The sequence below is a fragment of the Streptomyces sp. NPDC003697 genome, assembly GCF_053587115.1.
Window position 1 is genome coordinate 53,623 of record NZ_JBSFNN010000008.1, and the last position, 55,753, is coordinate 109,375.

The 55,753-nt window shown below is 73.0% G+C and carries 46 protein-coding genes, 4 tRNA genes and 3 pseudogenes (1 of these 53 cut by a window edge); 16 read left to right on the forward strand and 37 right to left on the reverse strand.

All coding sequences use genetic code 11. The annotated features are described in order from the left end of the window. Positions 1–88: 88 nt before the first annotated feature. Positions 89–162, reverse strand: a tRNA-Lys gene (locus tag ACWDNY_RS05325). 223 nt (positions 163–385) lie between these two features. Between ACWDNY_RS05325 and ACWDNY_RS05330 the strand changes: the two genes are divergently transcribed. Next, a complete protein-coding gene (locus ACWDNY_RS05330) occupies positions 386–991 on the forward strand; it encodes a lytic polysaccharide monooxygenase auxiliary activity family 9 protein (RefSeq protein WP_451644363.1) in 606 nt (201 codons plus the stop codon). 52 nt (positions 992–1,043) lie between these two features. Here the strand turns inward: ACWDNY_RS05330 and ACWDNY_RS05335 are convergent. The 5 genes from ACWDNY_RS05335 to ehuB all read right to left on the reverse strand — a co-directional run bounded on the left by ACWDNY_RS05335 (position 1,044) and on the right by ehuB (position 4,443). Beyond that, a tRNA-Lys gene (locus ACWDNY_RS05335) sits at positions 1,044–1,117 on the reverse strand. Positions 1,118–1,341: 224 nt separating this feature from the next. Then, positions 1,342–2,157 carry an ectoine/hydroxyectoine ABC transporter ATP-binding protein EhuA gene (gene ehuA / locus ACWDNY_RS05340; RefSeq protein ID WP_451644364.1) on the reverse strand — a complete coding sequence of 272 codons (816 nt, stop codon included), beginning with the start codon at positions 2,155–2,157 and terminating at the stop codon, positions 1,342–1,344. After that, positions 2,147–2,740, reverse strand: coding sequence for an ectoine/hydroxyectoine ABC transporter permease subunit EhuD (gene ehuD / locus ACWDNY_RS05345; protein ID WP_451644422.1), 594 nt, complete (start codon positions 2,738–2,740; stop codon positions 2,147–2,149). The genes ehuA and ehuD overlap by 11 nt, the downstream gene beginning before the upstream one ends. A gap of 47 nt (positions 2,741–2,787) precedes the next feature. After that, positions 2,788–3,531, reverse strand: a complete 744-nt coding sequence (ehuC, locus tag ACWDNY_RS05350) for an ectoine/hydroxyectoine ABC transporter permease subunit EhuC (RefSeq protein WP_451644365.1) — start codon at positions 3,529–3,531, stop codon at positions 2,788–2,790. A gap of 15 nt (positions 3,532–3,546) precedes the next feature. Next, the gene (gene ehuB / locus ACWDNY_RS05355) at positions 3,547–4,443 is read right to left on the reverse strand and encodes an ectoine/hydroxyectoine ABC transporter substrate-binding protein EhuB (protein ID WP_451644366.1); all 897 of its coding nucleotides are present in this window, start codon (positions 4,441–4,443) and stop codon (positions 3,547–3,549) included. Between the two features lie 447 nt (positions 4,444–4,890). On the opposite strand from ehuB, the gene ACWDNY_RS05360 reads away from it, so the two are divergent. Continuing rightward, entirely contained in the window at positions 4,891–5,622 is a 732-nt protein-coding gene (locus ACWDNY_RS05360; RefSeq protein ID WP_451644367.1) for a maleate cis-trans isomerase family protein, read from the forward strand. 175 nt (positions 5,623–5,797) lie between these two features. Beyond that, positions 5,798–6,907, forward strand: coding sequence for an LLM class flavin-dependent oxidoreductase (locus tag ACWDNY_RS05365; protein WP_451644368.1), 1,110 nt, complete (start codon positions 5,798–5,800; stop codon positions 6,905–6,907). A 24-nt stretch (positions 6,908–6,931) separates the two neighbouring features. Here the strand turns inward: ACWDNY_RS05365 and ACWDNY_RS05370 are convergent, their stop codons facing one another. Beyond that, positions 6,932–8,884, reverse strand: a complete 1,953-nt coding sequence (locus ACWDNY_RS05370; protein ID WP_451644369.1) for a putative bifunctional diguanylate cyclase/phosphodiesterase — start codon at positions 8,882–8,884, stop codon at positions 6,932–6,934. A 596-nt stretch (positions 8,885–9,480) separates the two neighbouring features. Here ACWDNY_RS05370 and ACWDNY_RS05375 point away from each other — a divergent pair. Beyond that, complete coding sequence (locus ACWDNY_RS05375; RefSeq protein WP_451644370.1) at positions 9,481–10,803, forward strand: M6 family metalloprotease domain-containing protein; 1,323 nt, start codon at positions 9,481–9,483, stop codon at positions 10,801–10,803. 467 nt (positions 10,804–11,270) lie between these two features. Here ACWDNY_RS05375 and ACWDNY_RS05380 read toward each other — a convergent pair. The 7 genes from ACWDNY_RS05380 to ACWDNY_RS05410 all read right to left on the reverse strand — a co-directional run bounded on the left by ACWDNY_RS05380 (position 11,271) and on the right by ACWDNY_RS05410 (position 17,972). After that, positions 11,271–11,344: transfer RNA gene (locus tag ACWDNY_RS05380), tRNA-Lys, on the reverse strand. Further along, the gene (locus tag ACWDNY_RS05385) at positions 11,335–11,964 is read right to left on the reverse strand and encodes a hypothetical protein (RefSeq protein ID WP_451644371.1); all 630 of its coding nucleotides are present in this window, start codon (positions 11,962–11,964) and stop codon (positions 11,335–11,337) included. The genes ACWDNY_RS05380 and ACWDNY_RS05385 overlap by 10 nt, the downstream gene beginning before the upstream one ends. A 140-nt stretch (positions 11,965–12,104) precedes the next feature. Beyond that, on the reverse strand, positions 12,105–12,470 hold the full coding sequence (locus tag ACWDNY_RS05390; protein WP_451644372.1) for a hypothetical protein: 366 nt from the start codon (positions 12,468–12,470) through the stop codon (positions 12,105–12,107). A 382-nt stretch (positions 12,471–12,852) separates the two neighbouring features. Next, positions 12,853–14,238: an AAA domain-containing protein gene (locus ACWDNY_RS05395; RefSeq protein ID WP_451644373.1), complete on the reverse strand. Its 1,386-nt coding sequence runs from the start codon at positions 14,236–14,238 to the stop codon at positions 12,853–12,855. Continuing rightward, positions 14,235–15,860: a hypothetical protein gene (locus tag ACWDNY_RS05400; protein ID WP_451644374.1), complete on the reverse strand. Its 1,626-nt coding sequence runs from the start codon at positions 15,858–15,860 to the stop codon at positions 14,235–14,237. The genes ACWDNY_RS05395 and ACWDNY_RS05400 overlap by 4 nt, the downstream gene beginning before the upstream one ends. After that, a complete protein-coding gene (locus ACWDNY_RS05405; protein ID WP_451644375.1) occupies positions 15,851–17,068 on the reverse strand; it encodes a hypothetical protein in 1,218 nt (405 codons plus the stop codon). Before ACWDNY_RS05405 ends, ACWDNY_RS05400 begins: the two co-directional genes overlap by 10 nt. Beyond that, positions 16,980–17,972 carry a phosphatase PAP2 family protein gene (locus ACWDNY_RS05410; protein ID WP_451644376.1) on the reverse strand — a complete coding sequence of 331 codons (993 nt, stop codon included), beginning with the start codon at positions 17,970–17,972 and terminating at the stop codon, positions 16,980–16,982. The genes ACWDNY_RS05405 and ACWDNY_RS05410 overlap by 89 nt, the downstream gene beginning before the upstream one ends. A gap of 188 nt (positions 17,973–18,160) precedes the next feature. Between ACWDNY_RS05410 and ACWDNY_RS05415 the strand changes: the two genes are divergently transcribed. Then, positions 18,161–18,757, forward strand: coding sequence for a histidine phosphatase family protein (locus ACWDNY_RS05415; RefSeq protein WP_451644377.1), 597 nt, complete (start codon positions 18,161–18,163; stop codon positions 18,755–18,757). Positions 18,758–18,783: 26 nt separating this feature from the next. Here the strand turns inward: ACWDNY_RS05415 and ACWDNY_RS05420 are convergent, their stop codons facing one another. Continuing rightward, complete coding sequence (locus ACWDNY_RS05420) at positions 18,784–20,226, reverse strand: hypothetical protein (RefSeq protein WP_451644378.1); 1,443 nt, start codon at positions 20,224–20,226, stop codon at positions 18,784–18,786. Positions 20,227–20,515: 289 nt separating this feature from the next. Between ACWDNY_RS05420 and ACWDNY_RS05425 the strand changes: the two genes are divergently transcribed. Together ACWDNY_RS05425 and ACWDNY_RS05430 are read left to right on the forward strand one after the other, a co-directional pair. Beyond that, positions 20,516–20,956, forward strand: a complete 441-nt coding sequence (locus tag ACWDNY_RS05425) for a hypothetical protein (RefSeq protein ID WP_451644379.1) — start codon at positions 20,516–20,518, stop codon at positions 20,954–20,956. A gap of 172 nt (positions 20,957–21,128) precedes the next feature. After that, on the forward strand, positions 21,129–21,998 hold the full coding sequence (locus ACWDNY_RS05430) for a spermidine synthase (RefSeq protein ID WP_451644380.1): 870 nt from the start codon (positions 21,129–21,131) through the stop codon (positions 21,996–21,998). A gap of 201 nt (positions 21,999–22,199) precedes the next feature. Here ACWDNY_RS05430 and ACWDNY_RS05435 read toward each other — a convergent pair whose 3' ends face one another. After that, the gene (locus ACWDNY_RS05435) at positions 22,200–22,727 is read right to left on the reverse strand and encodes a hypothetical protein (protein WP_451644381.1); all 528 of its coding nucleotides are present in this window, start codon (positions 22,725–22,727) and stop codon (positions 22,200–22,202) included. Positions 22,728–22,845: 118 nt separating this feature from the next. Between ACWDNY_RS05435 and ACWDNY_RS05440 the strand changes: the two genes are divergently transcribed. The 3 genes from ACWDNY_RS05440 (at position 22,846) to ACWDNY_RS05450 (ending at position 26,558) form a co-directional block, all read left to right on the forward strand. After that, the gene (locus ACWDNY_RS05440) at positions 22,846–23,535 is read left to right on the forward strand and encodes a response regulator transcription factor (protein WP_451644382.1); all 690 of its coding nucleotides are present in this window, start codon (positions 22,846–22,848) and stop codon (positions 23,533–23,535) included. Then, on the forward strand, positions 23,532–24,935 hold the full coding sequence (locus ACWDNY_RS05445; RefSeq protein ID WP_451644383.1) for a sensor histidine kinase: 1,404 nt from the start codon (positions 23,532–23,534) through the stop codon (positions 24,933–24,935). The genes ACWDNY_RS05440 and ACWDNY_RS05445 overlap by 4 nt, the downstream gene beginning before the upstream one ends. A gap of 162 nt (positions 24,936–25,097) precedes the next feature. Continuing rightward, on the forward strand, positions 25,098–26,558 hold the full coding sequence (locus tag ACWDNY_RS05450) for a glycoside hydrolase family 18 protein (RefSeq protein WP_451644423.1): 1,461 nt from the start codon (positions 25,098–25,100) through the stop codon (positions 26,556–26,558). A gap of 229 nt (positions 26,559–26,787) precedes the next feature. On the opposite strand, the gene ACWDNY_RS05455 is transcribed toward ACWDNY_RS05450, so the two are convergent. From ACWDNY_RS05455 to ACWDNY_RS05470, 4 genes are all read right to left on the reverse strand, one after another. After that, entirely contained in the window at positions 26,788–28,224 is a 1,437-nt protein-coding gene (locus ACWDNY_RS05455; RefSeq protein ID WP_451644384.1) for a GH1 family beta-glucosidase, read from the reverse strand. A 144-nt stretch (positions 28,225–28,368) separates the two neighbouring features. Continuing rightward, positions 28,369–29,274 (reverse strand): carbohydrate ABC transporter permease, encoded by a 906-nt coding sequence (locus ACWDNY_RS05460; RefSeq protein ID WP_451644385.1) that lies wholly within the window; start codon positions 29,272–29,274, stop codon positions 28,369–28,371. A gap of 11 nt (positions 29,275–29,285) precedes the next feature. Further along, on the reverse strand, positions 29,286–30,311 hold the full coding sequence (locus ACWDNY_RS05465) for a carbohydrate ABC transporter permease (RefSeq protein WP_451644424.1): 1,026 nt from the start codon (positions 30,309–30,311) through the stop codon (positions 29,286–29,288). A gap of 5 nt (positions 30,312–30,316) precedes the next feature. Continuing rightward, positions 30,317–31,666, reverse strand: a complete 1,350-nt coding sequence (locus ACWDNY_RS05470) for an ABC transporter substrate-binding protein (protein WP_451644386.1) — start codon at positions 31,664–31,666, stop codon at positions 30,317–30,319. A 373-nt stretch (positions 31,667–32,039) separates the two neighbouring features. On the opposite strand from ACWDNY_RS05470, the gene ACWDNY_RS05475 reads away from it, so the two are divergent. Together ACWDNY_RS05475 and ACWDNY_RS05480 are read left to right on the forward strand one after the other, a co-directional pair. Further along, positions 32,040–33,095 (forward strand): LacI family DNA-binding transcriptional regulator, encoded by a 1,056-nt coding sequence (locus ACWDNY_RS05475; RefSeq protein ID WP_451644387.1) that lies wholly within the window; start codon positions 32,040–32,042, stop codon positions 33,093–33,095. Between the two features lie 194 nt (positions 33,096–33,289). Next, positions 33,290–33,466 (forward strand): annotated as a pseudogene (locus tag ACWDNY_RS05480) (helix-turn-helix domain-containing protein); the annotation flags it as partial. 61 nt (positions 33,467–33,527) lie between these two features. Here the strand turns inward: ACWDNY_RS05480 and ACWDNY_RS05485 are convergent. Then, a complete protein-coding gene (locus ACWDNY_RS05485) occupies positions 33,528–34,046 on the reverse strand; it encodes a hypothetical protein (protein WP_451644388.1) in 519 nt (172 codons plus the stop codon). 93 nt (positions 34,047–34,139) lie between these two features. Next, a pseudogene (locus ACWDNY_RS05490) lies at positions 34,140–35,162 on the reverse strand (XRE family transcriptional regulator); the annotation flags it as partial. Positions 35,163–35,563: 401 nt separating this feature from the next. Here ACWDNY_RS05490 and ACWDNY_RS05495 point away from each other — a divergent pair. Then, positions 35,564–35,843: pseudogene (locus ACWDNY_RS05495) on the forward strand (IS5/IS1182 family transposase); the annotation flags it as partial. Positions 35,844–35,881: 38 nt separating this feature from the next. Here the strand turns inward: ACWDNY_RS05495 and ACWDNY_RS05500 are convergent. Next, positions 35,882–36,316, reverse strand: coding sequence for a MarR family winged helix-turn-helix transcriptional regulator (locus ACWDNY_RS05500; RefSeq protein WP_451644389.1), 435 nt, complete (start codon positions 36,314–36,316; stop codon positions 35,882–35,884). 71 nt (positions 36,317–36,387) lie between these two features. Here ACWDNY_RS05500 and ACWDNY_RS05505 point away from each other — a divergent pair, with 71 nt between their 5' ends. Continuing rightward, complete coding sequence (locus ACWDNY_RS05505) at positions 36,388–37,242, forward strand: SDR family NAD(P)-dependent oxidoreductase (RefSeq protein ID WP_451644425.1); 855 nt, start codon at positions 36,388–36,390, stop codon at positions 37,240–37,242. A gap of 378 nt (positions 37,243–37,620) precedes the next feature. Here ACWDNY_RS05505 and ACWDNY_RS05510 read toward each other — a convergent pair. The 4 genes from ACWDNY_RS05510 to ACWDNY_RS05525 form a co-directional block, all read right to left on the reverse strand. Beyond that, positions 37,621–37,693, reverse strand: a tRNA-His gene (locus ACWDNY_RS05510). Positions 37,694–37,803: 110 nt separating this feature from the next. Further along, on the reverse strand, positions 37,804–38,412 hold the full coding sequence (gene orn, locus ACWDNY_RS05515) for an oligoribonuclease (RefSeq protein ID WP_451644390.1): 609 nt from the start codon (positions 38,410–38,412) through the stop codon (positions 37,804–37,806). A 335-nt stretch (positions 38,413–38,747) separates the two neighbouring features. Next, entirely contained in the window at positions 38,748–40,007 is a 1,260-nt protein-coding gene (locus ACWDNY_RS05520; RefSeq protein WP_451644391.1) for a GlxA family transcriptional regulator, read from the reverse strand. Positions 40,008–40,384: 377 nt separating this feature from the next. Continuing rightward, complete coding sequence (locus ACWDNY_RS05525) at positions 40,385–40,717, reverse strand: hypothetical protein (RefSeq protein ID WP_451644392.1); 333 nt, start codon at positions 40,715–40,717, stop codon at positions 40,385–40,387. Positions 40,718–41,247: 530 nt separating this feature from the next. On the opposite strand from ACWDNY_RS05525, the gene ACWDNY_RS05530 reads away from it, so the two are divergent. Next, on the forward strand, positions 41,248–41,775 hold the full coding sequence (locus ACWDNY_RS05530; RefSeq protein WP_451644426.1) for a universal stress protein: 528 nt from the start codon (positions 41,248–41,250) through the stop codon (positions 41,773–41,775). A gap of 161 nt (positions 41,776–41,936) precedes the next feature. Here the strand turns inward: ACWDNY_RS05530 and glmS are convergent, their stop codons facing one another. Together glmS and ACWDNY_RS05540 are read right to left on the reverse strand one after the other, a co-directional pair. Next, positions 41,937–43,754, reverse strand: a complete 1,818-nt coding sequence (gene glmS / locus ACWDNY_RS05535; RefSeq protein WP_451644393.1) for a glutamine--fructose-6-phosphate transaminase (isomerizing) — start codon at positions 43,752–43,754, stop codon at positions 41,937–41,939. A gap of 28 nt (positions 43,755–43,782) precedes the next feature. Further along, entirely contained in the window at positions 43,783–44,040 is a 258-nt protein-coding gene (locus ACWDNY_RS05540; protein ID WP_451644394.1) for a hypothetical protein, read from the reverse strand. A gap of 595 nt (positions 44,041–44,635) precedes the next feature. On the opposite strand from ACWDNY_RS05540, the gene ACWDNY_RS05545 reads away from it, so the two are divergent. After that, positions 44,636–46,300 carry a beta-N-acetylhexosaminidase gene (locus ACWDNY_RS05545; protein ID WP_451644427.1) on the forward strand — a complete coding sequence of 555 codons (1,665 nt, stop codon included), beginning with the start codon at positions 44,636–44,638 and terminating at the stop codon, positions 46,298–46,300. Positions 46,301–46,446: 146 nt separating this feature from the next. Here ACWDNY_RS05545 and ACWDNY_RS05550 read toward each other — a convergent pair whose 3' ends face one another. The 8 genes from ACWDNY_RS05550 to ACWDNY_RS05585 all read right to left on the reverse strand — a co-directional run. Beyond that, positions 46,447–48,216, reverse strand: a complete 1,770-nt coding sequence (locus tag ACWDNY_RS05550) for an IucA/IucC family protein (RefSeq protein ID WP_451644395.1) — start codon at positions 48,214–48,216, stop codon at positions 46,447–46,449. Continuing rightward, on the reverse strand, positions 48,216–48,764 hold the full coding sequence (locus ACWDNY_RS05555; RefSeq protein ID WP_451644396.1) for a GNAT family N-acetyltransferase: 549 nt from the start codon (positions 48,762–48,764) through the stop codon (positions 48,216–48,218). The genes ACWDNY_RS05550 and ACWDNY_RS05555 overlap by 1 nt, the downstream gene beginning before the upstream one ends. Next, positions 48,761–50,044 carry a lysine N(6)-hydroxylase/L-ornithine N(5)-oxygenase family protein gene (locus ACWDNY_RS05560; protein ID WP_451644397.1) on the reverse strand — a complete coding sequence of 428 codons (1,284 nt, stop codon included), beginning with the start codon at positions 50,042–50,044 and terminating at the stop codon, positions 48,761–48,763. The genes ACWDNY_RS05555 and ACWDNY_RS05560 overlap by 4 nt, the downstream gene beginning before the upstream one ends. Next, positions 50,028–51,470: a pyridoxal phosphate-dependent decarboxylase family protein gene (locus ACWDNY_RS05565; protein WP_451644398.1), complete on the reverse strand. Its 1,443-nt coding sequence runs from the start codon at positions 51,468–51,470 to the stop codon at positions 50,028–50,030. The genes ACWDNY_RS05560 and ACWDNY_RS05565 overlap by 17 nt, the downstream gene beginning before the upstream one ends. 133 nt (positions 51,471–51,603) lie before the next feature. Then, positions 51,604–52,485, reverse strand: coding sequence for a siderophore-interacting protein (locus tag ACWDNY_RS05570; RefSeq protein ID WP_451644399.1), 882 nt, complete (start codon positions 52,483–52,485; stop codon positions 51,604–51,606). Between the two features lie 92 nt (positions 52,486–52,577). After that, entirely contained in the window at positions 52,578–53,627 is a 1,050-nt protein-coding gene (locus tag ACWDNY_RS05575) for an ABC transporter substrate-binding protein (RefSeq protein WP_451644400.1), read from the reverse strand. A 159-nt stretch (positions 53,628–53,786) separates the two neighbouring features. After that, positions 53,787–54,947 carry an acyl-CoA dehydrogenase family protein gene (locus ACWDNY_RS05580; protein WP_451644401.1) on the reverse strand — a complete coding sequence of 387 codons (1,161 nt, stop codon included), beginning with the start codon at positions 54,945–54,947 and terminating at the stop codon, positions 53,787–53,789. Between the two features lie 5 nt (positions 54,948–54,952). Further along, on the reverse strand, positions 54,953–55,753 hold the 3' portion of the coding sequence (locus tag ACWDNY_RS05585) for a hydroxymethylglutaryl-CoA lyase (protein ID WP_451644402.1). The gene runs 144 nt beyond the window's last position; 801 of the gene's 945 nt are visible here — the last part of the coding sequence; its start codon lies beyond the right edge, outside the window — the gene reads right to left on this strand; its stop codon occupies positions 54,953–54,955.

Here is a 55,753-nt window from a genome sequence, read left to right on the forward strand (position 1 = left end):
GGTGCGTCGCCGGACCTGCGGTACCGGTGACACGACGAGGGCGAGGAGGTTCGCGATCTTCCGCGAACCCGCCTCGCCCTCGTCATCGTGCGCCGCCAGGGACTCGAACCCCGGACCCGCTGATTAAGAGTCAGCTGCTCTAACCAACTGAGCTAGCGGCGCCTGCTGACGTCGTCAACTCTACAGGACCCCCGGGTGTGCTCCCGACCGCCGCCCCCTGACCCGCGCCCCGTCGCGGGGACGGCGCTCCGCGCGGAGGCCGCGGGGTGCCCGCCGAGATGTCCCCGCTGTTGGTATGGACATGTTCAACTAGCGGTCATAATCTGGCTTGGTCTAGACCTGCACGGCTCACGGACATTCCCCCACGATCTCCAGGAGCAGCAGCATGCGCCCCAAGGCCACGTTGTACGCCGCCGTACTCAGCCTGGCGACCGCCGGAGCCTTCGCGCTCTCCACCGGCGCCGCCAGCAGCCACGGCTACACCGACTCCCCCATCAGCCGGCAGAAGCTCTGCGCCAACGGGACCGTCGCGAACTGCGGCGACATCCAGTGGGAGCCGCAGAGTGTCGAGGGCCCGAAGGGCTTCCCGGCCCTCGGCCCGGCGGACGGGCGGATATGTTCCGGGAACAACACCCGGTTCGGTCAGCTCGACAGCCCCCGGACCCCCTCGGGCGGCGCCTGGCCCACCACGAAGGTCACCGGCGGGCAGAGCTTCACCTTCCGCTGGCAGTTCACGGCCATGCACGCCACGACCGACTTCAGGTACTACGTCACCAAGCAGGGCTGGAACCAGAACCGCGCCCTGACCCGCGCCGACCTCAACACGACACCGTTCCTGACGGTGCCCTACGGCGGTCAGCGCCCGCCCTCCACCGTCAGTCACAGCGGCACGCTGCCGAGCGGGCTGAGCGGGCACCACGTGATCCTCGGGGTCTGGACGATCGCCGACACCGGGAACGCGTTCTACGCCTGCTCCGACGTCACCTTCTGACCCCCATGACGAAGGAGCCCCCTCGCTCGCGCGAGGGGGCTCCTTCGTTCTGTGCGCCGCCAGGGACTCGAACCCCGGACCCGCTGATTAAGAGTCAGCTGCTCTAACCAACTGAGCTAGCGGCGCATGACTCACGCCGTCCGCTTCCCGCGGCCGGCGACGAGGAAAATAATACCCGGTCCCGGAGGGTGCTTCGGACCAGCCCGCTCCGGTCCGCGGAGCCGGTCCCGCAGTACCGGTTCCCCAGGGCGGCCGGCCCCGCCGGAGCGGCCGCCCTGGGGAACCGGCGCACCTCGGCCCGCTCGTGCGGCGCGGACGCGGCCGGGCCGCCGGCTCCGCCCGCCGGCGGCTCACAGCACCGCGCCGAGGAACTCCCTGGTGCGTTCCTGCTCCGGCTCGCTGAAGATCTTCTCCGGCGGTCCCGACTCGATCACCCGGCCGGCGTCGAACATCAGCACCTGGTCGGAGATGTCCCGGGCGAAGTTCATCTCGTGCGTGACGCAGAGCATCGTGATGTCCGTGGTGTGCGCGATCTCCCTGAGCAGGTCGAGCACACCGGCCACCAGCTCGGGGTCGAGCGCCGAGGTCACCTCGTCGAGGAGCAGGATCTCCGGCCGCATCGCCAGCGCACGCGCGATCGCCACGCGCTGCTGCTGGCCACCGGACAGCTGTGACGGATGGGCGTCCACCTTGTCGGAGAGCCCGACGAGGTCGAGCAGCTCACGCGCCCGCTGTTCGGCCTCCTCACGGCTGAGCCCGAGGACGGTGACGGGCGCCTCCGTGAGGTTCTGCAGCACCTTCATGTTCGGGAACAGGTTGAACTGCTGGAACACCATGCCGATCTTCCGGCGCATCCGGCGCAGGTGCTTCTCGTTCGCCGGCCGGAGCCTGCCGTCCGAGCCGCGCATGTGCGACAGCGGCCGGCCGTCCACCCAGATCACGCCGTCGCTGACCCGCTCCAGGGTCATCAGCAGGCGCAGGATGGTCGTCTTGCCGGAGCCGCTCGGCCCGATCAGGGTCACGTGCTCGCCTCGCTGGACGGCGAAGTCCAGCTGGTCGAGCACGACGTGGTCGCCGAAGCGCTTGACCACGTGGTCGAAGCGCACCAGGTCGGCGGGCGCCGTGTCCGGGGCGACCGTCTTGCGCAGGGGGTGGTCAGTGGCCAAGGCGCCTCTCCAGCTTTCTCATCAGGAGCGAGGTCGGACAGCTGGCCGCCAGGAAGATCAGTCCCGCGAGGGTGAACGTCTCGGCGTAGGTGAAGTGGTCCGCGCCGTACTGCCGGGCCTCGGAGACCATCTCCGTGACGGTGATGACGGCGAGGAACGGGGTCTCCTTGAACATGGCGATCCCGTAGTTGCCGAGCGCGGGCAGCACGTTGCGCACCGCCTGGGGCAGGATCACGGCCTGCCAGGTGCGGCGCGGCGACAGCGACAGCGCCCGGCACGCCTCCCACTGGCCCTTCGGCACGGCGTCGATGCCCGCCCGGTACACCTCCGACAGGTACGAGGCGTAGTGGATGCCGAGCACCGCGATACCCAGCGTCAGCGGCCTGACCGAAGGGAAGATCGCGTAGGCGCCCACCAGCTGCACCAGCAGAGGCGTGGAGCGGACGAACTCGGCCGCGGCCCGCACCGGCACGGCCACCAGCCGCGCCGGCGCCCGTCCGGCCAGGGCGACCACCAGTCCCAGCACGGCCGCGACCGCGGTGCCGAGCACGGTGGCCAGCAGCGTCGTGCGGAAGCCGGCCATCAGCAGCGGGAAGGACTCCCGCACGGCGTCCCAGTCCCAGGTGTAGTTCACAGGGCACCCCCGGCCATCCCGGACTTCCGCGGCGACGCGGCGCTGCGGCCGCGCAGCGGGCCGCGGGCGTCCGGGTGCCGGCCCAGCCGCCGCCCGGCCTGGCGTTCCAGCGCGTTCATCAGCAGGGTCAGGGCGTAGGCCAGGACGAAGTACATGACCAGCAGGGTCAGGTACGCCGCCGTCGTCTCACCGGTGCGCGTCCGCATGTCCTGGACCACGGTCGTCAGGTCGGCCGCGGAGATCAGCCACAGCAGCGGGGTCGCCTTCAGCAGCTGGATCAGCAGATTGGTGAACGGCGGGATCATCTGCACCCACGCCTGCGGGAGGATCACCCGGCGCATCCGCTGCAGCGGCGTCATGTTCAGCGCGACGGCAGCCTCCCACTGCTCCCTGGGGACGGCGTTCAGCGCGCCGCGCACCACCTCGGAGCCGTAGGCGCCGTAGTTCATGCCGAACGCCAGGACGCCGCAGAACAGCGGCGACAGTTCGTATCCGAAGAGCAGCGGGAAGGCGTAGTACAGCCAGAACAGCTGGACGTACAGCGAGGTGCCGCGGAAGAACTCCACGACGACCCGGGACGCGCCGCGCACCGGCCGCGGCCTGCTGTTCGCCATGAAGCCGAACACGAAGGACAGCGCGCACGCGACGGCCGCGCCGAGGACCGTGGCCTCGACGGTCACCCGCAGTCCCGACCACACCTGCGGCAGATGACCGAAGAAGTAGGAGTAGAAGTCACCCATGAACAGGCGTCCCCATCAGCCCTTGCACAGCTCGGCGGTCCTCAGGTCCGCCGGTGGGATCGTCTCCTTGCCGAAGCCGTACTGCCCGATGAGCCGCACATAACGGTCCGGGTCCGAGGTGATCTTGTTCAGCTCCACGTTGAAGGCGTCCCGCAGGTCCTCGCTGCCCTGGCGGAAGACGGCGCCGCCCGGGCTGTACTGCTTCCTGCCGTCGACCTCCGGCACGAAGGCCTCGGTGACCTCCAGACCGGAGTTGTTCCGCGCCAGCCAGTTCAGCGAGATGCTGGTCAGCAGAAAGGCGTCGATCCGGCCGCCCTTCACCGCGTCCGCACCGTCCTGCGGCTTCTGCAGCGTCCTGATCCTGCTCTCGGGGACACCGGCGGCGACGGCGTAGCCCTTCTCGACCGCGCCCGACATCACCCCGACGGTGACCCCGGCCTTCTTCACCGACGCCAGGTCGGTGAGCCGGGCGGGGTTGCCCTTCTTCACCATCATCGCGGTGGGCGAGATGAACTCGGGCTCGGAGAACAGCGCCTTCTTGCAGCGGTCCGGGATGATGGCCATGCCGGCGCTGATGACGTCGTACTTGCCCGCCTGCAGCCCCGGGATGAGTCCGTCCCACTCCGAGAAGGACGGGCGCAGTTCGTCCACGCCCAGCGCCCTGAAGATCTCCCGGTGCAGTGTGGGTGCCTCGCCCTTGAGCTGCCCGTCCTCCTCGAAGCCGTAAGGGGCCTCGTTGGCGTACGCGACCTTCACGTAGCCCTGCTTCTTCAGCTTCGCCAGCGTCGAGCCCTCGCCGCCGCTGTCCGTCCTGCTGCACGCGGCGAGGAGACCGGGGACGGTGAGCAGGCCGCCGACGGCCGCGGTTCTGGTCAGGAAGCCTCTGCGGGACAGATTCGGGAACTCGGTCATGAGCCTGCAACCTCCAAGGAGCGCCGTGCCGGACGGGCCAGTGACGGCCGGTGGGGGACCCTTCCCACGCGTCGCGGACTATGCCGGTGGGCCCGATGACGTGACGCAATGGTGATCGGGGCGAGATCCCCCCGTTCATCGGCGCCGAGGCATATCGGGTGAAAACGGTAGTGGAGAGGCTATCCGTCCACGTGGCGCATCGGGAGGGCGCCGGGCTGCCGGAAGCCCGGCGCCCACCTGCTGCGACGGTCGACCGCGCCCGACCGCTCCGACGCCCGGCTCGGCGCGATGCCCGGCTCGGCGGGGGCCGGACGGGTCAGGCGTGCGCGCCGCCGCAGCGACGGGGTATCCGTTCCGGAGGGACCCGGCCGGCGCGCCGCCCACCCGCGCCCGCGCCGGGAGCCCTTACCGCCCGAAGCACGCCGGAAAGCAGCAGGAAGGCTGGACATGACCGCACTGGGATTCCTCTACCCGGGCCACTCCGCCGAGGACGACTATCCGCGCATCGAGCAGCTCCTGGGCAGCGACATCCGGGCGGACGTGGTCCCCGTCGACGTCGGCGAGGGCACGTACCGGGTGGACCCCCTGCGCCGCGTGGGCTACGCGGACCGGCTGGCGGCGCCGGTGGAGGGACTGCGGCTGTCCGGCGCGGAGGCGGTGGTGTGGGCGTCCACGAGCGGCGGCTTCGTCCACGGCTGGCAGGAGGCCCAGCGGCAGGTTCGCGAGCTGGCCCGCACGGCCGGCCTGCCGGCGTCCTCCACCGCCTTCGCCTTCGTGCACGCGGCGCGGGAGATCGGCGTGCGGAAGGTCGCCGTCGCGGCGACGTACCCCGAGGACGTGACCGCCCACTTCGTGGACTTCCTGCGCGCCGGGGGCGTGGAGGTGGTCGCCGCACACAGCGCCGGACTGGCCACGGCGGCGCAGGCCGCGGCCTGGGACGAGGCGGAGATCCTGGCCCTGGCGCGGGCGGCGGACACCGCGGAGGCCGAGGCGGTCCTCATGCCGGACACGGCCCTGCACACGGCGTCCCACATCCCCACGCTGGAGAAGGACCTGGGCAAGCCGGTCCTCACGGCGAACCAGGTCACGGTCTGGGAGGCCCTCCGCCTCACCGATCGCCGGGTCAACGCGCCGAGCCTGGGCACGCTGTTCACGCGGGAGCCGATCGTCCAGGCCTGACCCGGCGGCGCCGGGACGGTGGCGGAAGGCCGCGGGGGCCAGGACCCGGGGCCGGGGCGAGGGTGCGGCCGGCGCCTCGGAGCGTCCGGGACGCGGACGCTCCGGAATAAAAAGGGGACCGTTTTCCGTTGTCACCGTGCAGAACATCGCACGGTCACACCACAGGAGGCACCCCGTGTCGGCGAACGAGATCCGAGGCGAAGCCCACGGCATCGCACCCGTCCCCCTCTCCGTTCTGGACCTGGTGACCGTCGGCGCGGGCCACACCGCCACCGAGGCGCTGCGCACCAGCGTCGCGATGTCCCGTCTCGCCGAGTCCCGCGGCTTCCACCGTTTCTGGGTCGCCGAGCACCACTCCATGCCGGGCGTCGCCTCCTCCTCGCCCGCCGTGATCCTCGCCCACCTCGCCGCCCACACCGAGCGCATACGGCTGGGCTCGGGCGGCGTCATGCTTCCCAACCACGCCCCCCTGGTCATCGCCGAGCAGTTCGGCACGCTGGAGGCCATGGCCCCCGGCCGCGTCGACCTCGGCCTGGGCCGCGCCCCGGGCACGGACGGCGCGACCGCGGCCGCGCTGCGCCGCTCGGACCGGCTGAACGAGAGTGCCGACGACTTCCCCCAGCAGCTCGTCGAACTCACGCGCTTTCTCGACGACGACTTCCCCGACGGCCACCCCTACCGCCGCATCCACGCCGTCCCCGGCCCGGTGCAGGCGACGGCCGCGGGCGGGGTGCAGTCACCGCACCGCCCGCCCGTCTGGCTGCTCGGCTCCTCCGGCTTCAGCGCCCGGCTCGCCGGTGTGCTCGGCCTCCCCTTCGCCTTCGCGCACCACTTCTCCGCGCAGAACACCGTCCCGGCGCTGGACCTCTACCGCGAGTCCTTCCGGCCGAGCGAGGTGCTGGACGCCCCCTACGCCCTGATCGGTGTCGCCGCCCTCGCCGCCGACGACGAGAAGGAGGCCCGCCGGCAGGTCATGGCGGCCGCGCTGAACATGGTCCGCCTGCGCACCGGCCGCCCCGGGCTGGTGCCGACCCCTGAGGAGGCGGAGGCCTACGACTACAGCCCCATGGAGGAGGAGTTCGTCGCCTCCTGGAACGCCAACGTCGTCCACGGCACCCCGGACGAGGTCCGCAGCGGCCTGAACGACCTGCAGAAGCGCACCGGTGCCGACGAGCTGATGATCACGGCCAACGCCCACAGCGGCGAGGCCCGCCTGCGCTCGTACGAACTGCTCGCGGACGCCTACGACCTGCCGCGGGCGGACTCCCCGACCCCGACGGACTGACCGGCGCAGGCCGGCCGGCTCCCCTCACGGGCGCGGGCAGGCCCGGCCGTCCAGCAGCTCCGAGATGCGGTCCGCCGCCACCGGGCGGGAGTACAGCCAGCCCTGGCCGGTGTCGCAGCCGATACGGCGCAGCCGGCCGGCCTGGTCGGAGGTCTCCACGCACTCCGCGGTGACCGTCAGGCCCAGCCGGTGGGCGAGCTGGACCATGGCCTCGACGATCACCTCGTCGGCGGGGCTGGGCCGGACGGCCGTACCGTCCGGCTCCTCGTACCGGAAACCCCGGACGAAGGAGCCGTCCAGCTTCAGCACCGACACCGGAAGGCGGCTGAGGTAGGCGAGGTTGGAGTAGCCGGTGCCGAAGTCGTCGATGGCGATGCGGACGCCCATGTCGCTGAGCGCGCGCAGCGTCTGCAGCGGCCGGCCGGCCGAGCCCATCACCGCCGACTCGGTCAGTTCCAGCTGCAGCAGACCGGGGGGCAGCCCGGTCTCCGCGAGGACCTGCGCCACGTCCGTCACCAGGTCGGAGTCCCAGACCTGACGCACCGCCACATTGACGCTGACGAAGATGGGCGGCTCGTCCGGGTGGTCCAGCTGCCAGCGGCGGGCCTGCCGGCAGGCGGTGGCGAGGATCCAGCGGCCGAGCGGCACGATCGAGCCGTCCTCCTCCGCCAGCGGGATGAACCGATTCGGCGTCAGCACACCGAACTGCGGATGGTTCCAGCGGACCAGCGCCTCCACCCCGCGCAGCCGGCCGTCGCCCATGCCGACCAGCGGCTGGTACTCGAGGGCGAACTCGCCGCGCTCGACGGCGGGGCGGAGCGAGGAGGCGAGCGCCTGCCGGGTCATGCGGTGGGCGTTGCGCTCGGGGTCGAACAGCGTCCAGCGGGCCTTGCCGTCCGCCTTCGCCCAGTACAGGGTCGTGTCGGCCGCCTGCATCAGGGCGGTGGCCGTCGTCCCGGCGGCGTGGCGTTCGACCACGCCGATCGACGCCGAGACGGACAGCGGGCGGCCGGAGACGTCGAACGGCTCCTGGAGGGCCGAGAGCACCGACTCGGCGAGGTCGGCGAGCTGTTCGGTGCCGGTGGAGTCCTCCACGAGCAGGGCGAACTCGTCTCCGCCGAGCCGGGCCACCAGCGGAGCGCTGGCCCGGCCGTGGCCGGCCTCGCCCGCGCAGCGGGACAGCCGCTCGGCCACGGCGGCCAGCAGCCGGTCGCCGACGCGGTGGCCGAGGGTGTCGTTGACCGCCTTGAAACCGTCGAGGTCCAGGTAGCACAGGCCGATCCGGCCGGTTCCGCTCAGCTCGTACGCCTCCGCCTCCAGCGCGGCCGACAGCCGCTCGAAGAAGAGCGTGCGGTTGGGCAGCCGGGTCACCGGGTCGTGCATCCGCAGGTGCCGCAGACGGGCCTGCAGTTCGCGCCGGGCGCTGATGTCGGCGACGGACAGGAGCACGCCGTGGGGCGGCTGGTGGAACTCCTCCCCGGCGGGGGCGTGGCCCGGCTCGGGGGGCAGGGGCGCGACCGTGACCTGCACCCACAGGGCGTGTCCGTCGGGGTGTTTGAGCCGGCGGGTGCAGCGCAGTCTGGCCTGGCGGCCGCGCAGCACCTCGCGGTAGGCGTGCCAGGTGCGGCTGTCGGACGTCAGGTCCACCAGGTCGGCGGCCACCCGCCCGGCGAGGTCCCCGGCGCTGGTGCCGAGCAGTGCGCCCAGGGTGTCGTTGGCGCTGACGACCAGGCCCTCGCGGTCGACGAGGGCCATCGCCAGCGGCGCCGCGCGGAAGGCCGAACCGAACGGCGGGGTCTGCGCACGCTCCGGCTCCGCCCCGGCGGTGGACGCGGGCGGGGCCGCAGCGGCCGAGACGGCGAGCGCGGATGCCGGGAGCGGCGCGAGCGCCGTGGCGAGCGAGGAAGCCGGGGCGGGTTCGGCCATTGCGGTGAAGGGGGCAGCGGCGGGTACGCCGGTCGGGGCGGGTTCGGTCATTGCGGTGAAGGGGGCAGCGGCGGGTACGCCGGTCGGGGCGGGGCCGGACCCGGCGCCGACGGCGGCGCGCCCGCCGGTCACGGACACGGCGGCCCCGGTACCCCCGGGCGGCTCCACGTCACCCTCCGTGGTGGTCGCCGGGCAAGTGCCTGCCGCGGGCGCCGGCCCCTCGGACGTTCCGCTCACCGCTCGCTCCCGCAGTGCACTCGGTCTTCGTGTCGGTCCCGTCGGCAGGGCCGGCCCCCTGGTGGTGCGGCTGCCCGGCCCGTGTCCGCGCCGCGAAGTGCCAGGAAAGTGTGCCGATCATAGAGGCTGCCCCCGGGCGCCTTCCAGCCACTTCCCTGCCTCTCGTCGCCGGCTGCCGCTCCGGCCGACCGGTTCTGCCCGCACCTGGACGGGTTCTTCGGACGACCGATCACTTGTGACGTTCCGTGAGCGGTTCGGGGTCTCATCGCGGATGTCATGGCTGGTCCCATCGGCTTCCGGCCCGGTCGCTTCGGGCCCCTCACCCTTCCGGTGCAGACAAACAGGGCGTACCCCAACAAAGTCGCACAGGCTGGGTGCGGTGTCCCCGCGAACCGCACCCGGAGGTTCCCGTGCCGCGTCAGCTTCCCCTGAAGGCGCTCCGTCGTGACGCCCTCAAGGGGCTCGGCCGCGCGGCGGCACGGCCCCGACTGCGCAGCACGGCCGCCGTGGTCACCACCCTGTCGGCCGTCGCCGCCACCTCGATCGTGACGGGGCCGTCGGTCGCCGAGCCGTTCTCGCCCGCACCGTGCGCCCTGCAGCGGACCGCCGCGCACCACTCGGAGGGACTGGACACCTGGAACGCCGCCTACACACAGCCGACCCGGACGCTGGACGCCGTCATGGTGTTCCTCTCCTTTCCCGACTCGGCCCCCCTCACCAAGCCGGCGGACCTGGCGGCCGACCACTTCCCCGCGACCACGCGGTTCTTCCAGCAGGCGTCGTACGGGCGTTTCACCCTGCGCCCGCACCCGCTGCGGCAGTGGATCCGGATGCCGCGGCCGTCGACCCGGTACGCCGTGCACCGCGACTGGAACCCGGCCGACCGGGCCGTCTACCTGCGGGACGCGCTCGCGGCCGCCGACCCGCGGGTGGACTTCTCGCGGTACCAGGTCGTCTACTTCGTGGCCGACCCGGACGCGCCGGGCGTCGACTCCGACGCGACCAAGGTGGTCAACCTGGACACCCCGCTGCGGGCCGACGGCACCGACCTGCGGCGCGTGGTGACGGTGTTCGAGCGCCATCCCCCGGACCGGCTGGTGCTGGCACACGAGACGGGGCACGTCTTCGACCTGCCGGACCTCTACCACCGGCCCGCGGACGGCAAGGGCGACTGGGACACGCACGTCGGCGACTGGGACCTGATGGGCAGCCAGTTCGGGCTGTCGCCAGACCTGTTCGGGTGGCACAAGTGGAAGCTCGGCTGGCTGGGGCCGCGTCAGGTGACGTGCGTGCCGGGGGTCGGGACGACGCGGCTGACGCTGGAGCCGGTGGAGGTGGGCCCGCGGGACGCGGTCGTCCCGGCCTCGGTGGCGGCGGGGGCGCCGGCGTTCGGCACGGGGAACGGCACCAAGCTGGCGGTGGTGCGGACCGGCCCCGACACGGTGCTGGCCGTCGAGGCGCGCGGGGCGCTGGGCAACGACGCCTCGGGATGCCGCCAGGGCGTGCTCGTGTACCGGGTGCGAGGCGGGGCGCAGTCCGGCGGGGGCCCGGTCGAGGTGATCGACGCGCATCCGCACACGCAGGCCTGTTGGGGGGACTCGGTCTACCCGCCGCTGGCCGACGCCCCGGTCGCCGTGGGGGAGTCCTTCACCGTTCCCGGCGACGGCATCCGGATCGAGGTGGAGGACCGCACGTCCTCGGGCGCGTACACGGTCAGCGTCACGCCTCCCTGACCCTGGCCGGGGGCGCGGGGCGCGGGGCGCGGGGACGTGGCGGCGCGGGGACCCGGAGCCGCCCTGGCGGCCGCGGTCCTGACGGCGGCGGACCTGGCCGCGTGCACCTGGGCGCTCGAGCTGCGGCCTCGCTGGGCTGCCGAGTCGTGTCAGCCGCGGGGCCGCAGGGCTGCGTCAGCCGCAGGACCGCGTCAGCCGCAGGACCGCGTCAGCCGCAGGACCGCGTCAGGCCGTGGGGTCGCGGGGTCGTGTCAGGCCGGGGTCGCGGTGCGGCGGACTGCGGCGGGAGGGGCCGGTTGCCGGTCTCCCGCCCCGGCCTCACGATGCGGCGAGCCGGAGGAGGCCCGGGCGGCCGGCGCCGAGAGGGGCGCGGGGGCGGGACCGGCCCGTCGCGGGGCCAGGATGTCCGGACACAGCAAGGGCGAGGAGGTTCGCGTTTCCGCGAACCCGCCTCGCCCTCGTCATCGTGCGCCGCCAGGGACTCGAACCCCGGACCCGCTGATTAAGAGTCAGCTGCTCTAACCAACTGAGCTAGCGGCGCCTGCTGACGTCGTAGACCTTAGCACCCTGGTCGGCGGGAGGAAAAATCGATATCCGCGCCGCGGACCGGGCCGCCCGCACGGCCGCCCACAGCAGCACTTCGGGGCCGGGAAGCCAGGGATGGCGGGTGTCCGGGGCGACGAGCCAGCGCGAGGCCGAGCGGCCGGTACCGGGGGCGGCGGCCACGGCCGGCACGGTCACCGCGTCGCCGTTGCCGTGGCACAGCAGCGGCGGGACGCCTTCGGTCCGGCCCTCCTCCGGGCCCCGGCGGCCCCACTCCTCCCACTCCAGCAGCGACGGCAGCCGCTGGGCGGTGCCCGGCACGGCGAACAGCAGTATCCGCCCCCGGTGCACGGCCACCGGGCCGGACCCGGGACCCTCGTCCCACAACAGATCCAGCATCCAGCGGCCGAAGACCGCCGGCGCGTTGACGACGTCGAAGGCGGAACCGCACGGCAGGACGACCGGCGCCCCGGGCCGCTCCCGCCAGAACGTGAGCGTGCTGCGGGTGTACGCGCCCGCCGAGGCGAGCCAGGCGGCACCGTCCGCGGTGACGGCCGTGGCGTCCGGCCGGACGTCGGCGAGGCGGTCGCCGGCCGGGTCGATCCCTGTGCTGCTCATGACGGGCATGTCTACCTGCCGTGAGCGTTCGCTCTCGCAGGGTTGCGGAAAACCGGGACGTCGCTTGCGGGACAGGGGTATCTTGCCCGCCTGGCATATGCCGGGCGGTGGTGGTGCCGGGCGGCGTCCGGCACCGGCGCTCACGCGGGGCCGGTGCCTCCCTCGCCCTCGGCTCCCCGCATCAGGTCCCGCCCGAACTCCACCATCTTCTCGGCGTAGTCCTCGGTCCACTCGGCCCGCTCGGCGATGTCCGCCGGCGTCAGCCGGTCGAACCGCCGGGGGTCGGCGAGCTGCGCCGCCGCCATGGCCTGGAACTCCATCGCGCGGTCGGTGGCCGCCCGGAACGCGAGCGTCAGCTCCGTGGCCCGGGCGAGCAGCGCGCGCGGATCGTCGATCGACTCCAGATCGAAGAAGTGCTCCGGGTCGGCGGCCGCCGCGGCGGGCTCGAAGAGCAGGGGCGCGGGGCGTAGCCGCGGTTCGTTGCGACGCGGCGTGGGCTCCGCCATGTCTTCTCCTCCTCGTACGTTCGTACGGTGTGCGCGGCCCGCCCCGTCCGGGGGGCCGTCGTCCATTGTCCCGCGGACGGGCCGGAAGGCCGCGCGCGTGCGCCGTGGTGCCTGGCACCCGGACGCCCCGGCCCGGGGACTTCCCGCACAGTTCCCCGGCCTCGCCGGGCGCTCCGCGCGCCGGCCGGCCGTCGGCCCGACCCGGCATCCCGTGCGTCCCCGAGGTGCCGAGGCGCGCCGGCCGCCGGATGTTCCCGCCCGGACACGTTCCGGACGCCTTCCCCCGGCCGCCGCACTCTCCCGCAGCCCCGGCCCGGGGAGACCGCCCCTCCTCCCGCCGTCCCGTCCGATGCCCCCCGCCACCCCGGATGCTCCCCGCGACTCAGCGGCCCCATGCCACCCGGTGCTCGGCGAGATGGGCGAGCACGGCGTGGTTCGCCTCCCAGCCGTCCGGGAACTTCACGCTCACCCCGAGCTGCACCGGCTCGGTCGACGGGTGGTCGTCCAGCAGTTCCCGCACGCCGGCACGGCACACCACGATGCACGCGTGCCGGTGCCGGGAGGCCAGCACGCACAGGCGGCCGGTCTCCAGGTGGAAGGCGGTGGCGTCGGGGCGGCCCGAAAGGGGGTGCAGCACCACGGTGACGTCGAACTCACGGCCCTGCAGCCGGTTCGCCGTGTCCACGGTCACGTCCGTGACACCGAGGTCCGTCAGCGCGGCGCGGACCGCCGCCGCCTGGTCGCGGTGGGCGGTGCCCACGGCGATCCGGCCGGCGGTCAGGGGCTCTGGCTCCGGCGTCCCCCCGGCTCCGCCGCGGCCGGGGGCCGGCTCCGAGGTGGCCGCGCCGCCCCGCGCCAGCAGCCGCCGGACCACCTCCGCCACCGCCCGCACCGCCTCCGGGTCCGTGCGCGGGGTGTGCCGGGCGGGCAGCTCCAGCAGTCCCCAGCCGGACGCGGCCGCCTCGTCGATCACCCGGTCGGGCCCGGAACCGTCCGACGGGACGGCGAAGGTCAGCCGCCGGTCGCCGGGGCCCGTGCCGCTGCGGAACGGCGTGTACGGGTAGAAGGCGTCGGACACCAGCGGCGCCGCGGACGCCGGGAGCCGCCACGACACCGGCAGCCGGTGCTGGGGGAGCTCCGGGTTGTGCGCGAGCAGGGTCGTCACGGCGGAGGCCGACGGGTCGTACGACAGGCCCGCCCACTGCTCGCCGCCGACGATCGAGAACGGGTCGAGCTGACCGGGGTCGCCCACGAACAGCGCCCGCTCGAACAGGCCGGCCACGGCCAGCAGCGCGTCCGAGCGCATCTGGTAGGCCTCGTCGACGATCGCGTGCCGCCACGGCTCGTCGACCTTCACGTGCGCCCACTTCGCGGCGGTCGACAGCACGACGTCCAGACCGGCCAGGTCGGCGGCCTTCGCCGACTTGCGGACGTTCGGCAGGGCGTCGAGGGCCTTGTCGTACGGGTCGGTGTCGCTGCTGTGCAGCCGCCCGACCGGCAGCTCCGGATTCTTCCCGGCCAGCCGCAGCACCAGGTCGTCCACCTGGGCGTTGGTCTGCGCGACCACCATCAGCGGGCGCCCGGCGGCGGCGAGCTCCAGCGCGGCGCGCACCACGAGCGTCGACTTGCCCGCGCCGGGCGGGGAGTCGACGACGACGCCCCGGTGCGCGCCGTGCAGCGTGTCGTGCAGGATCGCCCCGGTGGCGCGAGCTGCCGCCGCACCGGGGTCGAACGCGGTCTCCCGGGCGTTGTGGACGGTCCCGGTCACAGCACGTCCTCCTCGGTCACCGGGTCGGCGGTCTCCGGCGCCGCCTCGCCCGGCGGGCCGCCGTGGGTCCACGGGGTCTGCTCCGGGTCGGGCAGTTTCGCCCCGCCGCGCTGCTCGTGCTCGAAGAGCGTGAAGCAGACGCGCTCACCCTTGTCCGGCACGGATCCGGGCTCCGGCTCCTTGCCCCGGCCCATCTTGTCGAGGACGCGCAGCACGACCAGCAGGCCCTCCCCGTCCCCGTCGCCCTCCCCGGGCGCCTCGGGCTCCTCGTACGCCACGAACTCGGCCGCCTGCGGCTTGCCGCCCAGCGACCGGTACACCCTGGCGCGCTCGGCCAGGTGCGGCCGGTCGTCGGTGCGCACGGTGACCAGCGGGCGGGGGCTGGGCCGCTTGCCCTCGCCGTAGGCCATCACCACCTCGGTGACCTCGCCGGCGAAGGCCTCGCCGGCGAGCCGCCGCCCGGCCATGACCAGCGGGTCGTCCAAGGCCTGCTGGGCCTCCAGACGGGCCTGCTCGCGCTCGCGCGTGGCGAGCTTGTTCGCGGCGGTGACCGCGTCGTCGCGGCGGGGCTGCGGCGGCTCACCGGCCAGGACGCGGTCGCGGTGGCCGGTGAACGACCAGCGGTCGCGGGTCCACCGCTCCTCGACGTGCGCGCCCTCGGGCAGCGCCCTCAGCAGGTCGAGGCCGGCCCACACCGCGTCCCAGGTCGGGCGGGTGCGGCTCTCCACGAGCGCGCGGACCCCTTGCTCGGCCGCGGTGAGGGCGGCGAGCCGGTCGTCGGCCTCCAGGCCGTCCTCGGCGGCGGCGAGGGCGGTGCGCGCCCGGTCGTACGCCTCGATGGCGGGGGCGAGCAGCTTGTTGTCGAACGCCGGGTCGGTCGCCGGGCCCGCGGGCGGGCACACCAACTGGCCGTCCGCGTCGCGCGCCAGCTCGGCCCGCAGCGCGGCCTCGGCCCCCGGGACGCCCTCCGGCGGGTCGATCCACGCCAGCAGCGCGCCCAGGTGCTGGTCCTCCAGGCTGGACTGGCCGGTGGTCCAGTGCAGGGCGAGCAGGTCGGTCAGCGCCAGCAGCAGCGAGGAGCCGGGGACGCGGGCCCGCTCTCCGAAGTGGGTCAGCCAGCGCCCCAGCAGCGGCACCCGGGGCGGGGCCGGGTACGGGGCCTCGGGATCCTGCTCGGCGGTGCGCCGGAAGCGCATGGAGCGCCCGAGCAGCCGTACGAAGTCGATGCCGGCGCGGCTGGGCACGATCAGCTGGGGCGCGTCCGCGCACAGCTCGACCTCGACCTTGACCCGCTTGCCGGTCTCCGGGTCGGTCTCGGTGCGCTCGGCGGCCTCGACGGTGTCCGCGTGCGCGTCGACGTAGGGCAGGACGACCTCGGCCAGATCCGCGAGGAACGCGAACCGGAGGTCGCGGTCGCGGGGCTGCTCCACGGTGAGCAGGCGCGGGGCGTCCCGGTCCGTCCCGACGAGGGCGCCGAGCGGGGCACCCGCCTCGCCCGCGGTGGTCAGCGGCACGAACACGAGGGGACGCGCGGACAGGTGCCGGTGCCGGACGGTCGCGGCGGGCTGGGCGCGCCCCGCCCGCACCGCCTCCAGCCGGCCCAGGGTGGCGATCAGGGACAACGGGCCACCTCCTGCCCGGCACGGGCGTTCCCGGCGGCGGCCGACAGCGCCTCCGCCCGCAGCCGCGCCGCCCGCCGCAGCGCCGCCACCGCCGGGTCGTCCGGGTCGCCCGCCTCGCCGTGGGCGGCCGCCAGCACCTCCTCGACGGTCGTCAGCCCGCCCAGTTCGGCGCGGGCCGAACGGCCCAGGGCGGTCACGGCCCCGGCCGAGCGGGAGCCGCGGCGGCAGTGGAAGGCCAGCTCGCAGGCGGCCAGACACTCGGGCGCGTAGGCCGCCGGGACCGAGTCGACGGCGGCCGTCAGCTCCTCGGCGGGCAGCTCGGGGGAGAAGCACACCCCCTCGGGCAGGGCGTCGGCGATCTCCTCGATGCGCGTCAGGCGCGTCAGCTGGCGGGCCGTCACCGCGCGCTGCTTGCGGACGTCGACGGCGGAGGCGGCGGGCAGGTTGGAGAAGTCCTTGGGGCACACCAGCAGCACCTCGTGCCGCACGCGCGCAGCGGGGTCGAGACGGGCGGCGACGTCCTCCAGCGCCAGCACGTACACCGCCGCCTGCCGCGCGGCCGCGCCCACCTTCGCGGGGTCCGCCGACCCGTCCAGCATCGGGAAGGACTTGATCTCCACGACGGTCCACACGCCGTCGGGGTGCACCACCACCGCGTCCGGCTCCAGGAAGGAGGGCGAGCCCGCCACGTCCAGCGCCAGCATCGGATGGTCCAGCAGCGTCCACGCACCCGTGCCCGCGCCGGTGCCGTCCGCGTTCCGCGTCGCCTCGCGCAGCGCCAGCGCCGTACGGGCCGCGCGGCCCTCGGGGCCCGCGGCGGTCAGGTCGGGGACGTGTGCCCGCAGCGGCGGCTCGGCTCCCGGGTCCACCGTCCGGTGCACCAGCCGCAGCAGCTCCGCGCCGCCGTCGGCCTTGACCCGGGCCTCGAACGCGTTGCCCCGCATGAAGGCGAACTGCGACTGCCCGAAGGCGGACGGTGCGCCCAGCGCGCCCGCCAGCGCCGCCTTGTCCACTCCGGCGCCGTCCAGGATCGCGCGCCGCCGGCAGCCCGGGTTCGCGGCGAGCGCCGCGAGGGCGCGGGCGTCCAGCGCCCTGGCCGGTACGCCGGGGCCGCGCAATTCAGCGAGTCTGCCCCAGACTTCCGGCCTCGCTCGAGCGGGGGAGGCCCCAGTCCGGGGCGCCGTCCCCCGTGTCCGTGGGGGAGGCACCCGCTTCGGCTCCGGACCCGAAGCGTGACTCGCGCTGCCGTGGAATTCGCTCACCCGCCGCAGTCTGGCATCCGGCACTGACAATCGGGGAACCCGTGCCGCCGGAGCGCCCCGTGACCGCCGTGACGCGTGCGGCGAGTGCCGTCCCGGCGGGGGCCAGCCGGCGCGTCACGTACGGCGCCAGGAACAGCCCTGCGGCCATCACCGCCACGCCGGCGACCGCGTCGAGCAGGTAGTGGTTGGCGGTGCCCATGACCACGATCGCGGTCAGCAGCGGATAGGCGACGCCCGCCGCCTTCGCCGCCCGCGTGCCGCCGTGCCGCCACAGGACCACGCCGCACCACAGCGCCCAGCCCACGTGCAGGCTCGGCATGGCCGCGTACTGGTTCGTCATGCCGCCCAGACCGCGCGGCGCGCTCGCCTCGCCGCCCCACCAGCCCCAGGAGCTGTACTGGGCCATCGTGTCGACGAAGCCGTGCTCCGGCGCGAGCAGGCGGGGCGGACAGGTCGGCAGCAGAGTGAAGCCGACCAGGCCGATGAAGGTCGACGTCATCAGCCAGGTGCGGGCCGCGCGGTAGTGCGCGCTGCGCGCCCGGAAGAGCCAGACCAGCAGGGCGGGCGTCACCAGGTAGTGCAGCGACGCATACCAGAAGTCGGCCGGGACGCCGAGCCAGGCCTCGTGGGTGAACAGGCGGTTGAGGGGGTGCTCGGCGTTCAGGCGCAGCAGCTTCTCGACGCGCAGGATCGCCAGGCCGTGGTCGACGGCGCCCGACACGTCACCGCGGGCCAGCAGCCGGCCCGCCGAGTAGCAGGCGTACACCAGCACGATCAGCGGCAGCTCGGTCCACCAGTGCAGCCGGGTGCTCGGGGCCGTCTCGATGCCCGGTGCCTCGGTCTGCGGCATCCGATGCCCCTCCCCCTTGTTGTTCCTGCGGCGCCCGGTCGGACGTGCCACCTTACGGTGCGCGCGCCCTTCCCCCGCCGGGCGCCCCGGCCCTCAAAGACGCCGGGGCCGCCCGCCGGGTTGCCCGTGCACGGAGTGCGCGATGATGGATGGCGTCCCGGTTCGTCCTCACTTGCGAAAGGCTCCTCATGGCACCGCGCATCCTGCTGGCCCGGCACGGACAGACGCAGTGGTCGCTGTCCGGCAAGCACACCGGCAGGACCGACGTCCCCCTGCTCGAGGAGGGCCGGCACGGCGCCAAGCTGCTCGGCGAGAGGCTGCGCCGGGCACCGTTCGACGGCCTGCCCGGTGTGGAGGTCCGCACCAGCCCGCTGTCCCGCGCGCGGGAGACGTGCGAGCTCGCCGGCTTCGGCGACCGCGCCACGCACTGGGACACGCTGATGGAATGGGACTACGGCGCCTACGAGGGCCTGACGCCCGGGGAGATACAGGCGCGCCGGCCGGGCTGGCTCATCTGGCGCGACGGTGTGCCGGAGGGCGAGACGCCCGCCGACGTGACCGCGCGGGCCGACGAGGTGGTGGCGTGGGCGCGTGCCCAGGACCGCGACGTACTGGTCTTCGCACACGGGCACATCCTGCGGTCGATCGGCGCCCGCTGGCTGGGCCTGCCGGTCGACTTCGCGGCGCGCATCCGGCTGAACCCGACGTCGCTGTCGGTGCTGGGCTGGGCGTACGGGGAACCGGCGATCGAAAGCTGGAACGATCTGGGGCACCTGACCGCGTAGCGGCCCGGGGCGCGGCCGGCCCGCGCTCACACCGACCGCGGCCGGCCCGCGTGCCGCTCCAGGAACGCCGACACCCCCGACGCCCGCCGGTGCGGCAGCAGCACCCGGGCCGTGCCCGCCAGCATGGTCCGGATCCGTGACGACTGGACCTGGTCCAGCAGGTCCAGCACGCGCATCCCGGCCGCCGCCGCCTCGTCGGGACGTCCGCCGCGGGCCAGGTCGTCCGCCAGCTCCGCGGTGTAGAGCGCGGTGTTCCGTGCGAAGTGCGGGTCCTGCAGATGCGTGGCCCGCCGCGCGTGCCGGGCGGCGCGCGGCCAGTCGCCGAGCGTCGACCAGCACTGGGCCTCCAGGCCCTCGAGTTCGGCCTCGCCGTAGAAGCTCATCCACTCCGGGTCGGCGTCCGACGGGCCCCGCTCGAAGAGCGCCTGCGCGCGGGCGAGCGCCTGCGCGCACGCGGTGCGGTCCGCGAGCCCGGCCCAGCCGCCCGCCTCCCGCAGCGCCAGCAGCGACATCAGACGCGCGGAGCCCTGCGTGCGCCCGGCGCGCTGGGCGGCCTGCGCCGCCCGCACCGCCTCCCGCGGCCGGCCGGCGTCCCGCGCGAGGAACGCCGTGTTGGAGAACGCGTGCGCCTCCAGGGCCGCGTCCCCCGTCGTCCGCGCGGTGGCCAGCGCCTCCGCGTAGTGCGAGCGGGCGTCGTCGAAGCGTCCGGAGTCGTGGGCCAGCCAGCCGACGGACAGGGCCAGTTCACCGGCGCCGGAGTGCAGCCGATCGGCCGTGGCCTGCCGGGTCGCCCCGGCGTCGAGCAGTGCGTACGCGGCGCGCAGCGGGGCCGCCGCGCGCCGGTAGAGGCCGTCGGCGCCGTGCCGGTCGTCGAGCAGCCGGATCCGGCGGACGGCCTCTTCGACGGCGCCCGCCTCGCCCGCTCCGGGGCGGCGGACGGGACGGTCCGCGGCCCGGGCGTCGTGGGCGAGCCCCAGGGGGCCCAGCGAGGCGGCGGCCACCGTGGTGCCCCCGCAGGTCATGAATGCGCGACGCAGCACGTCGCTCTCCTCGTGGTCTTCGTGCGGGTGGTACGGGTCGTGCGTGTCGTACGGATCGCGCGTGTCCCGCGTTTCATGCGGGGCGTACGCATGGCTCCCGGGGTACGCCGGCGGCGCGTCCTCGACGGCGCGCGCCCCGCGTCCGCGGACGGACGAGCGGGGCGCGAACCCCAGGTCGGCGAGCGTCCGCCCGGGGAACATGTGCAGGAACACCCGCTCGTAGGCGTAGTTGGGGCAGCGGATCTCGCCCGCCTCCACCCGGCCGATGTAGCGCGCGTCGCAGCTGACCCGCTCCCCGATCTCGCGCGCGGCCCGGCGCACCGCCGCGGCGAACTCCGCCGGCGACCGCTGACCGCGCAGCCGCCGGAAGGCGAGGTTTGGCCGCAGTGGCCGTGGGAACTGGGACGCAGTCACCGTTGACGACGCCATGGCCGGGTCCTCTCGTGCGAACCGTCGAACCATGCCGGACTCAGGACGAGTTGTCCGAAGTGCCTCCCTGGTTCCGGCGAGCAAGAACGTACCGGGTGCGCACCGGCCGCCATGCGAGGTTTGGCCACAAAACGGATATGACCTCCGCGATCTGCCATGAACTGCCATCCTTTGCGGCGCAATTCCGGCGTTGCCGTTGACGTCGCGGCGCGTTGGACCTGTGGGCCGGGAGCCGCCCGACTCCCGCCCGCTGGTTCTCGAGGAGGGATTCTCCGTGGTGGAGGCCGGGATGGCGACCGACCAGAGCATCGATCCTTGCGGTACTCCGCCCACGCCGGCGGCAGTCGCGGTGGCTCCGCCGGGCGGCGGCCCGTCGCGGCCGGACCCCGCGTGCGACCTGGTGACCGTGCCGGCGCGGCAGGGTCTGGAGGCCGTCGACATCCTGCGCCGCGCCGTGGGCGACGCCGTCGGGCCGGTGCTCCACGACGACGGGGGCGACACGCTGGGGTTCGTCGTGCCGGCGGGGACGGCCGCGGGCTGGGACGTGCCGGGCAGCACCTGTACGCAGACGGACGGACGGGGCCTGCGGCTGGCGCCGGAGCCCCTGACGGACGGCTCGGACTGGCTGGTCCCGCCCGGCGAGGCGGACCCGGCGACGGACCCGACGGTGCTGCGCCGGGCGCTGGGCGAGGCGGCACGGCTGATCGAGGCGGCGGACAGCTGCTCCTGATCCCGGGGCGGACCCGCACGGCGGCGCGCACTGCGGGTCCGCGACCCGGCGGCGCACGGTGCGGCCCGCGGCCCGGCCGTGCACGGTCCGGCCCGCGGTCGGCGGCGCACGGTCCGGCCGGGGGATCGGCCGGGCCGCGGGAGCCCCGCCCCCCGCTTGCGACAATGGCCGTATGGGAAAGTCCAGGAACGCCCGGCGCGGCCGGGAGTCCGCCGAGCCGGTCGTCGAGCAGGTCGACGGCGGGGTCGCCGAACTCATACCCGACCGCGACCGGGCCCGGGCCTGGACCCTGACGATCGACGGGGCGCCGCAGTCCCACGTCGACCTCGACGACCCGGCACACCTCTCCTTCGAGTACCAGCGGCGGCTGGGTCACGTCATCGACCTCGCCGCCCCCGCCGGCAGACCCGTGCACGCCGTGCACCTCGGCGGCGGGGCGTTCACCCTCGCCCGGTACGTCGCCGCCACCCGGCCCCGATCCACCCAGCAGGTCGTCGAGCGCGACGCCGCACTCGTCCAACTGGTGCGCCGCGCACTGCCGCTGGACCACAGCGCGCGGATCCGGGTGCGTTCCGCGGACGCCCGTGAAGGGCTCGCGAAGGTGCCGGACGGCTGGGCGGACCTGGTCGTCGCCGACGTGTTCAGCGGGGCCCGCACCCCGGCCCACCTCACCTCGACGGAGTTCCTGGACGAGGTCCGCAGGGCCCTGAAGCCCGGCGGTGTCTACGCCGCCAACCTCACCGACGGCCCGCCGCTCGCCCACCTGCGCGGCCAGATCGCCACCGCCGCGGTCCGCTTCGCGGAACTGGCGCTGGTCGCCGACCCGGCCGTGCTGCGCGGCAGGCGCTTCGGCAACGCGGTGCTGGCCGCCTCCGACCGCCCGCTGCCGGTGGCCGAGCTGACCCGCCGGGCCGCCTCCGACCCGCACCCGGCCCGGGTCGAGCACGGCAGAGCGCTCACCGACTTCACCGGCGGCGCGGCCCCTGTGACGGACGCGTCCGCCGTCGACTCGCCCGCGCCTCCCCCGTCCGCCTTCCGCTGACGGGCACGCCGGGCCACCCGCCGTGCGGCGGGCCGCCGGATGCGGGCCGTCGGGTGTGAGCCGCCGGATGCGAGTCCGCGCGGTGGGGTCCGGGACGGCGGCGGCGCGACGGCGCGGACGAGGCGTGCGCTGGACCCGGGCGCCGTCCGCGTCCGTTGGCGGCGCGGTCCACGTCCGTTCACGGGCGCCGTCCGCGTCCGTTCAGTAGCTGCCGACTTCGACGTGCGGCGGCCCGTCGTGCCAGGCGCAGATGACCGACACCCGGTCCGTGCCCGAGGTGAACTCCACACGGATCCACGTCTGCGTCTTCCACACCTGCATCGACCAGCCGGTGCCCGGTGTCGCCGAGACCAGGGACGCGGAGGACGCCCCGAGTTCGAAGACGGCCCGGCCGCCGGGGGTGTCGTAGCTCTTGACGCGGCCGGAGGCCGTGGGCGACGGCGACGGGGCGGCCGGGGCGGTGCCCGCCGGCGTCGAGCGCACCGGGACCGGGGTGCGGGATCGCGGACTCGGCCGCGCCGACGGGCTGGTTGCGGGCGGCGGCCGGTGGGTGGAGGAGACCGACGGGGGCGACTCCCACGCGGTGGCGCCGGCCGCGGTGATGGGCAGGGCGCGGGGCGGGTCGTACGCGGTGCCCGCCATGACGGTGTGCACGCCCCACCACGACAGCGTGACCGCCGCGCCCGTCGCCAGCGACCAGGCCAGTACGTGTACGAGTCCTCTGCGCATCGCGGCCATCCTGCCCCACCCGTCCCATCGGTGTCGCCCCGAATCCTGCCGGGAGGTCCGCCGCCCGGTTGTCCACAGGCCCGCACCGGCCGCGCCCGCATGGCGTAGGTTGCGGCGCATGGCACGTGTACTCGTGGTCGAGGACGACCAGTTCGTACGCTCGGCGCTCATCCGGCACCTGACCGACGCCTCGCACACCGTGCGCAGCGTCGGCACGGCGCTGGAGGCGCTGCGCGAGGTCGCCCAGCTCCGCTTCGACGTGGTCGTCCTCGACCTCGGACTGCCCGATCTCGACGGGTCCGAGGCGCTGAAGATGCTGCGCGGCATCACCGACGTCCCGGTCATCATCGCCACCGCGCGCGACGACGAGGCCGAGATCGTCCGGCTGTTGAACGCCGGGGCGGACGACTACCTGACGAAACCCTTCTCGGTCGAGCACCTGTCCGCGCGCATGGCCGCCGTCCTGCGCCGTGCCCGTTCCGGCGCGGGGGAGGCACCGCCGTCCACCGTGCTGCGCGTCGGCGGCCTGACCGTCGACCCGCTGCGCCGCCAGGCCGAACTCGACGGCGCCCGGCTGGACCTGACGCGCCGAGAGTTCGACCTGCTGGCCTTCCTGGCGGGCCGGCCCGGGGTCGTCGTCCCGCGCAAGGAGCTGCTGGCCGAGGTGTGGCAGCAGTCGTACGGCGACGACCAGACCATCGACGTCCATCTGTCGTGGCTGCGCCGGAAGCTGGGCGAGACGGCGGCCCGGCCGCGCTATCTGCACACCCTGCGGGGCGTCGGTGTGAAGCTGGAGCCGCCGCGATGAGGTGGGCGCTGGTCAAGGTCTGCCTGGCGGTCACCACGATGGTGGTGGTCGCTTTCGCCGTCCCGCTCGGGCTGGTCGTCCAGGAGATGGCCCGGGACCGCGCGTTCTCCAACGCCGAGCGCCAGGCGGCCGCGGTCGCCCCCGCGCTGTCCATCACGACCGACCGCGACCAGCTGGAACGGGTGGTCGCCTCGGCGGGCTCGGACGCCGGGGTGGCGGTGCACCTCCCCGCGGCCGACGGCAGGCCGGCCGTCGACATCGGCCGCCGCCGTACCGCGGACGAGGACATCGCCACCGTGCGGGAACTGGGCCGCGCCTCCACCACCGAGGTGCCCGGCGGTTCCGCGCTGCTCCAGCCCGTCGCCCTGAGCTCCGGTGCCATCGCGATCGTCGAGGTCTACGTCCCCGAGGCCGAGGTCAGCAACGGCGTGGGAACCGCCTGGGCGGTGCTGGCCGCGGTCGGCGCGGCTCTCGTCGTCGGCTCGGTGGCCGTCGCCGACCGGCTGGGGGTGCGGATGGTGCAGCCGGCTCAGCGGCTCGTCGAGGGCGCGCACGAACTGGGCGAGGGCAAGCTCGGCGCGCGGGTGCCCGAGGAGGGGCCGAACGAACTGCGGCTGGCCGCCGTCGCGTTCAACTCGATGGCCGACCAGGTCGTCCAGCTCCTGGCGAACGAGCGGGAGCTGGCCGCCGACCTGTCCCACCGGCTGCGGACGCCCCTGACCGTGCTGCGGCTCAACACCGCCTCGCTCGGCGACGGACCGGCCGCCGAGCAGACCCGGGCCGCGGTCGCCCAGCTGGAGCGCGAGGTCGACACCATCATCCGCACGGCCCGGGAGGCCAAACCGCAGACCGCCGCCGCCGGGCCCGGCGCCGGATGCGACGCGGCGGAAGTCGTACGGGAGCGGATGGAGTTCTGGTCCGCGCTCGCCGAGGACGAGGGACGCAAGTGGCGGCTGGCCGGGGTGGGGCGGCCGGTGCGCATACCCGTGGCCCGGGCCGACCTCGCCGCCGCGCTGGACGCCCTCCTCGGCAACGTCTTCCGGCACACCCCGGAGGGCACCGCCTTCGCGGTCGACGTGCACAACGGCGAGGACGCGGTGATCATGCTGGTCTCCGATGCGGGTCCCGGCATACCGGACCCCGAGACGGCCATGGCGCGCGGCCGGGGCTCGGGCACGGCCGGGTCCACGGGACTCGGCCTGGACATCGTGCGGCGTCTGGCGGAGTCGACCGGCGGCGACGTGCGCATCGGCTCCTCGGTGCTCGGGGGCACGGAGGTGCGGATCTGGATCCAGCTCGACGGGCGGCAGCCGGTGCGCAAGGGGCACCGCGGCAGCGTGCGGCGGCGCCGGCCGGGCCGGCTGGTGGCGACCTTTAACCGGTCCCGATCCCTCCCTTAAGCGGACCCTAAGATCCTCAACGGCCGTACCGATCGAGGTATTTGCCTGGTTCCGGATCGCTAGCGTGCTGCCGCGTCCCCCACCCGCCCGGCACCGCCACGGTGCCCGCAGCGCTGTCGCGGGACGCACCGTGAACCCGTGAACAGCGAAGGCAGGCACGCGATGAGCACGCACCGGCGCAAGGTCAGTGGCAGGAACAAGGCGATAGGCGGTCTGGTCGCCGCGGCCGTGGCCGGGGGCGGCGCCCTGCTGTTCACCGGGATCGCCCAGGCCGCCGGCGTCGGCGCCGCGTACACCAGGACCAGCGACTGGTCGACGGGGTACACCGCCCAGTACGTCGTGACCAACAACAGCACCGAGACGGACAAGGACTGGACACTGGAGTTCGACCTGCCCGACGGCGCGAGGCTCGGCTCGCTGTGGAACGCCGAGTCGAGCGTCAGCGGCCGGCACGTCACGGTGCGGCCCGCCCGGTGGGACGCCGGCGGTCTGGCCCCCGGCAAGTCGGTGACCGTCGGCTTCGTCGTCAACGGCGCCGGCGACCCCACCGGTTGCCGTATCGACGACGCCGCCTGCTCCGCGGACGGCGGCGCGACCCCGGAGCCGAGCGGCCGCCCGACCCGGCCCGCGACCCCGGCGCCGGCCCCCACCGCCACCCGGTCCCCCTCGCCGGCCGGCTCCCCGGCACCATCCCCGTCCGCCTCGCAGAGCCCCGGCACCGGCACGACCGCGAGCGCCGGCTTCGCGCCCTACGTCGACACTTCTCTCTCCCCGGCCTTCGACCTGCTGGCGAGCGCGGCGGCGACCGGCGTGAAGAACTACACGCTCGCCTTCGTCACCGACGGCGGCGGCTGCACCCCGAAGTGGGGCGGCGTGACCGACCTGACGAGCGACGCGGTGGCGGCCCAGATCGGCGCGCTGCGCGCCGAGGGGGGCGACGTGCGGGTCTCCTTCGGCGGCGCGTCCGGTTCGGAACTGGCCACCGCCTGCTCCTCGGCCGACGCGCTGGCCGCCGCGTACGCCAAGGCCGTGGACGCCTTCAAGCTGACCAAGGTCGACTTCGACGTCGAGGGCGGCGCGCTGCCGAACACGGCCGCGAACACCCGCCGCGCGCAGGCGATCGCCAGGCTCCAGCAGCAGCACCCGGGCCTGGACGTCTCCTTCACCCTCCCGGTCATGCCCGAGGGCCTGACCCAGGACGGTGTGAACCTGCTGGCGGACGCCAGGTCCAACGGCGTGAGGATCTCCACCGTCAACATCATGGCGATGGACTACGGCGCCTCGTACAGCGGCGACATGGGCACCTACGCCGAGCAGGCCGCCACCGCCACCCAGGCCCAGATCAAGAGTGTCCTCGCCCTGTCCGACAGCGCGGCCTGGAAGACGGTCGCGGTCACCCCGATGATCGGCGTCAACGACGTCTCGTCGGAGGTCTTCAAGGTCGACGACGCCACCCAGCTCGTGGACTTCGCCAGGTCCAAGGGCCTGGGCGGGCTGTCGATGTGGTCCGCGACCCGGGACAAGCCGTGCGCGGGCGGCGCCAGGCCCACCGCGGACGCCACATGCAGCTCCATCGTCCAGGACCCGTTCGCCTTCTCGAAGGCGTTCGGCGCCTACCGCTAGGCCCCCTGGCCGGCGCCGGGTCCGGACGAGGAGGCGGTGGGCCGCCGCGGCTCCCGGACCGGGTCCGGCGCCGGCCCCGGCGAACGCATCCGCGCCGCTCGGGCCTCCCGCAGGTCCACGCTCACGGCCAGTGCCTCGTGGGCGTCGATCCCGCCTCGCATCCGGTCCAGGCGGGCGCGTGCTCGGCACGGGGCACGGCATCCCCCCGGAACGTCGTGCCCCGGCCGGATCAGACGGCCGGCACCTCCGGCAGCGTGCCCGTCCGCGCCGCCTGCCCGTACCACCGCGCGCTCGACTTCGGCGTCCGCTCCAGGGTCGCGTAGTCCACGTACACCGCGCCGAACCGCTTGGCGTAGCCGTAGGCCCACTCGAAGTTGTCCATCAGGGACCACAGGAAGTAGCCCCGGACGTCCGCCCCGTCCTCGATGGCCCGGTGCACCGCCGAGAGGTGGGCGTGCAGGTAGGCGATGCGCTCCGGGTCGTGCACGTGGCCGTCGGAGTCCACCTTGTCCTCGTAGGCCGCGCCGTTCTCCGTGATGTGGACCGGCAGTCCGGGCGCCTCCCGCGTGTAGCGCATGATCAGCTCGTGCAGGCCCGCCGGGTCGATGGTCCAGCCCATCTCCGTGCGCTCGCCCGGCGTCTGGTGGAACGCCACGTCGTCCGCGCCCGGCCAGGGTGAGAAGAAGCTGGCTCCGTGGCCGTCCACGCGCGGGCCCGAGGGCGCCGCGCCGGCCGCCGACACCAGCGTCGGGGTGTAGTAGTTGAGGCCCAGGGCGTCCAGCGGCTGGTGGACGGCCCGCAGGTCGCCGTCGAGGACGAAGGACCAGTCCGTGACCGTCGAGGTCGCCTCCAGCAGGGTCGCCGGGTACGCCCCGTGCAGCATCGGACCGTGGAACACGCCGTTGGCGAGGTCGTCGATCCGCCGGGCGGCCGCCAGGTCCGCCGGTTCCTGCGACAGCGGCCTGACCACCGAGGAGTTCAGGCTGACGGCGACGGAGTTGCGGGACGGCATCACCGAGCGCAGCGCCTGGACGCCCAGACCGTGCGCCAGGTTCAGATGGTGCGCCGCGCGCAGCGAGGCCGCCTGGTCGGTGCGGCCGGGGGCGTGCACCCCGGAGCCGTAGCCCAGGAAGGCGCTGCACCACGGCTCGTTGAGGGTGATCCACTGCTCCACCCGGTCGCCCAGCGCCTCGCCCACGATGTGCGCGTACTCGGCGAAGCGCAACGCGGTCTCGCGCTCCGGCCAGCCGCCCGCGTCCTCCAGCTCCTGCGGCAGGTCCCAGTGGTAGAGGGTGATCGCGGGCCTGATCCCGTGGGCCAGCAGCTCGTCCACCAGCCGCCGGTAGAAGTCCAGGCCCACCTGCACGGCCGGGCCCCGGCCGGTGGGCTGCACCCGCGACCAGGAGACGGAGAAGCGGTAGGCGTTCAGGCCCAGCTCCGCCATCAGCGCGACGTCCTCGCGGTAGCGGTGGTAGTGGTCGACGGCGATGTCACCGGTGTCGCCGCCGGCCGTCCTGCCCGGCGTATGGCTGAAGGTGTCCCAGATCGACGGCGTTCGGCCGCCCTCCCGCACCGCCCCCTCGATCTGGTACGCGGAGGTGGCCGCACCCCAGAGAAAGGCGGGGGGAAAGGTCACCGGGGTCGCCGACTGTGCGGACTCAGACATGGAAGCGCTCCCATAAGAGGTCGTCGAGAAACGGAGAGGAGACGGGGGAGGGCCGCGAGGGCCGGGGCAGCGGTGACCCGGCCCCGCGGCGGCACACGCGGGCGTGTGCGCGCCCCGGCGTGCGGAAGGGAGACCCCGGGCGGGTCAGCCCTTGACCGCGCCCTGCATGATGCCGCCCACGATCTGCCTGCCGAAGACCGCGAAGATCAGCAGCAACGGCAGCGTACCGAGCAGCGCGCCCGCCATGATCAGCGACTGGTCCGGGGTGTACCCGCGGCCCAGGCCCGCGACGGCGACCTGCACCGTCGGGCTGCCGGTCTGGGTCAGCACCAGGAACGGCCACAGGAAGTCGTTCCACGTCTGCACGAACATCAGCATTCCCAGCACGGCCATCGCCGGCCGCGCCGCCGGGAACACCACGTGCCACACCACGCGCCAGCTGCTCGCGCCGTCCACCCGCGCGGCCTCGATGATCTCGTCCGGCAGCGCCTGCAGCAGGTACTGCCGCATGAAGAACACACCGAACGCGCTGACCAGCGAGGGCAGGATCACGGCCTGCAGCTGGTCGGTCCAGTCCAGCTTGGCCACCGCCATGTACAGCGGGATGACGCTGAGCTGCGGCGGCACCATCATCGTGCCGATCACGACCAGCATCAGGGCGCCCCTGCCCTTGAAGCGCAGCTTGGCGAAGGCGAACCCGGCGATGGTCGACAGGAAGACGATCGTGGCGGCCGAGATCCCCGCCACGACGGTGGTGTTGAAGAACGCCTCGCCCAGGTTGGCCTCTGTCCAGGCCACCTGGAGGTTGTGCGCGAGGTTCGAGCCGAACCAGAACGGCGGTGGTGTCTGCGCCAGTCTGGTGTTGTCGCGGGAGGCGGCGATCGCGCTCCACACCAGCGGGAACAGCGAGCCGATGGTGAACAGCACCAGGATGACGTAGGCGATGGGGCCGGCGTGCATCTGCCCGCCGGCGCGGGCCGACTTGGGCCGCCGGACACGCTTGGCTCCGGGCGGCGCCTGGGCGGCGGGATCGGTCAGGGTCGTCGTCACGGCCGGTTCTCCTAACTACTGGCGCGCAGCCGGCGCGAGATGACGTAGTTGACGACCCCGATCAGGATGAGGATCAGGAACATCGTCCAGGCGATCGCGGAGGCGCGGCCCAGGTGCTGGTTGACCCAGCCCTGCTCGTACAGGTAGACGCCCAGCGTCTGGAACTGGTGGTTGGCACCGCCCGAGGCGCCCTTGATGGAGTCGAACAGCAGCGGCTCGCCGAAGAGCTGGCTCGCGCCGATCGTCGACACCACGGTGGTGAACAGGATCGTCGGGCGCAGCTGCGGCAGCGTCACGTGCACGAACTGCCGCCAGCGGTTGGCGCCGTCCAGCGCCGCCGACTCGTACAGGTCCTGCGGGATCGCCTGCATGGCCGCCAGGTAGATGAGCGCGTTGTAGCCGGTCCAGCGCCAGATGACGATGGAGGACACCGCGATCTGCGACGGCCACTTGTCGTTCTGCCAGTCGACGGGGTCGACACCGGCGAAGTGCAGCGCCCAGTTGATCATTCCGTAGTCACGGCCGAACAGCAGCACGAAGACCAGGGAGGCGGCGGCGATCGAGGTCGCGTACGGGCTGAGCATCGCGACCCGGTAGAAGGTGGAGCCGCGCAGCTTGTAGTTGAGGATGTGCGCCAGGCCCATCGCCATCATCAACTGCGGCACCGTCGAGATGATCCCGATGGTCAGGGTGTTCTTCGCGGCGTTCCAGAAGAAGTCGTCGTCGAAGATCCGGGTGTAGTTGCGCAGACCCGCCCACTCCATGTCGGTGGGCGCGGTCAGCTCCACCGTGTGGAGCGAGGCCCAGCCGGTGTACACCAGCGGGAACAGGCCGAACGCCACGAAGAACAGGAAGAAGGGGGAGACGAACGCGTAGGGGCTCCAGCGCATGTCCCGCTGCCAGCGGCGGGACAGCCGGGCCCGGCGCTTCGCCTCCGTCTGCGCCTGCGCCTGCGCGGCGGGCGCGGCGGGACCGCGGACCGGGGCCGCGCCCCCGTCCTTGACGGGGGGCGCGGCGGTGTCGTGCCGGGGTGACATGCCGGTCACTTCTCCAGGTTGTTGTCGATCGTCTTCGTCGCCGTCTTCCAGGCCTCCTCGGGCGACTTGCCCTTCGTCACGAGGACGACGCCGTTGTCACCGAGGCCGGCCCCGATGATCTGGTCCTTCGGACCGATGGCCTGCAGCGGGATGGACTTGGCGGCCTGGGCGAATATCTCGCCGATCGGCGCGTCACCGGTCATCGCGTTCTTCGCGTCCTTGACCTCGGGCATCTCGTAGGCGGCCGGGGCGCTCGGGAAACTGCCCTGGACGGCGAACAGCTTGGCCTGCTGCTTCGGCGCGGTCAGCCAGGCGACCAGCTCCTCCGCCTCCTTGACGTGCTTGCCGTTCCTGGGCACCGCGAGGAAGGTGCCGCCCCAGTTGCCGGCCTTCGGCGCGGGGGCGACGTCCCACTTGCCCGCGTCCTGCGGCTTCGACTTGCCCTTGAGGTAGCCGAGCATCCAGGGCGGACAGGCGACGGCGGCGAACTTGCTGTTGGCGATGGTCTGGTCCCAGGTCGGCTGGAACTGCGTCTGGGAGCCGACCAGTCCGTCCTCGGCGGCCGAGGCGGTCAGGTCGAAGGCCTTCCTGACGGCCGGGTTGGTCTTGTAGACGACCTTGCCCGAGGCGTCGTAGAACTTCTCCTTCTCGCTGCCGAGGATGGCGTTGAGCAGACCGCCGGGGGAGTCCATGAAGTAGGTGCCGCCGGGCGCCTTCTTCTCGTACTGCCGGCCCGTGTCGACGAGCTTGCTCCAGTCGCCCGCCCACAGCCGGCCGACCTGGGCGCGGTCGCCGGGCAGGCCCGCCTTCTCGAAGAGGTCCTTGCGGTAGCAGATCGCCATCGGGCCGATGTCGGTGCCGAGGCCGACGGTCCGGCCGTCCTTGGTGGTGGCCTGCTGCCACTTCCAGTCCAGCCAGCTGCTCTTGTTCACGCCCGAAACCTTGGACAGGTCCCGGAGCTTGTCCGCCTGGGTCTGGACCACCTCGGCGATGTTGCCGACTTCGACGGCCTGGACGTCCATCAGACCGCTGTTGGTGGTGAGGTGGTTGACGAGCGCCGGGTAGTAGTTCTCGTTGCGTTCGGTGACGTTCTCCTGGATCTTGATCTCGGGGTGCAGCTTCTGGTACTCGGCGTAGAGGCCGGCCTCCTTGAAGCCCTGGGTGCCGAAGAGGCCCAGCGTGATGGTGGTCTTGCCGCCGCCGGACGAGTCGGACGAGTCCTTGCCGTCGTCGGCACAGCCGGCCAGCAGCCCGGCGCCCAGCGTCGTGACCGCCGCCAGGACCACCGCCCTGCGGCCGATTGCGGTCCCCCCGCTCGAGCCGAGCCGAGAAGGGGGGAGGGTACGTGCTCGCATTGCGTCCTCCTGTTGCCCTGACGTGCCGACCCCCCGGCCATGTGCAGGCAGGCCCGTATGTTTTCGCTGCGGCTCGGGCGGGGAACGTGCGGGTTGTGTACGGGTCAGGTACCGTGGGAGCGCTCCCACTAGTGATGAGTTGAAGGGTCGCCGGTTCGGGCGGGGGTGTCAAGGGAGTGCGCGTCGCGAGGTGTGCGGAGTTATCGGGCCGTTAACTGGCGGGAGTTGAGGCCTTCCGGGACCGGGGCGGACCGCGGGCCAGGAGGGGTCGGGAGGGGGGCCGGCCCGGGCGGCCCCCGAGGACGGTTCCCGTGCCGGTGGGACTGTTAGATTCCAAGGCCAGAGGCATGACGACGGTGGGAGGTGGGGCCCGATGGCAAGCCACGGAGTGCGGGGCCGAAGCGGTGGTCGGCCGACCCTCGAAGAGGTCGCCGCACGCGCCGGTGTGGGGCGCGGCACCGTCTCACGCGTGATCAACGGCTCGCCCCGGGTCAGTGACGCCACACGCGCCGCGGTCGAGGCGGCCGTCGCCGAACTCGGCTATGTCCCCAACAATGCGGCCCGGGCCCTGGCGGCCAACCGCACCGACGCGATCGCGCTCGTGGTCCCGGAACCGGAGACCCGATTCTTCGCGGAGCCCTACTTCTCGGACATGCTGCGCGGAGTCGGAGCCGAGCTGGCGGACACCCAGATGCAGCTGCTGCTGACCTTCGCGGGCAGTGACCGCAAGCGGCAGCGGCTGGCCCAGTACCTGGCGGCGCACCGGGTCGACGGCGTCCTGCTGGTGTCGGTGCACGCCGACGACCCGCTGCCCGACATGCTCGCCCAGCTGGAGATCCCCGCGGTGATCAGCGGTCCGAGGTCGGCGCGGGAGACGCTGGCCTCGGTGGACTCCGACAACTACGGCGGCGCCCGCTCGGCGGTGGAGCACCTCATGGAACGGGGCCGCCGCCGCATCGCCCACATCACCGGCCGGCTGGACGTGTACGGCGCCCAGCGCCGCGTCGACGGCTACCGGGACGCGCTGCTGGAGGCGGGCCACGAGGTGGACGACCTCCTGATCGAGCCCGGCGACTTCACCGAGGAGGGCGGCCGCCGTGCGATGGCGCGACTGCTGCGGCGCAGGCCCGACCTGGACGCGGTCTTCGCCGCCTCGGACGTGACGGCGGCAGGCGCCCGCCAGGTGCTGCGTGAGGCCGGCCACCGCATCCCGGACGACGTGGCCCTGGTCGGCTACGACGACTCCGCCATCGCCCGCCACATGGACCCGCCGCTGACCAGCGTCCGGCAGCCCATCCAGGAGATGGGCCGCGAGATGATCCACCTGCTCCAGAGGGAGATCGCCGACCGCCGCCCGGCGGCGTCCCGGAGCACGGAGCGCACGCACGCGGTGCTGCCGACGCAGCTGATCGTGCGGGACTCGTCCTGAGCCGGGGCCCCGGGGCGAGCGGACGCCCGCCGGCCCACCCACCAGCGCCGGGCACGCCGCACACGTGAGAGGCCGATGATCCGAACCGTGCGGATCATCGGCCTCTCGGACGAGGGGGAGTGACGGGACTTGAACCTGTCTTGAAAGCGTATTGTGACCTGCGGTGATGCCGACGATGTCGCCAGGTAGGGGAGCAGATCCGCCGCGTGCATGAGCACCACAACCTCACCCAGCTCGAGGTCTGCAGCCGCAGCGGCGTGGACGTGGCGAGCTACAGCCGCATCGAGCAAGGGCACGCCTCACCGAAGCTGGACACCCTGATCCGCATCGCCTTCGCTACCGGCGTGCCGCTCGAGTACCTCGTGCGCTGAACGGCCCCGCCCACCCGGCCCAGCAGAGCAGACGAGCGGGGAGCCAGGCTGCCACAACCAGTCAGGCGCGGGCCACGACGATGAGCGTGCCCACCTCACGCGGGCCCGGCGGCGCCGGCACCACCACCGTGCGCACGTCCCGGTAGCCGTACTCAGCGAGCAGACGCTTCCACGTCGATGGCGCGTAGTCCCACCGCTTCACCACGAGCGGATCCTCATCCACCCCGCGCGGAATGTACGAGGCCTGGCAGCCGTAGCAGCCTTCGACCGGCGGTCGCTGGGAGAACACCAGCCGGCCCCCCGGCCGCAGCCGCTCATGGACGGCCGGCATCAGTAGGTCCGGGTCGGCGAACCACGCCGCGCCGTACACCGAGTACACCGCGTCGAACATCTCACCGGCTGCCTGCAGGAAGCCGACGGCGTCGCCGAGGTCGACGGCCGTGCCGTTGTCCAGCTCCGCCTTGCACCACACGCAGGCCGCGCCGCGGATCTGCTCGGGCAGGAGCCCGCCGGTCCTGGGCAGCGGCAGCATGGCGGCCGACGGCGCGTCAGGGCGGGGCGGGCTCAGGGGCTCGGGCATGGGTAATGCCTCCACGGGGGCGGTGCTGCACGTCACACACACGACCGTAGGGGCGACCGTCCGGCGGCAGGGGCACAGATTGTGCCCCCTTGGCTACGCGGCGAGGAGGCCCAGCTTCACCGCCAGCTCGGACGCGCGCCGGCGACGGTCCGGGCTCTTGGCCTCGCACTCCTCAAGCACGATCCGCTTCGCGTAGCCGTTGTAGCGGATCGTCTCCGGCGCCGCCTCGTGCGCCTTGTCCAGCGTGGCGAGTGCGACGCCCGGCTGCCCGTCGAGCTGGTAGCCGCGGGCTTCCTCGATGCGGTGCCGGGCCCGGCGCGGCCGGGACGGGATGGTGACGGCGTCCGCGGCGGCCGCCTGCCGTACGGACTCGCCGCCCTGGTGGAGTTCGACCGCGACGGTGACGGCGTGCGCGCCCATGATGGCCCGGCTGAAGCTGGTGACGGGGTGGTAGTAGTCGGCGGGCAGTCGGCCGGCCATCTCGCGGGCCTGGTCCCAGTACCGCCACGCTGTGCCGGTCTCCCCGCGGCGCGCGGCGGTGTACCCGGCTTCGAAGGTGAGCGCGCCGGTGATGGCGAGGACGTCGTCACTGGCGTCCGGCAGCAGGGGCTCCAGGTAGGCGAGGGTCTGCAGGTTGACCTCGTCGGCCGCGTCGAAGTGAGTCGGCCCGGCATCGCGGTGGGCCTGCGCGGCCAGCCATGCGGCGACGCCGATGGCGTGCGCGTCCTCGGACTCCTGAGCCGCAATCAGGCCGCGCTCGGCGACGCGCCACAGCAGCGCAGCGTCGGGCTGGTAGGCGACGATGAACTGCGTGAGGGAGTACACCTCAGCGAGGACTGCGTGCGCCGCGCGCCGCTCCGCGCCGGTATCGGCCTGCCGCACCGCCGCCTGCGCGTCCCGGATCAGGTCCGGCAACAGCGCGCCGACGACGTCGCGGTGGTTCGGTGCCGAGTGGCGAGCCGCCCAGGCCCGCGTGAGCCGCGCCCGCAGGTGGTCTGCCGGCGGGGCCTGCCGGGGCGCCCCGAGCGGGAACGCATCGACCGCGGCCTTGACGGCAGCGAGGCGGGGGTGGCCAGGGCCGGTGAACAGGTCGACGTGCACGGACTGGTCTCCGGTCGCCCGGAGGCGATGGGGGCCGTTGCACGTTCACGGGTACTGCCGGCGCTGCGGATCCAGCGCCATCGCCAGCGGCGAGGATGGCGTGCCGCGGCTGTCGTCGTCCGGCGGGCCGTCCCTCCGGCACACCAGCGCGTCCGGGTCCAGGGCGGGGCCTGCAGGCTGTAGCCGGCCAGGCAGGGGGCCCGGCCGGCCCGCGTTCGCCTGGCTCGCCGCGTGCGCCTTCCGGGCGGTGCGAGCCTGCCGGGCCGGCGGGCCCTGTTGGACCGTATGGCCCGGCAGGTCCCGTCATGCCAGGGACGCGGTCTTCGACGCCGACCGAGCACGGCGCCTGGCGGACTGCCTACCACCGGTTTCTGCAGTGGCGGGACATCGGCGTCTTCGAACAGCTGATGGACGACTCTCGCGCTTACCTGCGCAGGCGCCGCATGCGAGCGGGTCATCCCGGAGAAGGCCGACCAGGCCGCCCACCGCAAGAACAGGGGCCGTCGGGGCGGGCGGCCGGTCTCGCACGACACCGAGCTCTACCGCGACCGCAACACGGTGGAACGCAGCATCAACAAGATCAAAGCGTGGCGCGGGGTGGGCACTTGATACGACAAGGCACCCGAGAGCTACCTGGCCGGACTCCACTTACGCGGCGCGCTCATCTGGCTACGAAGCCTCCGTCCCGCGACATGATCCGAAGCAGGGCCCCGCAGAGGCGTTGCGTCGCGAGCTCAGTGGTCTCGCTCGATCGCCTGGACGCAGCGGGCCAGCAGGGCACGGAGAGTGTCTTGTTCCTCGGCGGTGAACTCATCCGCAAGGCGGCGTTCGATGCGCACCGCCTCGGTATCGGCGGCAGTAAGGGCATGCTGGCCGGCCTCGGTGAGCCGGGTCTCGAGGACCCTTTGGTGCCAGGGGTGCACCGTCCGCTCGACAAGGCCGCGTGCCTGCAGGGTCTTGAGCACTCCGGTCATGGCCTGCGGGGTGACCAAGCAGTCGCGGGCCAGCGCGGCAGCGGAGATCCCGGGGTGCTGGGCGAGGGCCAACAGGGCGGCGTACTGGGCGACGGTCAGGTCGGCCGTGCGCACGGCGCTGCTCTTGGCGGCCATCAGCGCCTGCTCGGCCCGTTTGATGTTCAGGCCGAGCCGGACCTGCGGCGGCATCTCCATGCGCTCAGCTTACCGACCCTGAGATGAGTCAAGACTGGAATATATGTAAAGACCTTGATATCCCTGAAGGCATGCATGAACACGCAGCTACTCCGGGCGACCTGCGCGGAAAGACGGTCCTGCTGACCGGGGCCACCCAGGGGATGGGGCTCCGCCTCGCCCTGCTCCTGGCAGCCCGCGGCGCCACGCTGCTGCTTCACGGACGCGACCAGCAGCGGCTTGCAACGGCCACCGACGAGATACGGGCGCAGGCCCCGGAAGTCTCGGTGCGTACCTACCGGGCCGACCTGGCCGACCTTGAGCAGGTGAGCACGCTGGCCGACGCCGTCCTCGCCGCCGAGCCGCGGCTCGACGTACTGGTCAACAACGCCGCCGTGGGCGGTGGCACCGACCCGACCGTTCGGCAGACAAGCCGCCAGGGCCACGAACTACGTTTCGCCGTCAACCACCTGGCGCCGTACGTTCTCACCCGCCGACTCCTCCCGCTTCTGGTCGCCTCGTGGCCCTCGCGGGTGGTCAACGTCGCCTCGGCTGGGCAGACGCCCATCCATTTCGACGACGTGATGCTGGAACGCGACTACGACGGAGTGCACGCCTACTGCCGCAGCAAACTAGCTCTGATCATGGCCACCTTCGACCTGGCAGCCGAGTCGGCGCCCCACCAGGTCACCGTCAATGCACTGCACCCAGCACACCTGATGGATACCTCCATGGTCCGGCAGAGCGGCTTCACCCCCGCCACAAGCCTCGACGACGGTGCTCAGCCGACGCTACGTCTCATCGCTGACCCAAACCTGGAGCACACCACAGGACAGTACTTCGACCGATACGACGACCAGCCCGCACACCCACAGGCATACGATTCGCAGGCCCGCGCCCGGCTGGCAGCACTCACCACCAACCTGACCGCACCGTTCCTTGCATGAGTGCTTCTGCGCCGCGCAGGCCCGCGCCTCAACGAGACGCGAGCCGCTCCCCAACCCCCGGCGATCAAAACACCCGCCGCAGCACCCCGCCACAACGAACCGAGTCATCGAGCATCAAGGAGAGGCATCTCCAAGATGCGATCCTCACGCTCCGAGTGCCCGCGGATCCCAATCAGGAACACTGCCTAGCTCGCGTGCTGCCTGGTCCATAGCGTGGGCGTTGCCGAGGGAGGGGTCGTTGTGGCTGAGGGGCGTTCTGATGCGGCGCTGGGTGTGTTCGCCGCCGGTGTGGTGGTGGTGCTGGCGCGGTGTGGACGCACCGTGACGAGAAACACCGAGGCCCGACCTGTTTCCGCAGGTCGGGCCTCGGTTGTCAAGGGTGAGTGACGGGACTTGAACCCGCGACATCCTGGACCACAACCAGGTGCTCTACCAGCTGAGCTACACCCACCATGACCGGCGGTTCACAGAAGTCGTTTCCCTGACCGGCCGAGAAAAAGTGTACAGGGTCCGAAGGGGTGCTCGCGCCCGCGTTTCGCGGCGCCCCTCGGCGTGCCCCCGTCAGCCCTGTTGAGCAGGCAGGACGTGCTTGGCCGCGATCGCCTTGGCGGTGTCGGAGTCGGGACCGGGCTGCGGCACGAAGACGGCCTCCCGGTAGTAGCGCAGCTCCGCGATCGACTCGCGGATGTCGGCCAGGGCGCGGTGGTTGCCGTTCTTCTGCGGGCTGTTGAAGTATGCCCGCGGGTACCAGCGCCGGGCCAGCTCCTTGATCGAGGACACGTCGACGATCCGGTAGTGCAGGTACTGCTCCAGCGCCGGCATGTCGCGCAGCAGGAAGCCGCGGTCGGTGCTCACCGAGTTGCCGCACAGGGGCGCCTTGCCGGGCTCCTTGACGTGCTCGCGTACGTAGGCGAGGACCTGCTCCTCGGCATCCTGCAGTGTCGTGCCGCCGGCCAGTTCGTCGAGCAGGCCGGACGCGGTGTGCATCTCACGCACCACCTCCGGCATCGTCTCCAGCGCCGCGTCCGGCGGGCGGATGACGATGTCGATGCCTTCGCCGAGCACGTTCAGCTCGGAGTCGGTGACGAGGGCGGCAACCTCGATGAGAGCGTCGTCGGACAGCGAGAGGCCGGTCATCTCGCAGTCGATCCACACCATGCGATCGTTCATGTGTCTCACCTTACGGCGCGGCGCGGCGAGGTCGGGCCGGGTGTGCGGGCCGCTTCTGCGCGCAGGCCGCCCCTGACCCCCGGCCGGCCCGCTCACCGGACGGCCCGCCGTCCGGCTTCGGGCGTCGCCGTCGGACCGCGGGCGGGCCGAGGCGTGGGCCCTGGCAGGCGTGACGGCTCCTCGCGGCCGGGTCCGGCGGGGGTGGAGATCCCGGCCGGGTGGGCGCGGCGGAGCCCCGGCGTTCCGTTCACCTCTCGTCGGCCCCCGCGGGCGGGCGGGGAGGTGTGGGGTACGGGCGAGGGGCCCGCGGGGGACGTCCCCCGGCGGGCCCCTGCTCAGCTACCGCTCCGCTGGCCCGGCAGGCTCGCCGACAGCGCCCCGGAGCCGACCCCGCTGGCCGCCGGTGAGCGGCGGGCCTGGTGCGGGAGCGGGCCGTCCGGGTGGAGGGACGGCGCGGGACCCGCGTGGTCCGGTACGCCGGCATGCACCGGACGGTGCATGCCGGCGGCCGAGCCGTTCGCCGCCCCGGCGCTCCCCGGGCCGGCCTGCTGCTCGCCGTCGCCCGGCCTCTCGCCCTGCGGCCTGCGCGCCCGGTACGCCGCCCGGTAGGCGGCCGGGGAGGAGCCGAGCTGCCGCCGGAAGTGGCCGCGCAGCGCCACCGGCGAGCGGAAGCCGCAGCGGCCCGCGACCTCGTCCACCGAGTAGTCCGACGTCTCCAGCAGACGCTGCGCCTGGAGCACCCGCTGCGTGATCAGCCACTGCAGCGGCGCACTCCCGGTCAGCGACCGGAAGCGGCGGTCGAACGTACGGCGGCTCATGTACGCCCGCGCCGCCAGCGTCTCCACGTCGAACTGCTCGTGGAGGTGCTCCAGCGCCCAGGCGACGACCTCCGCGAGCGGGTCGGCGCCGATCTCCTCCGGTAAAGACCGGTCGAGGTAGCGCTCCTGCCCGCCGCTGCGGCGCGGCGGGACCACCAGGCGGCGGGCCAGCGCGCCGGCCGCCTCGTTGCCGTGGTCCGTCCGCACGATGTGCAGGCACAGGTCGATGCCCGCGGCCGTGCCGGCCGATGTCAGCACGTCTCCGTCGTCGACGAACAGTTCCCGCGGATCGACGTGCACCGACGGATAGCGTTTCGCCAGCGTCGGCGCGTACATCCAGTGTGTGGTCGCCGGACGGCCGTCCAGCAGGCCCGCCGCCGCCAGCACGAACGCGCCGGTGCACAGGCCGACGATGCGGGCGCCCTCCTCGTGGGCCCGGCGCAAGGCGTCGAGCGCGTCGTCCGGTGGCGGTGAGGTGATCGAGCGCCAGGCCGGCACCACGACGGTGCCCGCGCGCGAGATCGCCTCCAGCCCATGCGGTGCGGAGAGTTCCAGGCCCCCTGTGGTCCGCAGCGGGCCTTCCTCGCCGCCGCACACCAGCAGTCGGTAGCGCGGCACTCCGGCGTCCTGGCGGTCAATCCCGAACACCGAAAGCGGTATGGAACTCTCGAAGATGGGGCCGCCGCTGAACAGCAGCACCGCGACGATCTCCTTGCGGCGTCGCCCGGACAGCTTCCGGGCCGCGGCTTCCGGCGCGGCAGTGGAGTCGTGGCTCATACTGCTAAGCCCCCCTCGGTGGTCGCGGCTCCTCGGTCGTGTCGCTCCTGCACGTTTCCCCTCGGTCCTGCACGAGTCCCCCGCCGTAGACGGTCAAGATCGAATCTACTGTGTCGCGCTGCGCCGCGATGACCAGTTCCGCACCCGGCGCATTGTCGACATGGCAACTTGGCGTGAAGCATTCGATCACGAAGCGTTGCACTCGGGGAGGGCGCAGGGAAGTGCGCCTCGTCGCGGTGGCCAATCCACGTAGGGTGCGCGCGGCCCTGCGGACCCTTCCGGTGCAGGTGGAACGGGGGTTGGGGGGTCCGGGGGGCAGGTGATGCACGGGTTCGAGAAGTTGGCTGAAAAGCTACGGGCGCGTGCGCGGAAACCGGTCAGCTGACCGGTGTATGCGACCCCGGGCGCCGCCCGCCGCGATGGGCCCCGGTGCCGGTCCTGTGGTGACGGCCGCGGTGCGGCACGGACTCCTGCGTGAGCAGGCGTGCCGTGCCCCGTTCGGACATCCGCAGCAGCACCCGGCAGACCGCGGTGGCGGCGGCCAGGCCCAGGGCGGTGCCGGCCGCCCCGGCCGGCGAGGTGTCGTAGCAGAGCAGCACGGCCGGCACGAGGACACAGCTGAAGGCCGCCCAACGGACCACGTCCCCCGCGGTGTCGGGCGTGGGGCGCGGCGACGGGCGTCGCTCGGGGGTGGGGCGGGGTCCGGACACGGCGTGCTCCCTGCTGCGGCGGTTCACCGGGGATCAACGCCCGTTCGGGCGCTCGGTCACTGTGCGGCACCGCGACGGGCCGGACAGCCTCGGCGCTGTCCGGCGGATCACGCCGGAGACGCGGGGCCCGGCACGCCCGCCCGTGGCGTTGTCGTCGGTTGCCGGCACTCCGCGTCGACGCCCTCCTCCTCGTGCAGCCGCACGCGCCGGACCCCGCCCACCTGGGCTGCGAGACGCGGGGCCGGGGTCCCCTCCGGACTGCTCCGCCGGACAGCCCCCGGACCGGACCGGTCACCGTCCGGTCGCGTTCGGTGAATCCCGTGCAAACCGCCTGTACGGGGCAGCAACCATTGCGTTACGGGCGGCACTCGTGCATGCTCCGGGGGACCGCCACGGAGAGTGCGCGGAATCTGGGCGAAGGAGGCGTGCCGCCGTACCCTTGCGGGTATGGCCCCGGGAAGACGATTCCCGGACACTACTCCGCCGCACCCCCGTTGTCCCCCATGAAGGACCACAACGCCGAGACAGCCATGGCCGGTCACGAATTCTTCGAACCCGCGGACCGCAAGCGGCCGGTCGCCGATCCGACGGCGGCCGATCCCCTGGCGGCGGAAGAGTCGCGCCCCGCGTGCGACCCGGCGTTCCAGCACGGCGTGGTCGTCGGCTTCGACGGCTCGACGTCCAGTGAACGAGCCCTCGCCTACGCGGTCGGCATGGCGCTGCGCTCCCGCTCGGGGCTGATCATCGTGCACGTCGCCAACCGGCTGCCGACCACGGTGTGGGCGGGCTGCGAGCCGCCGGTCTTCGTGGACGTCCCGGACCATCGCACCGAGGTCCTGGGACTTGAACTCGCCTGTGCCGACCACCTCACCGAGGTGCCCTGGATCCTGGTCGAGCGCGGCGGGGACATCTGCCACGAACTCGAGGAGGTCGGCAGGGAGTACGAGGCGGACGCCATCGTGGTGGGCTCCACGCACGGAATCGTCGGGCGCATCTTCGGGTCCGTCGCCGGGCGGCTCGCCAAGCGGGCGCGGCGTCCCGTGGTCGTCATCCCCTGAGCCGCCGGCGCCCGGTCCCGGCTGCCGCTCCCGGCCCGACGGCCCCCCGCGCGGGACGGACGTCCCGCCGCGCACCGGCCCCGGCCCCCGAACGACGAAGGAGCGGCCCCCGGCGCCGTGCGCGCGCGGAGGGCCGCTCATCCGCTTCCGTCGGCGGGGAGTTACTCCACCGTCACCGACTTGGCCAGGTTGCGCGGCTTGTCGATGTCCCGGCCCAGGGCCAGCGCCGTGTGGTAGGCGAGGAGCTGCAGCGGGATGCCCATGAGGATCGGGTCCAGCTCGTCCTCGTTCTTCGGGACGACGATCGTCTGGTCGGCCTTCTCCTGCTCCTGGTGGGCGACGGCGAGGATCTTGCCGCTGCGGGCCTTGATCTCCTCCATCGCCGCGCGGTTCTTCTCCAGCAGGTCGTCGTCCGGCACGATCGCGACCGTGGGCATGGCCGGCTCGATCAGGGCGAGCGGACCGTGCTTCAGCTCGGAGGCAGGGTAGGCCTCGGCGTGGATGTACGAGACCTCCTTGAGCTTCAGGGAGGCCTCACGGGCCACCGGGTAGCCCCGCACCCGGCCGATGAAGAGCATCGAGCGGGCGTCGGCGTAGGTCTCCGCCAGCTTCTTGATCTCCTCCTCCTGCTTCATGATCTCGGAGATCTGCTGCGGCAGCCTGCGCAGGCCCTCGATGATGCGCTTGCCGTCGCGGACCGACAGGTCGCGGATGCGGCCGAGGTGCAGGGCCAGCAGGGCGAAGGCGACCGTGGTGTTGGTGAAGCACTTGGTGGACACCACGCAGACCTCGGGGCCGGCGTGGACGTAGACGCCGCCGTCCGCCTCGCGGGCGATCGCCGAGCCCACCACGTTGACGACGCCGAGGACCCGGGCGCCCTTGCGCTTGAGCTCCTGGACGGCCGCCAGCACGTCGTACGTCTCACCGGACTGCGAGACCGCGATGTAGAGGGTGTCGGGGTCCACGACCGCGTTGCGGTAGCGGAACTCGGAGGCGGGCTCGGCGTCCGCGGGGATGCGGGCCAGCTCCTCGATCATCTGGGCGCCGATCATGCCCGCGTGGTACGAGGTGCCGCAGCCGAGGATCTTCACACGGCGCACGGCGCGCGCCTCGCGGGCGTCGAGGTTGATCCCCCCGAGGTGCACGGTGGCGAACCGGTCGTCGATGCGGCCGCGCAGCACACGGTCCACGGCGTCGGCCTGCTCGTGGATCTCCTTGTGCATGTAGGTGTCGTGGCCGCCCATGTCGTAGGACTCGGCCTCCCACTCGACGGTGGTCGGCTCGGCGGTCGTCCGGGTGCCCTCGGTGGTGTAGGTGCGGAAGTCGTCGGCCTTGAGGGTGGCCATCTCGCCGTCGTCGAGGGTGACGATCTGCCGCGTGTGGGCGACCAGCGCGGCGACGTCGGAGGCGACGAACATCTCCTTCTCGCCGATGCCGAGGACGACCGGGGAGCCGTTGCGGGCCACGACGATGCGGTCGGCGAAGTCGGCGTGCATCACGGCGATGCCGTAGGTGCCCTCGACCAGGTGGACGGCGGCGCGGACCTTCTCCTCCAGGGTCTCGGCCTGAGAACGCGCGATGAGGTGGGTGAGCACCTCGGTGTCGGTCTCGGAGAGGAACTCGACGCCCTCGGCCTCCAGCTTGCGGCGCAGGTCGGAGGCGTTGTCGATGATGCCGTTGTGGACGACGGCGACCTTGTTGTCGGCCGACATGTGCGGGTGGGCGTTCACGTCGGACGGGGCGCCGTGGGTGGCCCAGCGGGTGTGCGCTATGCCGGTGGTGCCCTTGAAGCGCGCCGGGACCTTGGCCTCCAGGTCACGCACCCGGCCCTTGGCCTTGACCATCTTCAGCCCGGCCGTCTTGGGCGAGGTGACGACGATGCCGGCCGAGTCGTAGCCCCGGTACTCCAGCCGCTGCAGGCCCTCCAGGAGCAGGGGAGCCACGTCGCGCTTCCCGATGTATCCGACGATTCCACACATATGTACGTATTCCGTTCTCAGCCGAGGCTCAGCCGTAGACGATGCGTCGCAGCTGCCGGAGCGAGAGCTCCGGCGGCGCCACCGCGCGGTATTTCAGGTCCGCCTCGATCCGTTCGAAGATCGTCGCGTTCACCAGGCCGAGGGCCTGCAGCTCGCGGTGGCGGCGACGGACGAACTGCTCGGTCGTCTCGTCGAAGTAGGCGAGCACGTCCTGGATCACACGCAGCGCCTCGCCCCGCTGCAGGGGCGTCGACCGCGTCAGGTGACCAACAAGTTCGTCGTGCACCCGGTAGATCCTGGGGTACCGGAGGCAGTTTCGCAAGATTCGTGCCCGATTTCGGGCAGTCTCCTGTGAAAAGCAGGGTGCGAGCGACCTCCTGAGCTACTGTTTTGTGGCCTGCGTCACCTTGGAGCCGTTCGTGCGTGGCAGCCGCCGGCCGGTTCCCGCCGTGGCCGGGGACGCGCCGGTACCACCGGGCGGGCTCCTCGCGCACCGCTGTCGGCGGGTCCGCCCCGGGGCCGTACGGGGCTGCTCGCCTCCGGCCGCACCCGCTCGCCGCCGCACCGGCCGCGCCTCCTCCGCGGCACCGGCGGCGGGGCGGTGGACGAGCCGGGCGGTGGCGCCCCGTTGGGTGCGGCAGCTCGCAACGCAAGCCGCGGAACGACGAGTTCGCGAGAACCCGGCGCGGACGGGCAGGCCGGCGTCGCCGTCCCGTGCGGATCGCCCCGCGGGGCGTCGCGGTGAACTCCCGGTGCCGTCCTTCCGGATGATTCCCGCCATGATTTCCGCCGAGGGGGGATGGCTTCACCGTGCTTTCGCGAGAGAGTGGTCTATACCCGTCGGGGCCGCCCGGCCCTCGAGTCGAGTGATGGGAGCGCATGTGAGACGGCACCACAGCACGACTCCCCGCAAGACCCGCACGTTCCGCCCGGCCCGCACCCTCCTCCCGGCCCGCCCCGCCCGCAGGGCCCGGGCGACCCGCGTCCTCGGCGCCCTCGTCCTCCTGGCGGCGGCCGGCGCCTTCGCCACGGGCGCGGCGCCCGGGGACCGGCAGCGCGCCGCCACTCCGCTCGGCCAAGTGGTCCCCGCCCCGGCCTCGGTGGCGGCGCAGGGACCGGCGTACCGCATCGGCCCCGGCACCTCCATCCGCGTCGACGGCTCGCCCGCGGCCCGCCGGATCGGCGACTACCTCGCGGACGTGCTCCGCCCCTCCACCGGCTACCGCCTGCCCGTGACCACCCACGGTCACGGCGGGATCGAACTGCGCCTGGCCGACGGCCCCTTCGGCGCCGAGGGCTACCGCCTGCACAGCGGCCGCGCGGGGGTGACGCTGACCGCCCGTGAGCCGGCCGGTCTCTTCCACGGCGTGCAGACCCTGCGTCAGCTGCTGCCCGCGGCCGTCGAGAAGGACACCGTGCAGCCCGGCCCGTGGCTGGTCGCGGGCGGCACCATCGAGGACCGGCCCCGCTACGGCTACCGGGGCGCGATGCTCGACGTCTCCCGGCACTTCTTCACCGTCGCGCAGGTCAAGCGCTACATCGACGAACTCGCCCTCTACAAGATCAACAAGCTGCACCTGCACCTCAGTGACGACCAGGGCTGGCGCATCGCGATCGACTCCTGGCCGCGCCTGGCCGCGCACGGAGGCTCCACCGAGGTCGGGGGCGGGCCGGGCGGTCACTACACCAAGGGCGACTACCGGGAGATCGTCCGCTACGCCGCCTCCCGCTACCTGGAGGTCGTCCCCGAGATCGACATGCCGGGCCACACCAACGCGGCGCTGTCCTCCTACGCCGAGCTGAACTGCGACGGCGTCGCGCCGCCCCTGTACACCGGCACCAGCGTGGGCTTCAGCTCGCTGTGCGTGGACAAGGAGGTCACCTACGACTTCGTCGACGACGTCGTCCGCGAGCTGGCCGCGCTCACGCCCGGCCGCTACCTGCACATCGGCGGGGACGAGGCCCACTCCACGAGCCACGACGACTACGTGAAGTTCATGGACCGGGTGCAGCCGGTCGTCGCCGGGTACGGCAAGACGGTGATCGGCTGGCACCAGCTGACCGGCGCCACCCCCGTCAAGGGCGCGCTCGCCCAGTACTGGGGCCTGGACAACACCTCCGCGGCCGAGAAGGCGCAGGTCGCGCAGGCCGCGCGGAACGGGACCGGACTGATCCTGTCCCCGGCCGACCGGGTCTACCTGGACATGAAGTACACCAAGGACACCCCGCTGGGGCTCGCCTGGGCGGGCTATGTCGAGGTGCGGCGTTCCTACGACTGGGACCCCGGCACCTACCTTCCCGGAGTGCCCGCCGAGGCGGTCCGGGGCGTGGAGGCCCCGCTGTGGTCGGAGACCCTGTCGACCTCCGCGCACATCGAGCAGATGGCCTTCCCCAGGCTGCCCGGCGCCGCGGAACTCGGCTGGTCGCCCGCGTCCACCCACGACTGGGACGGCTACCGGGTGCGGCTCGCCGCGCAGGCGCCGCGCTGGGACGCGCTCGGGATCGGCTACTACCGGTCGCCGCAGGTCCCCTGGCCGAACGGCTGAGCGGCTGACGGGCCGAACGGCTGACGGGCCGAGCCATGAACCGGCCCGGCGGCTGAACGGGCGGGCCGAGCGGGCCCGGCGGCCGGCGGCACCGACGGGCACCCCGGAGGACCGTACTCCGGGGTGCCCGTCCGTCGTCGGCGGAGCTACAGCTCCGCGAGGGGGTTGCGCAGGGTGCCGGCCAGCTGGAGCGCGCCGGACGGGTCGGCCAGGTCCACCATCCGGCGGTTGTCGCGCAGTTGGAGCCGGTTCAGGCAGGACAGCGCGAACTCGGGCGCGAACAGGTCGTACTCCCGGAAGCGGCCGGCGAGTTCCGGCGCCGACTCCTGGTACTCGCGGGCCACCTCGGCGACCGTCCGCCAGAAGCCGTCCTCCGCCAGGATCCCCTCGTCGGCGAGGAGCGCCGCCAGGAACCGGAAGAAGCAGTCGAACACGTCCGTGAAGATGGACAGCAGCTTCCTGTCCTCCGGCACCTCCACCCGGATCCGGCGGACCTCGGGCGGCAGCACCGCGTCCGGGTCCATCACGACGATCTCCTCCGCGATGTCCTTGAAGACCGCCCGCCGCACCGCGCCGTCCTCCAGCACCAGGATCACGTTCTCGCCGTGCGGCATGAACACCAGGTCGTAGGCGTAGAAGCTGTGCAGCAGCGGGGTGAGATAGGCGCGCAGATAGCCGCGCAGCCACTCGGCCGGCGCCAGGCCGGACCGCTCGACCAGCGCGCCGGCGAAGGACGCGCCCGTGTGGTCCACGTGCAGCAGGGAGGCCATGGTGGCCAGGGACTCGCCCTCACGCAGCGACGGCACCGGGCTCTCGCGCCACAGCGCGGCCAGCATCGTGCGGTAGGGCGAGTAACGGTCCGTCGCCGCCTCGTACTCCAGGTGCCGGTAGCCCACCGCGGCCCGCTCGCGGATGATCGTCAGGCCGGTCGCCCTCAGTACCGGGTCGCTCTCGACGAGCCGGGCGAGCCAGTCGTTGATGGCCGGGGTGGCCTCCATGTAGGCGGCGGACAGCCCGCGCACGAAGCCCATGTTGAGCACGGACAGGGCCGTCTTGACGTAGTGCTTCGCCGGGTGGGACCGGTTGAAGAAGGTGCGGACGGACTGCTGGGCCAGGTACTCGTCGTCGCCCTCGCCCAGGCACACCAGCCGGCGCCGGGCGATCTCGGCGGCGAAGGTGACGGTGAGCTTGTTCCACCACTGCCAGGGGTGGACGGGCAGCAGGAGGTAGTCGGCAGGGTCGAGCCCCTGGCCGGTGAGCTGCCGGTGGAAGCGGTCGACCGTCTCCGGTCCCAGTTCGCCCCGGACAAAGGACTCGTACTCGATGCCGGCGCCCGCCGTGAAAACCGCCCGCGAGCGGTGCGCGGCCAGCCACACCAGCCGGACGGGCCGCGCCGTCTCGGGCGCGTACGACAGGTACTCGTCGATTCCGAAGCCCAGCCGGCCGTTGTTGGCGACGAAGCAGGGGTGGCCCTCGGTCATGCCGGCCTCGACGTCCTGGAAGCCGGAGCGCGCCAGTTCCGCCGACGTGACCCGCGGTGCGGCGAGCTTGTAGCAGGTGCTGGAGAGCGTGGAGGATATCTCCTCCAGGTAGACCGGGAGGATCTCCTCGCTCAGACCGAGCGACGTTCTCAGCTCGACGAAGAAGTCCAGTGCGTCGAGCGGGAGTTCGGCGCCGCCGCGCCGGCGGGTGATCGACTCCGGGTCGATGCGCCAGTGGTCGAGCGCGCGGCGCCCGGCGGTGAAGCGGTAGCGGGTCAGGCCGTCGTCGCTGCGGACGGTGTACGTGCCGTCCCCGCCGGCCTCGGGTGTGATCAGGCGTTCGTGCGCGAACTCGGCGAGCGCCTTGCGGATCAGCAGGCGGTTGGCCTGCTCCCAGTGGCCGGGGGTCAGGTGGGCCACGGCGTCGGCGGGCATCACGCGGCCACCGCCCTCTCGAACTGCTCGCGGGTGCAGAAACTCAGCAACGCCTTCTTCTCCGGCTTCTGGATCTCCGTCGCGGGAACAAAACCGACGGCCTCGTTCAGCGTGCGCACCGCCGTATTGCGCACATCCGGCTCGACCACGACCCGGCGGGTCGCGGCGTCGTCGAACAGGTGCCGCAGCACGGCCGTGATGACGGCCCGCGTGAACCCGTGCACGGGCCGGTCCGTGGGTGCGACCAGGAAGTGCATGCCGACGTCGCCGGGCCGCGCCTCGTACAGGCCGGCCAGCTCGCGGTGGGCGGGGTCGTACCGCTCCATGAGGAAGACCGGCACCCCGTCGTGCAGGCCGAGCAGGGCGTGGTGGTGCTCGTCGGCCGCCATCCGCGCGTAGGCGCGCTCGACGTCCTCGGGCGTGGCGTCCTGCATCATCCAGAACGCCGCCTTGGGGTGTGTGACCCAGCCGTGCAGCAGGCCGGCGTCCCCGGCGGGGTCCACGGGGCGGAAGGTGAAGGCGCCGGGGGCGTCGGCGGTCGTGCTCATACGGCGAACTCCTGGAAGGCGATGCTCTTCTCGACCGGGTAGTACTCGCGGCCGAGCAGCTCACGGATGATGTAGCTGTTGCGGTAGGCGCCCATGCCCAGGTCGGGGCTGGTGACGCTGTGGGTGTGGACGGCGGCGTTCTGCAGGAAGACGCCCCGGCCCGTGACGTCGACGGCGTAGTTGCGGGCGACGTCGAAGTTGCCGCGGGAGTCACGGCGCAGGCGGTGCCGGACCGGCCGCAGGAAGGCGGGCTCGGTGTAGCGGTAGCCGGTCGCCAGGATCAGGCCCTCGGAGCGCAGCGTGAAGTCCTTCTGCTGCTCCTCCTGGCGGAAGGTGAGGGTGTAGGCGCCGTCGGCGTACGCCGCCTCGCGCAGCGAGGAGTTGGTGAGCAGCCGGGTGGGGACCGGTCCGGCGAGGCTCTTGCGGTACAGCAGGTCGAAGATCGCGTCGATCAGGTCGCCGTCGATGCCTTTGAAGAGGCCCTTGTGTGCCTCGGTGAGGCGGTAGCGGGTGGCCTCCGGCAGCGCGTGGTAGTAGTCGACGTACTCGGGCGACGTCATCTCCAGCGTCAGCTTGGTGTACTCCAGGGGGAAGAAGCGCGGGGAGCGCGTCACCCAGTTGAGCCGGTAGCCGTGGACGTCGATCTCGGAGAGCAGGTCGTGGTAGATCTCGGCGGCGGACTGGCCGCTGCCGACCAGCGTGATCGACTGCTTGCGCCGGAGTTCCGCCCTGTGCTCCAGGTAGCGGGAGTTGTGGATGACGTCGCCGGGCAGGCCGCGGCAGGCCTCCGGGACGTGCGGGGGAGTGCCCGTGCCGAGGACCAGGTGCCGGGCGCGGTGGACGGCGCCGGTGTGCGTCCGGACGGCGTACAGACCGGTGTCGTCCTCGTACGTCACCTCGGTCACCGTGGTGCCGAAGCGGATGCTGCTCAGCTTGGCGGCCGCCCAGCGGCAGTAGGCGTCGTACTCGACCCGCAGCGGGTAGAAGTTCTCCCGGATGTAGAACGCGTACAGGCGCCCCCGCTCCTTCAGGTAGTTGAGGAAGGAGTACGGGGAGGTCGGGTCGGCCAGGGTGACGAGGTCCGACATGAACGGCGTCTGCAGGTGGGCCCCGTCGAGGAACATCCCCGGGTGCCACTCGAAGCCGGGCTTGGACTCCAGGAAGACGCCGCTGAGCTCGGTGATCGGCTCGGTGAGGCAGGCCAGGCCGAGGTTGAAGGGGCCGAGGCCGATGCCGACGAAGTCGTGCACGGCGCCGGACGGTTCAGCAGGCGCGGTCAAGGCACTCTCCCAGGTACTGCTCGGCGTGTCCGGCGATCAGGTCCAGCACGGTGGCGAGGTCGGCCGCCGTCGTCCCGGGGTTGAGCAGGGTGAACTTCAGGTAGTGCCGGCCGGCGACCCTGGTGCCCGCGACGACGGCTTCACCGGAGGCGGACAGGGCCTTGCGGGCGTACAGGTTGGCGCGGTCGATCACGGCCGGGTCGGTGACGGCCTTGGGCACGTGGCGGAAGACGAGGGTGGACAGCGCCGGGCGGACGACCACCTCGAAGCGGGGGTCGGCGTCGAGCGTCCGCCAGGCCTCCCGCGCCAGGTCGCAGACCCCGTCGAAGAGTGCGCCGATGCCGTCGGCGCCCATCACGCGCAGGGTCATCCACAGCTTGAGCGCGTCGAAGCGGCGGGTCGTCTGCAGGGACTTGTCGACCTGGTTGGGGATGCGCTCGGTCACCATGCGGCGCGGGTTGAGGTAGTCGGCGTGGTAGGTGGCGTGGCGCAGCGTCGCCGCGTCGCGGACCAGCACGGCCGAGGAACTGACCGGCTGGAAGAAGGACTTGTGGTAGTCGACGGTGACCGAGTCGGCGTGTTCGATGCCGTCCAGCAGGTGGCGGCGGGTGGGCGAGACCAGCAGGCCGCAGCCGTAGGCGGCGTCCGCGTGCAGCCAGACGCCGTACTGGGACGCGAGGCCGGCGATCTCGGGCAGGGGGTCGATGGAGCCGAAGTCGGTGGTCCCGGCGGTGGCGACGACGGCCATGGGGACCAGGTCCTCGCGGCGGCAGCGCTCCAGCTCGTGGGCGAGCGCGACCGTCCGCATGCGCTTGTCGTGGTCGACGGGGACGGCGATGACGGCCTTTGGGCCGAGGCCCAGCAGCCGCGCGGACTTGCGGACGCTGAAGTGGCTGATCTCCGAGGTGAGGATCCGCAGCCGGGCGAGGTCGTCGGTCTTGGCCTCCTCGCGGGCCAGCAGCAGCGCCTGGAGGTTGGACTGGCTGCCGCCGGAGGTGAACACGCCGTCGGCGGCGGGGCCGAGGCCGAGGCGGGCGGCGGTCCAGTCGACGAGCCGGCGCTCGATGAGCGTGCCGCCGGCCGACTGGTCCCAGGTGTCCAGGGAGGAGTTGACGGCGGAGAGGACCGCCTCGCCGACCAGCGCGGGGATGACGACCGGGCAGTTGAGGTGGGCGACGTAGCGCGGGTGGTGGAAGTAGACCGCGTCGCGCAGATACACCTCCTCCAGTTCGTCGAGGACCGCCGCGGTGTCGTGCAGCGGGCGGTCGAGGTCGATCTCCTCGATGCGGGGGGCGAGGGCGTCGGCCGTGACGCCGGTGAACGGCCGTCCGGTGGCGGCGAGTTTGGCGGCCACCCGCTCGACTCCTTCGGTCACGGAGCGGCGGTAGTGCTCCGCGGTCAGGTCATTGAGCAGGTGTGAGCGCATGTGGGGTCCTCCGATGGGTGGGGACGGTCCGTGCGGGACGGGACGAGGGGCGGAACCTCGCCTCAGTAACTTAGGTTAGCCTAACCTAAGTTACTGGCGCTCCGATCCTGCCGCGCACACGCCTCGCGGGATCTCACTCCCGGGCGCGCAGTTGCTCCTCGCTCAGGCCGTGGCGCCAGTAGCCGACGAAGGTGACGCGCCGGCGATCGATCCCGCGCTCGCCGACGAAGTGCCGGCGCAGCGCCCTGACGCACCCGGACTCGCCCGCGATCCAGACGTAGGGGCGTGCCCCCGCCGGGAACCGGGCGTCGCGCAGGGCGTCCAGGGCCATGGGGGCGGCGGTCGCCCCCGCCCCGCCGGGGCGGTGGGCACCGGCGGCCCCGTCCCGGACCAGCCAGGTCACCTCGGCGTCGGCCTCGGTGGCGACGTCCTGGATGTCGCCGGCGTGCCGGACCTCCAGCCAGGCCTGCACGCGCAGCCCGGCCGGGAGGGACTCGAGGACCGCGGTCGCGGCGGGTACGGCGGTCTCGTCGCCCCACAGCACCACCAGGTCGGTGTCCTCGGGCGGCCGGAAGCGGATCGCCCGGTTGTCGGCGACGGCCGGGCCGAGCAGCAGCACCCGGTCACCTGGTGTGGCGCGCGCGGCCCAGCGGGAGGCCGGGCCGGCGGGGACCGCGGCACCCGGCTCGACGCCGTGCAGGACGAAGTCGACATCGATCTCGTCGGGGTCGCGCCGCAGCGCCCGCAGGGTGTACGAGCGCATCACCCCCCGCACGTCGTCCGGCAGTTCGCGCCAGCCGCGCCACCAGCCGTCGCCGAGCTCGACCGGCACGACCGGTTCGGGCCGGCCGGGGTGCGGCAGGAACAGCGACAGGGACTGGTCGCGGCCGTGGGAGTGGAAGGCGTGCAGGTCGGACCCGGCGAAGGTGACCCGGGCGAGCGACGGGCCGAGCCGCCGCGTCCGTACGACCTGCAGGGAGAAGAAACGGAACGGGGCGGCCACGGCCGTCGTCATGAGTGCTCCTGATGGTCGGTCAGGGGGCGGTCGGGCCGGCAGGTCCTCCGGCGGGGGCGGGGCCTGCCGGACGGGCGTCCCTGCCGGGTGGGTCAGCCGACCTTCCTGGCGTTCTCGATGGCCTGGGCGAGGTCGTCGAGCAGCGGGGCGCACTTGTCGTAGGAGAGGATCGGCTCGGGGTTGCGTGCGATGACCTGGCCGGCCTTGACGGCGGGAAGCTTCCTCCAGGTCGCCTCGGTGATGTCGGCCGGCTGGACCGCCGAGGTGCGGTTGTCCATCATGATGATGTCCGCCGGGTACTTGTCGACGTTCTCCCAGCTCAGCGACTCGTACCAGCCGCCGCCCTTGGCCTTGGCGCTCTCCGGGGGCTCGACCAGGCGGACGCCGAGGGACCTGAAGTACTCCAGGTCGACGGAGAGGTCGGAGCCCGAGACGTAGAACAGGGCCTGGCTCGCGGAGCCGACCAGCACCCTGATGTCCGGCTTCGCCCTGGCCGCGGCGCGCAGCCGGGCGGCGGCGTCCTCGAAGCGCTTCCTGGCCCGCGTGACCTTGTCGGCCTTCACATCGGCGCCGAGCGACCCGGCGAGGGCGAGCACGCGCTGCAGGGGCTCGGGCAGCGGGCGGTCGTAGACGGAGATGCCGACACTCGGGGCGCCGACGGCGAGGATCTTCTTCTTCGACTCCTCCGGTACGTACCAGAGGGTGCCCGCGTCGTCGAACATGGTGGAGATGAGGGCGTCGGGGGCCAGGGCGGCGTACTTCTCGATGCTGAACTGGCCCCAGGTGTTGCCGAGCACCGTCACCTTGCTGACGTCCATGTCGCCGGCCTGCACGTCGGCCCTGCCGTCCTTGGTCGTCGTCGGGCCGAAGACGCCCTTGACCTGGACGCCGTAGTCGTGGAGCGCGGCGGCGACACCCACGAACGCGACGATGCTCGACGGTGTCCGATCGGCCTTGACGGTCTGTCCGCGGTCGTCCTTGAACGTCCAGGAGCCGGACGTGCCGGCCCCGGCCCCCTTGCCCGAACCGCCGCTTTTCGCGCTGCCGTCGCCGCAGGCCGCGAGCGCGGCGCCGAGGCCGAGGACGCCGCCCGCGGCGAGGACGCCGCGACGGGAGACAGGGAGGGCACGGGCGTTGGGCATGGGCATGACTGCTTTCGAACGGGGCGGAGCGCCCGCCGGACAGGTTCGAAGGTAGGTTAGCCTAACCTCAGTTCCTGTCCAGGGGGGCGGGCCGCGCGTCCGATCCGGGCGCGGGGCCGCCCTCCCGTACGGCGGCCGCGCCGGCCCGGCCGCCCCGGCTCAGCCGGCGAGCCCCAGCTCCCGGGCGATCAGCATCCGCTGCACCTCGCTCGTGCCCTCGCCGATCTCCAAGATCTTGGAGTCGCGCCACATGCGGGCCACCGGATACTCGTTCATGAAGCCGTAGCCGCCGTGGATCTGCGTGGCGTCGCGGGCGTTGTCGACGGCGACGGTGGAGGAGTACAGCTTCGCCAGGGCCGCCTCCTTCTTGAAGCGCTCGCCGCTCACCAGGCGGTAGGCCGCGTCGCGCCAGGCGAGACGGGCGGTGTAGGCCTTCATCTCCATGTCCGCGATCTTGAACTGGATCGCCTGGTTGGCGCCGATCGGGCGGCCGAAGGCGTGACGTTCCTTCGCGTACTTCAGCGACTCGTCCACGCAGCCCTGGGCCAGGCCGGTCGCCAGCGCGGCGATCGCGATGCGGCCCTCGTCGAGGATGCGCAGGAACTGCGCGTAACCGCGGCCCTCCTCGCCCAGCAGGTTCGCCGCCGGCACGCGGACGTCGGTGAAGGACAGCTCCCGCGTGTCGGAGGCGTTCCAGCCGACCTTCGAGTAGGGGGGCGCCACGGTGAACCCGGGCGTGCCGGAGGGGACGATGATCGCCGAGATCAGCGGCCTGCCGTCGGGCTTGCGCCCCGTCACCGCCGTGACCGTCACCAGCCCGGTGATGTCGGTGCCCGAGTTGGTGATGAAGCACTTGCTGCCGTTGATGACCCACTCGCCGGTGTCCGCGTCCAGCCGGGCCGTCGTCCGCGTGGCGCCCGCGTCCGAGCCGCCGTCGGGCTCCGTCAGGCCGAAGGCGCCGAGGATCTCGCCCGCGCACAGCCGCGGGAGCCAGGTGCGCTTCTGCTCCTCGGTGCCGAACAGGTGGATCGGCATGGCTCCCAGCGAGACGCCCGCCTCCAGGGTGATGGCGACGGAGGAGTCGACGCGGGCCAGTTCCTCCAGCGCGATGCCGAGGGCCAGGTAGTCGCCGCCCATGCCGCCGTACTCCTCGGGGAAGGGCAGCCCGAACAGGCCCATGCGGCCCATCTCGCGGACGATCTCGTACGGGAACTCGTGCCGCTCGTAGAAGTCGCCGATCTTCGGGGCGACGACGTCGTGGGCGAACTCCTCCACCGTGCGGCGGAGTTCCTCCAGTTCGGGGCTGAGACGGGGGTCCATGGCGGTCACTGCTCCTTGTGGGAGAGGGCTCGTACGGTGCGGGAGGGGCTGGGCCGGCCCAGCCGTCCGGCCATCCACGCGCTCGTGGCGACGAGGCGGCCGAGGTCGACGCCGGTGTCGATGCCGAGGCCCCGCAGCATCCACACGAGGTCCTCGGTGGCGAGGTTGCCGGTGGCGGACTTGGCGTACGGGCAGCCGCCGAGGCCGCCCGCGGAGGCGTCGACGGTGGTGACGCCGTGCCGGAGCGCGGCCAGGGTGTTGGCCAGGGCCTGGCCGTATGTGTCGTGGAAGTGCACGCCGAGCGCGGGCGTGGGCACCCCCCGCTCGTTCAGCGCGGTCAGCAGAGCGGCGACGTGGCCCGGCGTGGCGACGCCGATCGTGTCGCCGAGGCTGAGCTCGTCGCAGCCCATGTCCAGCAGGGCCGCGCAGACCCGCACGACCTGCTCGACGGGGACGGCCCCCTCCCACGGGTCGCCGAAGCACATGGACAGATAGCCGCGGACGTGCACCTGCTCGGCCTTGGCACGGGCGACCACGGGCTCGAACATGGCCAGCGCCTCGTCCACCGTGCGGTTGAGGTTGGCCTTGGCGAAGGACTCGGTGGCGCTGGCGAACACCGCGACGCGCCGGGCGCCCAGCGCCAGGGCACGGCTCAGGCCCCGCTCGTTCGGGACGAGGACCGGCAGCGCGGCCGGCACGTCGCTCACCATCGGGAACAGCTGCTCGGCGTCGGCCAGCTGGGGCACCCACCTGGGGTGGACGAAGCTGGTGGCCTCGACGGTCGTCAGGCCCGCGCCGGCCAGACG

Excerpts from the sequence above, each read along its gene's own strand:
- ACWDNY_RS05505 (WP_451644425.1), top strand. The coding sequence starts at position 36,388 with ATGCATGAACACGCAGCTACTCCGGGCGACCTGCGCGGAAAGACGGTC.
- glmS (WP_451644393.1), bottom strand. The coding sequence starts at position 43,754 with ATGTGTGGAATCGTCGGATACATCGGGAAGCGCGACGTGGCTCCCCTG.
- ACWDNY_RS05455 (WP_451644384.1), bottom strand. The coding sequence starts at position 28,224 with ATGTCTGAGTCCGCACAGTCGGCGACCCCGGTGACCTTTCCCCCCGCC.
- ACWDNY_RS05430 (WP_451644380.1), top strand. The coding sequence starts at position 21,129 with ATGGGAAAGTCCAGGAACGCCCGGCGCGGCCGGGAGTCCGCCGAGCCG.
- ehuC (WP_451644365.1), bottom strand. The coding sequence starts at position 3,531 with ATGGGTGACTTCTACTCCTACTTCTTCGGTCATCTGCCGCAGGTGTGG.
- ACWDNY_RS05570 (WP_451644399.1), bottom strand. The coding sequence starts at position 52,485 with ATGACGACGGCCGTGGCCGCCCCGTTCCGTTTCTTCTCCCTGCAGGTC.
- ACWDNY_RS05565 (WP_451644398.1), bottom strand. The coding sequence starts at position 51,470 with ATGCGCTCACACCTGCTCAATGACCTGACCGCGGAGCACTACCGCCGC.
- ACWDNY_RS05475 (WP_451644387.1), top strand. The coding sequence starts at position 32,040 with ATGGCAAGCCACGGAGTGCGGGGCCGAAGCGGTGGTCGGCCGACCCTC.
- ehuB (WP_451644366.1), bottom strand. The coding sequence starts at position 4,443 with ATGACCGAGTTCCCGAATCTGTCCCGCAGAGGCTTCCTGACCAGAACC.
- ACWDNY_RS05435 (WP_451644381.1), bottom strand. The coding sequence starts at position 22,727 with ATGCGCAGAGGACTCGTACACGTACTGGCCTGGTCGCTGGCGACGGGC.
- ACWDNY_RS05425 (WP_451644379.1), top strand. The coding sequence starts at position 20,516 with ATGGCGACCGACCAGAGCATCGATCCTTGCGGTACTCCGCCCACGCCG.
- ACWDNY_RS05550 (WP_451644395.1), bottom strand. The coding sequence starts at position 48,216 with ATGCCCGCCGACGCCGTGGCCCACCTGACCCCCGGCCACTGGGAGCAG.
- ACWDNY_RS05370 (WP_451644369.1), bottom strand. The coding sequence starts at position 8,884 with ATGACCGAACCCGCCCCGACCGGCGTACCCGCCGCTGCCCCCTTCACC.
- ACWDNY_RS05470 (WP_451644386.1), bottom strand. The coding sequence starts at position 31,666 with ATGCGAGCACGTACCCTCCCCCCTTCTCGGCTCGGCTCGAGCGGGGGG.
- ehuD (WP_451644422.1), bottom strand. The coding sequence starts at position 2,740 with ATGGCCGGCTTCCGCACGACGCTGCTGGCCACCGTGCTCGGCACCGCG.
- ACWDNY_RS05330 (WP_451644363.1), top strand. The coding sequence starts at position 386 with ATGCGCCCCAAGGCCACGTTGTACGCCGCCGTACTCAGCCTGGCGACC.
- ACWDNY_RS05445 (WP_451644383.1), top strand. The coding sequence starts at position 23,532 with ATGAGGTGGGCGCTGGTCAAGGTCTGCCTGGCGGTCACCACGATGGTG.
- ACWDNY_RS05485 (WP_451644388.1), bottom strand. The coding sequence starts at position 34,046 with ATGCCCGAGCCCCTGAGCCCGCCCCGCCCTGACGCGCCGTCGGCCGCC.
- ACWDNY_RS05575 (WP_451644400.1), bottom strand. The coding sequence starts at position 53,627 with ATGCCCAACGCCCGTGCCCTCCCTGTCTCCCGTCGCGGCGTCCTCGCC.
- ACWDNY_RS05360 (WP_451644367.1), top strand. The coding sequence starts at position 4,891 with ATGACCGCACTGGGATTCCTCTACCCGGGCCACTCCGCCGAGGACGAC.
- ACWDNY_RS05390 (WP_451644372.1), bottom strand. The coding sequence starts at position 12,470 with ATGGCGGAGCCCACGCCGCGTCGCAACGAACCGCGGCTACGCCCCGCG.
- ACWDNY_RS05440 (WP_451644382.1), top strand. The coding sequence starts at position 22,846 with ATGGCACGTGTACTCGTGGTCGAGGACGACCAGTTCGTACGCTCGGCG.
- ACWDNY_RS05385 (WP_451644371.1), bottom strand. The coding sequence starts at position 11,964 with ATGAGCAGCACAGGGATCGACCCGGCCGGCGACCGCCTCGCCGACGTC.
- ACWDNY_RS05415 (WP_451644377.1), top strand. The coding sequence starts at position 18,161 with ATGGCACCGCGCATCCTGCTGGCCCGGCACGGACAGACGCAGTGGTCG.
- ACWDNY_RS05500 (WP_451644389.1), bottom strand. The coding sequence starts at position 36,316 with ATGGAGATGCCGCCGCAGGTCCGGCTCGGCCTGAACATCAAACGGGCC.
- ACWDNY_RS05520 (WP_451644391.1), bottom strand. The coding sequence starts at position 40,007 with ATGAGCCACGACTCCACTGCCGCGCCGGAAGCCGCGGCCCGGAAGCTG.
- ACWDNY_RS05555 (WP_451644396.1), bottom strand. The coding sequence starts at position 48,764 with ATGAGCACGACCGCCGACGCCCCCGGCGCCTTCACCTTCCGCCCCGTG.
- ACWDNY_RS05410 (WP_451644376.1), bottom strand. The coding sequence starts at position 17,972 with ATGCCGCAGACCGAGGCACCGGGCATCGAGACGGCCCCGAGCACCCGG.
- ACWDNY_RS05420 (WP_451644378.1), bottom strand. The coding sequence starts at position 20,226 with ATGGCGTCGTCAACGGTGACTGCGTCCCAGTTCCCACGGCCACTGCGG.
- ACWDNY_RS05465 (WP_451644424.1), bottom strand. The coding sequence starts at position 30,311 with ATGTCACCCCGGCACGACACCGCCGCGCCCCCCGTCAAGGACGGGGGC.
- orn (WP_451644390.1), bottom strand. The coding sequence starts at position 38,412 with ATGAACGATCGCATGGTGTGGATCGACTGCGAGATGACCGGCCTCTCG.
- ACWDNY_RS05580 (WP_451644401.1), bottom strand. The coding sequence starts at position 54,947 with ATGGACCCCCGTCTCAGCCCCGAACTGGAGGAACTCCGCCGCACGGTG.
- ACWDNY_RS05450 (WP_451644423.1), top strand. The coding sequence starts at position 25,098 with ATGAGCACGCACCGGCGCAAGGTCAGTGGCAGGAACAAGGCGATAGGC.
- ACWDNY_RS05530 (WP_451644426.1), top strand. The coding sequence starts at position 41,248 with ATGGCCGGTCACGAATTCTTCGAACCCGCGGACCGCAAGCGGCCGGTC.